The organism is Streptomyces sp. 7N604, from assembly GCF_052245475.1.
Classification (GTDB): Bacteria; Actinomycetota; Actinomycetes; order Streptomycetales; family Streptomycetaceae; genus Streptomyces.
The window spans coordinates 1-55,677 of the sequence record NZ_JBQQBX010000039.1; the positions used below are offsets into that span (position 1 = coordinate 1).

General features: G+C 72.1%; 52 protein-coding genes and 3 pseudogenes (1 of these 55 only partly in view). 24 read left to right on the top strand and 31 right to left on the bottom strand.

The features are described from left to right. Positions 1 to 185 precede the first annotated feature (185 nt). From ACTWP8_RS32730 to ACTWP8_RS32740, 3 genes and pseudogenes are all read right to left on the bottom strand, one after another. Positions 186 to 368 (bottom strand): annotated as a pseudogene (locus ACTWP8_RS32730) (ABC transporter ATP-binding protein); the annotation flags it as partial. Between the two features lie 347 nt (positions 369 to 715). Continuing rightward, positions 716 to 1,966, bottom strand: a complete 1,251-nt coding sequence (locus ACTWP8_RS32735) for a DUF3152 domain-containing protein (RefSeq protein ID WP_443325711.1) — start codon at positions 1,964 to 1,966, stop codon at positions 716 to 718. Positions 1,967 to 2,403: 437 nt separating this feature from the next. Further along, positions 2,404 to 3,402: an alpha/beta fold hydrolase gene (locus ACTWP8_RS32740; RefSeq protein WP_443325712.1), complete on the bottom strand. Its 999-nt coding sequence runs from the start codon at positions 3,400 to 3,402 to the stop codon at positions 2,404 to 2,406. A 125-nt stretch (positions 3,403 to 3,527) separates the two neighbouring features. Between ACTWP8_RS32740 and ACTWP8_RS32745 the strand changes: the two genes are divergently transcribed. From ACTWP8_RS32745 to ACTWP8_RS32760, 4 genes are all read left to right on the top strand, one after another. Next, a complete protein-coding gene (locus tag ACTWP8_RS32745; RefSeq protein ID WP_443325713.1) occupies positions 3,528 to 3,749 on the top strand; it encodes a hypothetical protein in 222 nt (73 codons plus the stop codon). A gap of 178 nt (positions 3,750 to 3,927) precedes the next feature. Further along, positions 3,928 to 4,569 (top strand): TetR/AcrR family transcriptional regulator, encoded by a 642-nt coding sequence (locus ACTWP8_RS32750; RefSeq protein WP_443325714.1) that lies wholly within the window; start codon positions 3,928 to 3,930, stop codon positions 4,567 to 4,569. Between the two features lie 141 nt (positions 4,570 to 4,710). Further along, positions 4,711 to 4,938, top strand: coding sequence for a DUF3107 domain-containing protein (locus tag ACTWP8_RS32755; protein WP_365266282.1), 228 nt, complete (start codon positions 4,711 to 4,713; stop codon positions 4,936 to 4,938). A 180-nt stretch (positions 4,939 to 5,118) separates the two neighbouring features. Then, positions 5,119 to 5,388 (top strand): hypothetical protein, encoded by a 270-nt coding sequence (locus ACTWP8_RS32760; RefSeq protein WP_443325715.1) that lies wholly within the window; start codon positions 5,119 to 5,121, stop codon positions 5,386 to 5,388. Between the two features lie 92 nt (positions 5,389 to 5,480). Here ACTWP8_RS32760 and ACTWP8_RS32765 read toward each other — a convergent pair whose 3' ends face one another. Further along, complete coding sequence (locus ACTWP8_RS32765) at positions 5,481 to 6,239, bottom strand: ferritin-like fold-containing protein (RefSeq protein WP_443317793.1); 759 nt, start codon at positions 6,237 to 6,239, stop codon at positions 5,481 to 5,483. A gap of 354 nt (positions 6,240 to 6,593) precedes the next feature. On the opposite strand from ACTWP8_RS32765, the pseudogene ACTWP8_RS32770 reads away from it, so the two are divergent. Together ACTWP8_RS32770 and ACTWP8_RS32775 are read left to right on the top strand one after the other, a co-directional pair. Continuing rightward, positions 6,594 to 8,163 (top strand): annotated as a pseudogene (locus ACTWP8_RS32770) (DEAD/DEAH box helicase); the annotation flags it as partial. 494 nt (positions 8,164 to 8,657) lie between these two features. Next, positions 8,658 to 9,590 (top strand): alpha/beta fold hydrolase, encoded by a 933-nt coding sequence (locus ACTWP8_RS32775; protein ID WP_443325716.1) that lies wholly within the window; start codon positions 8,658 to 8,660, stop codon positions 9,588 to 9,590. A gap of 26 nt (positions 9,591 to 9,616) precedes the next feature. Here ACTWP8_RS32775 and ACTWP8_RS32780 read toward each other — a convergent pair whose 3' ends face one another. After that, positions 9,617 to 10,588, bottom strand: coding sequence for an NYN domain-containing protein (locus ACTWP8_RS32780; RefSeq protein WP_443325717.1), 972 nt, complete (start codon positions 10,586 to 10,588; stop codon positions 9,617 to 9,619). 258 nt (positions 10,589 to 10,846) lie between these two features. Between ACTWP8_RS32780 and ACTWP8_RS32785 the strand changes: the two genes are divergently transcribed. Further along, positions 10,847 to 10,999 carry a hypothetical protein gene (locus ACTWP8_RS32785; RefSeq protein WP_443325718.1) on the top strand — a complete coding sequence of 51 codons (153 nt, stop codon included), beginning with the start codon at positions 10,847 to 10,849 and terminating at the stop codon, positions 10,997 to 10,999. Positions 11,000 to 11,106: 107 nt separating this feature from the next. Here the strand turns inward: ACTWP8_RS32785 and ACTWP8_RS32790 are convergent, their stop codons facing one another. From ACTWP8_RS32790 to ACTWP8_RS32805, 4 genes are all read right to left on the bottom strand, one after another. Continuing rightward, positions 11,107 to 11,712, bottom strand: a complete 606-nt coding sequence (locus tag ACTWP8_RS32790; RefSeq protein ID WP_443317789.1) for a MarC family protein — start codon at positions 11,710 to 11,712, stop codon at positions 11,107 to 11,109. Between the two features lie 87 nt (positions 11,713 to 11,799). Then, entirely contained in the window at positions 11,800 to 12,657 is an 858-nt protein-coding gene (locus tag ACTWP8_RS32795) for a PHP domain-containing protein (protein ID WP_443325719.1), read from the bottom strand. A 139-nt stretch (positions 12,658 to 12,796) separates the two neighbouring features. Further along, the gene (locus ACTWP8_RS32800) at positions 12,797 to 13,435 is read right to left on the bottom strand and encodes a DUF6758 family protein (RefSeq protein ID WP_443317787.1); all 639 of its coding nucleotides are present in this window, start codon (positions 13,433 to 13,435) and stop codon (positions 12,797 to 12,799) included. A 107-nt stretch (positions 13,436 to 13,542) separates the two neighbouring features. Beyond that, positions 13,543 to 14,139, bottom strand: coding sequence for a suppressor of fused domain protein (locus ACTWP8_RS32805; protein ID WP_443325720.1), 597 nt, complete (start codon positions 14,137 to 14,139; stop codon positions 13,543 to 13,545). Positions 14,140 to 14,642: 503 nt separating this feature from the next. Here ACTWP8_RS32805 and ACTWP8_RS32810 point away from each other — a divergent pair. Then, complete coding sequence (locus ACTWP8_RS32810; RefSeq protein ID WP_443325721.1) at positions 14,643 to 15,752, top strand: magnesium and cobalt transport protein CorA; 1,110 nt, start codon at positions 14,643 to 14,645, stop codon at positions 15,750 to 15,752. Between the two features lie 34 nt (positions 15,753 to 15,786). On the opposite strand, the gene ACTWP8_RS32815 is transcribed toward ACTWP8_RS32810, so the two are convergent. Next, a complete protein-coding gene (locus tag ACTWP8_RS32815) occupies positions 15,787 to 16,692 on the bottom strand; it encodes a DMT family transporter (protein WP_443325722.1) in 906 nt (301 codons plus the stop codon). A 593-nt stretch (positions 16,693 to 17,285) separates the two neighbouring features. On the opposite strand from ACTWP8_RS32815, the gene ACTWP8_RS32820 reads away from it, so the two are divergent. Continuing rightward, positions 17,286 to 17,816 carry a hypothetical protein gene (locus ACTWP8_RS32820; RefSeq protein WP_443325723.1) on the top strand — a complete coding sequence of 177 codons (531 nt, stop codon included), beginning with the start codon at positions 17,286 to 17,288 and terminating at the stop codon, positions 17,814 to 17,816. A gap of 78 nt (positions 17,817 to 17,894) precedes the next feature. Here ACTWP8_RS32820 and ACTWP8_RS32825 read toward each other — a convergent pair whose 3' ends face one another. Then, the gene (locus ACTWP8_RS32825) at positions 17,895 to 18,653 is read right to left on the bottom strand and encodes a hypothetical protein (protein WP_443325724.1); all 759 of its coding nucleotides are present in this window, start codon (positions 18,651 to 18,653) and stop codon (positions 17,895 to 17,897) included. A 243-nt stretch (positions 18,654 to 18,896) separates the two neighbouring features. Here ACTWP8_RS32825 and ACTWP8_RS32830 point away from each other — a divergent pair. After that, positions 18,897 to 20,055, top strand: a pseudogene (locus tag ACTWP8_RS32830) (Mrp/NBP35 family ATP-binding protein). 133 nt (positions 20,056 to 20,188) lie between these two features. On the opposite strand, the gene ACTWP8_RS32835 reads toward ACTWP8_RS32830, so the two are convergent. The 5 genes from ACTWP8_RS32835 to sigE all read right to left on the bottom strand — a co-directional run bounded on the left by ACTWP8_RS32835 (position 20,189) and on the right by sigE (position 25,830). Further along, entirely contained in the window at positions 20,189 to 20,926 is a 738-nt protein-coding gene (locus tag ACTWP8_RS32835) for a hypothetical protein (RefSeq protein WP_443325725.1), read from the bottom strand. 117 nt (positions 20,927 to 21,043) lie between these two features. After that, positions 21,044 to 21,496 carry a sec-independent translocase gene (locus ACTWP8_RS32840; RefSeq protein ID WP_443325726.1) on the bottom strand — a complete coding sequence of 151 codons (453 nt, stop codon included), beginning with the start codon at positions 21,494 to 21,496 and terminating at the stop codon, positions 21,044 to 21,046. A gap of 280 nt (positions 21,497 to 21,776) precedes the next feature. Continuing rightward, positions 21,777 to 24,026 (bottom strand): trypsin-like peptidase domain-containing protein, encoded by a 2,250-nt coding sequence (locus tag ACTWP8_RS32845; RefSeq protein ID WP_443325727.1) that lies wholly within the window; start codon positions 24,024 to 24,026, stop codon positions 21,777 to 21,779. A gap of 137 nt (positions 24,027 to 24,163) precedes the next feature. After that, the gene (locus ACTWP8_RS32850) at positions 24,164 to 25,039 is read right to left on the bottom strand and encodes a zf-HC2 domain-containing protein (protein ID WP_443325728.1); all 876 of its coding nucleotides are present in this window, start codon (positions 25,037 to 25,039) and stop codon (positions 24,164 to 24,166) included. Continuing rightward, complete coding sequence (gene sigE / locus ACTWP8_RS32855; RefSeq protein ID WP_443325729.1) at positions 25,036 to 25,830, bottom strand: RNA polymerase sigma factor SigE; 795 nt, start codon at positions 25,828 to 25,830, stop codon at positions 25,036 to 25,038. The genes ACTWP8_RS32850 and sigE overlap by 4 nt, the downstream gene beginning before the upstream one ends. A 140-nt stretch (positions 25,831 to 25,970) precedes the next feature. Here sigE and ACTWP8_RS32860 point away from each other — a divergent pair, with 140 nt between their 5' ends. Then, the gene (locus tag ACTWP8_RS32860) at positions 25,971 to 26,636 is read left to right on the top strand and encodes an O-methyltransferase (protein ID WP_443325730.1); all 666 of its coding nucleotides are present in this window, start codon (positions 25,971 to 25,973) and stop codon (positions 26,634 to 26,636) included. A 227-nt stretch (positions 26,637 to 26,863) separates the two neighbouring features. On the opposite strand, the gene ACTWP8_RS32865 is transcribed toward ACTWP8_RS32860, so the two are convergent. After that, positions 26,864 to 27,031 carry a DUF3117 domain-containing protein gene (locus tag ACTWP8_RS32865; protein WP_003966491.1) on the bottom strand — a complete coding sequence of 56 codons (168 nt, stop codon included), beginning with the start codon at positions 27,029 to 27,031 and terminating at the stop codon, positions 26,864 to 26,866. Between the two features lie 366 nt (positions 27,032 to 27,397). Here ACTWP8_RS32865 and ACTWP8_RS32870 point away from each other — a divergent pair, with 366 nt between their 5' ends. Further along, positions 27,398 to 28,198, top strand: a complete 801-nt coding sequence (locus ACTWP8_RS32870) for an enoyl-CoA hydratase-related protein (protein ID WP_443325731.1) — start codon at positions 27,398 to 27,400, stop codon at positions 28,196 to 28,198. An 80-nt stretch (positions 28,199 to 28,278) separates the two neighbouring features. On the opposite strand, the gene ACTWP8_RS32875 is transcribed toward ACTWP8_RS32870, so the two are convergent. Together ACTWP8_RS32875 and ACTWP8_RS32880 are read right to left on the bottom strand one after the other, a co-directional pair. Beyond that, complete coding sequence (locus ACTWP8_RS32875; protein ID WP_443325732.1) at positions 28,279 to 28,872, bottom strand: DNA-3-methyladenine glycosylase I; 594 nt, start codon at positions 28,870 to 28,872, stop codon at positions 28,279 to 28,281. After that, the gene (locus ACTWP8_RS32880) at positions 28,869 to 29,399 is read right to left on the bottom strand and encodes a DivIVA domain-containing protein (protein WP_443325733.1); all 531 of its coding nucleotides are present in this window, start codon (positions 29,397 to 29,399) and stop codon (positions 28,869 to 28,871) included. The genes ACTWP8_RS32875 and ACTWP8_RS32880 overlap by 4 nt, the downstream gene beginning before the upstream one ends. A 241-nt stretch (positions 29,400 to 29,640) precedes the next feature. Between ACTWP8_RS32880 and folP the strand changes: the two genes are divergently transcribed. After that, positions 29,641 to 30,453, top strand: a complete 813-nt coding sequence (gene folP / locus ACTWP8_RS32885) for a dihydropteroate synthase (RefSeq protein ID WP_443325765.1) — start codon at positions 29,641 to 29,643, stop codon at positions 30,451 to 30,453. A gap of 93 nt (positions 30,454 to 30,546) precedes the next feature. On the opposite strand, the gene ACTWP8_RS32890 is transcribed toward folP, so the two are convergent. Beyond that, positions 30,547 to 31,389, bottom strand: coding sequence for a TIGR00730 family Rossman fold protein (locus ACTWP8_RS32890; RefSeq protein WP_443325734.1), 843 nt, complete (start codon positions 31,387 to 31,389; stop codon positions 30,547 to 30,549). Positions 31,390 to 31,483: 94 nt separating this feature from the next. Then, the gene (gene dapE / locus ACTWP8_RS32895; RefSeq protein ID WP_443317772.1) at positions 31,484 to 32,554 is read right to left on the bottom strand and encodes a succinyl-diaminopimelate desuccinylase; all 1,071 of its coding nucleotides are present in this window, start codon (positions 32,552 to 32,554) and stop codon (positions 31,484 to 31,486) included. Between the two features lie 49 nt (positions 32,555 to 32,603). Between dapE and ACTWP8_RS32900 the strand changes: the two genes are divergently transcribed. After that, entirely contained in the window at positions 32,604 to 33,584 is a 981-nt protein-coding gene (locus ACTWP8_RS32900; RefSeq protein ID WP_443325735.1) for a hypothetical protein, read from the top strand. 384 nt (positions 33,585 to 33,968) lie between these two features. Beyond that, positions 33,969 to 34,496: an ATP-binding protein gene (locus tag ACTWP8_RS32905; protein ID WP_443325736.1), complete on the top strand. Its 528-nt coding sequence runs from the start codon at positions 33,969 to 33,971 to the stop codon at positions 34,494 to 34,496. A 153-nt stretch (positions 34,497 to 34,649) separates the two neighbouring features. On the opposite strand, the gene dapC is transcribed toward ACTWP8_RS32905, so the two are convergent. Then, positions 34,650 to 35,747: a succinyldiaminopimelate transaminase gene (gene dapC / locus ACTWP8_RS32910; RefSeq protein WP_443325737.1), complete on the bottom strand. Its 1,098-nt coding sequence runs from the start codon at positions 35,745 to 35,747 to the stop codon at positions 34,650 to 34,652. A 200-nt stretch (positions 35,748 to 35,947) separates the two neighbouring features. Continuing rightward, a complete protein-coding gene (gene fdxA / locus ACTWP8_RS32915) occupies positions 35,948 to 36,268 on the bottom strand; it encodes a ferredoxin (protein WP_018089397.1) in 321 nt (106 codons plus the stop codon). 137 nt (positions 36,269 to 36,405) lie between these two features. Here fdxA and ACTWP8_RS32920 point away from each other — a divergent pair, with 137 nt between their 5' ends. Both ACTWP8_RS32920 and ACTWP8_RS32925 read left to right on the top strand, forming a co-directional pair. Next, positions 36,406 to 37,506 carry a GNAT family N-acetyltransferase gene (locus tag ACTWP8_RS32920; protein ID WP_443325738.1) on the top strand — a complete coding sequence of 367 codons (1,101 nt, stop codon included), beginning with the start codon at positions 36,406 to 36,408 and terminating at the stop codon, positions 37,504 to 37,506. A gap of 17 nt (positions 37,507 to 37,523) precedes the next feature. Beyond that, a complete protein-coding gene (locus tag ACTWP8_RS32925; protein ID WP_443325739.1) occupies positions 37,524 to 38,363 on the top strand; it encodes a transglutaminase-like domain-containing protein in 840 nt (279 codons plus the stop codon). Positions 38,364 to 38,398: 35 nt separating this feature from the next. Here ACTWP8_RS32925 and ACTWP8_RS32930 read toward each other — a convergent pair whose 3' ends face one another. Continuing rightward, entirely contained in the window at positions 38,399 to 39,220 is an 822-nt protein-coding gene (locus ACTWP8_RS32930) for an AraC family transcriptional regulator (protein WP_443325740.1), read from the bottom strand. Between the two features lie 62 nt (positions 39,221 to 39,282). Between ACTWP8_RS32930 and ACTWP8_RS32935 the strand changes: the two genes are divergently transcribed. Continuing rightward, positions 39,283 to 39,714, top strand: a complete 432-nt coding sequence (locus ACTWP8_RS32935; RefSeq protein ID WP_443325741.1) for a DUF2000 family protein — start codon at positions 39,283 to 39,285, stop codon at positions 39,712 to 39,714. Between the two features lie 83 nt (positions 39,715 to 39,797). On the opposite strand, the gene ACTWP8_RS32940 is transcribed toward ACTWP8_RS32935, so the two are convergent. The 4 genes from ACTWP8_RS32940 to ACTWP8_RS32955 all read right to left on the bottom strand — a co-directional run bounded on the left by ACTWP8_RS32940 (position 39,798) and on the right by ACTWP8_RS32955 (position 43,816). Then, complete coding sequence (locus ACTWP8_RS32940) at positions 39,798 to 42,089, bottom strand: hypothetical protein (protein WP_443325742.1); 2,292 nt, start codon at positions 42,087 to 42,089, stop codon at positions 39,798 to 39,800. Positions 42,090 to 42,244: 155 nt separating this feature from the next. Continuing rightward, positions 42,245 to 42,613 carry a DUF6113 family protein gene (locus ACTWP8_RS32945; RefSeq protein ID WP_443325743.1) on the bottom strand — a complete coding sequence of 123 codons (369 nt, stop codon included), beginning with the start codon at positions 42,611 to 42,613 and terminating at the stop codon, positions 42,245 to 42,247. After that, entirely contained in the window at positions 42,610 to 43,515 is a 906-nt protein-coding gene (gene mshB, locus ACTWP8_RS32950) for an N-acetyl-1-D-myo-inositol-2-amino-2-deoxy-alpha-D-glucopyranoside deacetylase (protein ID WP_443325744.1), read from the bottom strand. Before mshB ends, ACTWP8_RS32945 begins: the two co-directional genes overlap by 4 nt. Positions 43,516 to 43,621: 106 nt before the next feature. Further along, a complete protein-coding gene (locus ACTWP8_RS32955; RefSeq protein WP_443317761.1) occupies positions 43,622 to 43,816 on the bottom strand; it encodes a hypothetical protein in 195 nt (64 codons plus the stop codon). Positions 43,817 to 44,305: 489 nt separating this feature from the next. Here ACTWP8_RS32955 and ACTWP8_RS32960 point away from each other — a divergent pair, with 489 nt between their 5' ends. After that, entirely contained in the window at positions 44,306 to 46,444 is a 2,139-nt protein-coding gene (locus ACTWP8_RS32960) for a prolyl oligopeptidase family serine peptidase (RefSeq protein WP_443325745.1), read from the top strand. Positions 46,445 to 46,521: 77 nt separating this feature from the next. On the opposite strand, the gene ACTWP8_RS32965 is transcribed toward ACTWP8_RS32960, so the two are convergent. After that, positions 46,522 to 47,568, bottom strand: coding sequence for a hypothetical protein (locus ACTWP8_RS32965; protein ID WP_443325746.1), 1,047 nt, complete (start codon positions 47,566 to 47,568; stop codon positions 46,522 to 46,524). 398 nt (positions 47,569 to 47,966) lie between these two features. On the opposite strand from ACTWP8_RS32965, the gene ACTWP8_RS32970 reads away from it, so the two are divergent. The 5 genes from ACTWP8_RS32970 to ACTWP8_RS32990 all read left to right on the top strand — a co-directional run bounded on the left by ACTWP8_RS32970 (position 47,967) and on the right by ACTWP8_RS32990 (position 54,179). Further along, the gene (locus ACTWP8_RS32970) at positions 47,967 to 48,992 is read left to right on the top strand and encodes an ABC transporter permease (RefSeq protein ID WP_443325747.1); all 1,026 of its coding nucleotides are present in this window, start codon (positions 47,967 to 47,969) and stop codon (positions 48,990 to 48,992) included. A 118-nt stretch (positions 48,993 to 49,110) separates the two neighbouring features. Next, a complete protein-coding gene (locus tag ACTWP8_RS32975) occupies positions 49,111 to 50,907 on the top strand; it encodes an ABC transporter substrate-binding protein (protein ID WP_443325748.1) in 1,797 nt (598 codons plus the stop codon). Positions 50,908 to 51,007: 100 nt separating this feature from the next. Beyond that, the gene (locus tag ACTWP8_RS32980) at positions 51,008 to 51,985 is read left to right on the top strand and encodes an ABC transporter permease (RefSeq protein ID WP_443325749.1); all 978 of its coding nucleotides are present in this window, start codon (positions 51,008 to 51,010) and stop codon (positions 51,983 to 51,985) included. Between the two features lie 11 nt (positions 51,986 to 51,996). Beyond that, positions 51,997 to 53,058, top strand: coding sequence for an ABC transporter ATP-binding protein (locus tag ACTWP8_RS32985; protein WP_443325750.1), 1,062 nt, complete (start codon positions 51,997 to 51,999; stop codon positions 53,056 to 53,058). 11 nt (positions 53,059 to 53,069) lie between these two features. Then, positions 53,070 to 54,179: an ABC transporter ATP-binding protein gene (locus tag ACTWP8_RS32990; protein WP_443325751.1), complete on the top strand. Its 1,110-nt coding sequence runs from the start codon at positions 53,070 to 53,072 to the stop codon at positions 54,177 to 54,179. A gap of 81 nt (positions 54,180 to 54,260) precedes the next feature. On the opposite strand, the gene ACTWP8_RS32995 is transcribed toward ACTWP8_RS32990, so the two are convergent. After that, entirely contained in the window at positions 54,261 to 55,307 is a 1,047-nt protein-coding gene (locus tag ACTWP8_RS32995; RefSeq protein ID WP_443325752.1) for an ABC transporter ATP-binding protein, read from the bottom strand. After that, on the bottom strand, positions 55,300 to 55,677 hold the end of the coding sequence (locus tag ACTWP8_RS33000; protein WP_443325753.1) for an ABC transporter ATP-binding protein. The gene runs 606 nt beyond the window's last position; 378 of the gene's 984 nt are visible here — the last part of the coding sequence; its start codon lies beyond the right edge, outside the window; it ends in the stop codon at positions 55,300 to 55,302. The genes ACTWP8_RS32995 and ACTWP8_RS33000 overlap by 8 nt, the downstream gene beginning before the upstream one ends.

Below are 55,677 nucleotides of genomic sequence, written 5' to 3' on the forward strand. Positions count from 1 at the left end.
GGGGTCGGGGGGGATGTTTTCCACTCCCGCCACCGGAAGGGGTGAACGGTCGTGACTTTCGAGGGAGATCGGCGTTGCGACGCGGTACGAATCCCCGTGCCGCGCAGGACACCAAGCCGGACACCGGGATCGTCCGCGCCCGCCCTGCTGGTCACGCGCGCGTGACCAGCAGGTCAGACGGGAGGTCAGACCGGCGCGAGCTGCCGCCGGGTGGTGCGGCGGGCCGCCGCGCGCCCCGGGTCGAGCGCCGGTACGGCGGCCAGCAGCTGCCGGGTGTACGCGTGCTGCGGCGCACCGTACACCTCGTCGACCGCCCCCTGTTCGACGATCCTCCCCTGACGCATGACCGCGACCCGATCGCTGACCCTCGAGGGCGCGGGCGCTGGCACTCGTCCGGACCTCTCGGTTGCTGCGAGCGGAAAGGGATGGGGGGCAGGCAGCAGCGACGGTCGCCCGTACGGAGAAACGTTTGATGCGCCTGCAGACGGAAGTCGCCCGGGGCGCGGTCGAGAACGCAAAAAGTCGGGGCTGAAGGGCCCTGGATTCAGGAAGTCCGACGCGCGCGCGGGTCAGGCGTCAGCGACAGATGACGTCTGCTACGCAGGTGTCCGGTCACGCCGATGAGCGCCAGCTCAATGGCGGTGAGATCGGTGACGGGACGGTGCGACATGGGCAGAAACATGAATGAACTTTCGGCCCCTGTCGACGCGGGCCCTCAACTCTTCGGAAATGGCCAGGGGTTGGGCTTGCAGATGGCACCGTCGGTCGCCAGGTACTTGGTCTGCTGCATCATGACCGGCGCCAGGGCACCCGTCTTGGTGCAGCCCTCGTGGCTGTGCCCGAGCCGGTGGCCCACTTCGTGGTTGATCAGCATCTGGCGGTAGGCGAACATCTTGTCGTCGCCGTACGTCTCCGCGCCCTGAGCCCACCGGTACGCGTTGATCATGATGCGCTCGGTGGAGGCGGAGTCGCAGGACACGTTGTCGACCGTCGTGTCCAGGCCGGACTTCGCGCACCAGGTCGCGGTGGTGCGGGGGCTCGCGAGGGTGATCACCCAGTCCGCGTCCCCGGACGAGACGCGCTCGAAGGTGCGGGTGCCGCCCTGGCCCCAACTGCGCTCGTCGTTGAGGGTCTTGTGCACGGCCTGCGCGAAGAGCGCCCCGTCGAGCGGAAGTCCCTTCTCGACGTCCACGCGGTAGCGCACGACCTGGCCCTTGCCGGGCGCCTTGTCGTGCCCGCCGACGGCCTCGAAGTCGCCGGACCCGGCGAGCTTCTCGTCGAGCGGGTACGTGGCGGCCATCTTCTGGGCATACGTCAGGGGCGCGGCGGGGGGCCTGGAGGGTGTCGGCCGGTTGTCGGAGCGGGAGGCGTCGCCGTCGTCCTTGCGGGGGACGTCGGTCGTGGCCGGTGACACGCTGCGGGTCAGGTCGCCGCCGGCCATCTGGCCTGCGACGACGACGGCGAGCACGGTGGTGACGGCCGCGGCCGCGACGCCGGTCAAGGCCCGGCCCTTCCCGCCCTTGGCGCGCCGCGCACCGGCCTCGGCGTCGTCGAGCGCCGGCTCCTCATCGGGCATCCACGGGTCCGAAGCCCCGGCGGGGTAGACGTCGTCATCGAAGGCATCGATGAACTCCTGGCGCGGCCGCGGCACGAAGACGCCTCCCGGCGGGGTTTGTACGGCGGCGGCCGCCGCGGATCCGGCAACGGCCCCGGGCGCCCGCCGCCCAGCCGCGCCATATGCAGGCACACCGTGCGGGGGCGTCCCCGGACGCCCGCGGCCCTGGCCGCCCTCGAAAACCGGAACGCCCTGTGCCGGCGTCGCATCCCCAACACCACGAGCCCGCGGCACGCCCTGCGGCGGCGTCCCCTGCCCGGCACGGCCGCCGCCGGCCTGCGGCACACCGTGCGGCGGCATCCCCGGCCCTGCGCGTCCACCGCGAGCCTGCGGCGCACCGTGCGGCGGCATCTCCTGCCCGGCACGACCCCCCGGCCCACCGAACTGCGGCACACCCTGCGCCGGAGTCGGCTGACCCGACCCCCCGCCTCGGGCCCGCGGAACACCGTGCGGCGGCGTCCCCTGCCCGGCACGACCCCCCGGCCCACCGAACTGCGGCACACCCTGCGCCGGAGTCGGCTGACCCGGCCCCCCACCCCGCCCACGCGGCACGCCCTGCGGCGGCGTGCCCAGGTGGGCGGCGGGGGTGCCGTACGGCGGGGTGCCCCAGGCGCCGCCCGGCTCGCGCTGTTCGGGGTGACCGCCGCGGACTCCCGGCGGCGGAGTCGCGGGGCCCGGCGCGCTCCGGGCGGCAGCTGCGCCGGAGGCGGCGTCCCGCCCCGGCGCTATCTCCGTGGTGTCGGCCGCTTCCGTGCGGCCGCGACGGCTATGACGTCCCACGCGTCGATTCAGCTCCTGCCCGCATCGCCGGCCCCGGCCGCACCCGTATCCGCGGCCACCTCGTCGTCCTGCAGCTCGCGGAAGGCCCGCGCAACCGCCTCGGGATACTCCATCATCGCCACGTGCCCGGCCTCCGGGAGGGTCAGCAGCCGCGAGTCGCGGAAGGCCCGAGAGGCCCGATTCGCCATCCGGAAGGAGACGAGTTTGTCACGGCCGCCGTACACGAGCAGCGTCGGCGCGAGCACTCGTTCCGCCTGCCGCCACAGGGAATGCTGACCGCCAAGCGTGTACGCGTCAACGACCCCGCGCGAGGAGCGGGCCATCACATCCCAGAAGTACGGCAGTTTGAGCCGCCGTTCGTACTCGCGGACCGCCGCCGTGAAGCCGTCGGGATCGACCCGCCCCGGATCGCCGTAGCAGAGGCCCAGCACCTCGAGGGTGCGCCGCTCGGCGGTCCACGTCCTGGTCAGCCGGGCGAACAGGGACGTCACGCCGGGCACCGCCAGCAGCGCGGTCGGCAGCGCCGACAGCTGCGGGGGGCGCTCGGGCAGTGCAGGCGAGACCAGCGTGAGCGTGCGCACCAGGTCCGGCCGGACCGCGGCCACGCGCGTGGTGATGGCCCCGCCCAGCGAGTTCCCGAGCAGGTGCACGGGCCCGCGCCCGGCGGCGTCGAGATAGCGGATGACGGCCCGCGCATGCCCCGAAATGGAGTAATCGCCGTCGTCCGGCGGAGTCGAGTACCCGAACCCCGGAAGGTCGATGGCCTCGCCGTCCACCCGGTCCTCGAGCGCCTCCATCAGCGAGGACCAGTTGAGCGAGGAGCCGCCGAGACCGTGGACGTACAGCGCGGGCGGCAGCCCTTCGCGGGCCGGCGGCCGGGCCCGTACGGCCAGATTCAGCCCCGGCAGGGCGACCGGCCGCATCTCCTCCCCTCTGCCGGCAAGGGCACCGCGCGCGTGGGTTGCCGCGTGCGCGGCGCGGGTACCCGGCAGCTCGGTCGAAGACATGCGGCAATGTTACGAGACGATCACGCTGTGGTTTGTGTGTTCGCCATCACACCAAGTCATGGCGCCCGGGCACGGCCTCTCATAGGCTCGTGTAGAGGGCGCTCGCCCTGGAAAGGGGAGCCACCATGTCTGTCGACCCGACCGATCCGGAAACCTTCGAGAACGATATCGACGAGGCGGAGGAGCACGACGCCGAGGCCCCGGAGGCCGACGCCGCCGAGCAGCATGCCGAGCTGGTGGAGCAGCGCGATGCGCCCCTGGGAGAGCGCTCGCTGGACTCCGCGAACCCCGCGGACGCCACCGAGCAGACCCGGGTGGTCGAGCTGAATGAGGACGACTACCGGTGACCTGCCCCTTTTGTCAGCCCCCTCGCAGGCCGCACAGAGTGTCCGGTCAGTGAAATTCTCGGCCCGCACCGCGCACACCAGGGTTACCCAAAAGTACGATGGCGGACGCGGCGGACACGGCGTCGCCGCATAGCGGCACAACCCAGCCGCATAGCGGAACAACCCATTGGGAGGCGGCGTGACAGCCATCGAGCAGACCGAGGCGCGCCCGCGAGGCACGCGCCTGCCGCGCCGAGCCCGACGTAACCAGCTCCTGGGCGCGGCCCAGGAAGTCTTCGTCGCGCAGGGCTACCACGCGGCCGCGATGGACGACATCGCCGAGCGGGCCGGAGTCAGCAAGCCGGTGCTGTACCAGCACTTCCCCGGCAAGCTGGACCTGTATCTGGCCCTGCTCGACCAGCACTGCGAAGCCCTGCTCCAGGCGGTGCGCGCCGCGCTCGCCTCCACCACGGACAACAAGCAGCGCGTCGCTGCCACCATGGACGCCTACTACGCGTTCGTCCAGGACGAGGGCGGCGCCTTCCGGCTGGTCTTCGAGTCCGACCTGACGAACGAGCCCGCGGTCCGCGAACGCGTCGACAAGGTCAGCCTGGACTGCGCGAAGGCCGTGAGCGAGGTCATCGCCGAGGACACCGACCTGCCGGGCGAACAGGCGATGCTGCTCGCGGTCGGCATGTGCGGCATGGCGCAGATCACGGCGCGCTACTGGCTGGGCTCCGGCCAGCAGCTGGACCGCGACGCGGCGGCCAAGCTCGTCTCGTCGCTGTCCTGGCGCGGCATCGCCGGCTTCCCGCTGCACGGCGCGAGCCAGCCGCACTGACCGCGGCGCACACCCGCCCCGCCCGCTGTTCGCTGCAGGCGTGCACGGCTGACGGCTTGCGGGCCCCCGCACCGGGCTAATGTGTGCTGCGTACGGCGCGGCTGACCGCGCACCCCAACTGACCGTCGGAGGGACGAAGCCGTGGAGGTCAAGATCGGCGTGCAGCACGCGCCCCGCGAGATCACCTTGGAGAGCGGGCAGTCTGCCGAGGAGGTCGAGCGCGCGGTGGCGGAGGCGCTCGTCGGCAAGGCGCAGCTGCTGACCCTGGTGGACGACCACGGCCGCAAGGTCCTGGTTCCTGCCGACCGGCTGGCCTACGTGGAGATCGGTGAGCCGACTGCCCGCAAGGTGGGCTTCGGCGCCGCGTAACCACGCTGACCAGCAGAACGTGTGCCGGCGGTCCGGCGGTCGGATTTTCGACCACCGGGCCGCCGTACGTGTGTCCCCCACTGGCCGAGTGCGGAGGATTACGTTCCGAGAGGCGGGGGTACGACGGCCGTGGACCGGTTTGCACCTGCTGTTCGGCTGTTGTGCGGGAGGGACGAGAACATGATCCTGGAAGCGCTCGGCTCGGTACTCATCGGCCTCGGAGCCGCCTACGCGGCCGCCCGCTGGCTGCCCGAGCGGCTCCCGGCACGCCCTCTGGTGCTGACCACCGGCGCGGTCGCCGCCCTCTTCGGCGGCCTCATCACGTACACCGTCGTGGGCTCGGGACACCCGCTCGCGACGCTGCTCGGGGCGCTCGTCGTGGGCGTGGCCCTGCTGTCGCTGCTCATCAGGCCCGCAGGGCGCTGGGTCCGCCGATCAGCCGCGGCCTGACGGTTCTCCGGACCGCCGGGCCGCAGCCGTAGGGGGCCCGGCTCGGGGAGCCGTAGCAGGACCCCGGCTCGGAAGCCGTACGGGACGCCGGCTCAGGCCGCGAGGCCCAGCGCCGCCATCCGCTTCGTGTGCGCCTCGGTGATCCGCGAGAACATCTTGCCGACCTCCGCCAGGTCGAAGCCGTCCGCGACCCCGCCGACGAGCATGGTCGACAGCGCGTCCCGCTCCGCCACGACCCGCTGCGCCTGGCTGAGCGCCTCGCCCATAAGCCTCCGCGCCCACAGCGCGAGCCGCCCGCCGACCCGCGGGTCGGCCTCGATCGCGGCCCGTACCTTCTCGACGGCGAACGACGCGTGCCCGGTGTCGTCGAGCACCCGGAGCACAAGGTCGCGGGTGTCGGAGTCCAGCCGGACCGCGACCTCCCGGTAGAAGTCGCTCGCGATCGAGTCCCCGACGTACGCCTTGACCAGGCCCTCGAGCCAGTCGGACGGCGCGGTCTGGCGGTGGAACTCGTCCAGCGCGGCCGCGAACGGCTCCATGGCCTCGGTCGGGGTGACGTCGATCGCCGCGAGCCGGTCCCGCAGCTGCTCGAAGTGGTGGAACTCGGCGGAGGCCATCTTCGCCAGCTCCGCCTTGTCCTCCAGCGTCGGCGCCAGCTTGGCGTCCTCGGCGAGCCGCTCGAAGGCCGCCAGCTCGCCGTAGGCCAGGGCGCCGAGCAGGTCCACGACCGCCGCCCGATACTGCGGCTCCGCGGATGCCCGGGCCCAGTCCAGGGCGGCGATCCCGGTGAGCTTCTCGGCGTTTCCGGTGTCGGTCTCGGCGGTGGCGGTGGTCTCGTCAGGCGTCTCCATGGAGCGCACAATAGCCCGCTCACGCCCGTACGGAAGTCCCTGGTCAGGCACGCGCGACGCACCGGGCCACACGAATGACCCAACACATGTGCGCGAATCCGGGGTATGGTGGTAATGAGCCCACCGGGAACACGGTGGGTGATCTGATGAATGCGGATGCCCGGTCGTTGGCCCGATCGGCTCCGACCGACAGCCCTCCCCGCGGAGCGTGCGTCTTGTGCGCGCCGCTGAGCGAGGGGCCCGCTCGCGGCGCGAGTGGATGCGCGAGAGTCAGTGGTCCTGCGCCAATGGCGGCCACCCACGGCCGATTGACTCCGGGCGCGGTTACGACCCTCCTCGCCCTCCCCCGCCGCGTTTCACAGAAGAGGCGAAACCCCTGACTACGTTTAGAGAACTCGGGATCCTTCCCGAGACCGCTGAGGCCCTTGAGGCCGTTGGCATCACAGCCCCCTTCCCCATCCAGGAGATGACGCTCCCCGTAGCCCTCTCCGGCAGCGACGTCATCGGACAGGCCAAGACCGGAACCGGCAAGACGCTCGGTTTCGGTCTTCCGCTGCTGGAGCGCGTCACGGTCCCCGCGGACGTCGAGGCCGGCCGGGCCAAGCCCGAGCAGCTGTGCGACAGCCCGCAGGCGCTCGTCGTCGTCCCCACCCGCGAGCTCTGCCAGCAGGTCACGAACGACCTGCAGACCGCGGGCAAGGTCCGTAACGTCCGCGTGCTGTCGATCTACGGCGGCCGGGCGTACGAGCCGCAGGTCGAGGCCCTGAAGAAGGGCGTCGACGTGGTCGTCGGCACTCCTGGGCGACTGCTGGACCTGGCCGGGCAGAAGAAGCTGCGGCTGTCCGCCGTCAAGGCCCTCGTCCTCGACGAGGCCGACGAGATGCTCGACCTGGGCTTCCTGCCCGACGTCGAGAAGATCATCCAGCTCCTTCCGGCCAGGCGCCAGACCATGCTCTTCTCGGCGACGATGCCGGGCCAGGTCATCTCGCTGGCGCGGCGCTACATGTCGCAGCCCACGCACATCCGGGCCACCGCCCCGGACGACGAGGGCCAGACCGTTGCCAACACCACCCAGCACATCTTCCGCGCGCACTCGCTCGACAAGCCGGAGCTGGTCTCCCGCATCCTCCAGGCCGACGGCCGGGGCCTCGCGATGATCTTCTGCCGTACGAAGCGGACCGCGGCCGACATCGCGGAGCAGCTCTCGCGGCGCGGCTTCGCGTCGGGCGCCGTGCACGGCGACCTCGGCCAGGGGGCGCGCGAGCAGGCGCTGCGCGCCTTCCGCAACGGCAAGGTGGACGTGCTGGTGTGCACGGACGTCGCGGCGCGCGGTATCGACGTCGACGGCGTGACGCATGTCATCAACTACCAGTCCCCTGAGGACGAGAAGACCTACCTGCACCGCATCGGCCGCACCGGCCGCGCGGGCAAGTCGGGTATCGCGGTCACGCTCGTCGACTGGGACGACATTCCCCGCTGGAAGCTGATCAACAAGGCGCTGGACCTGCCGTTCGACGAGCCGGAGGAGACGTACTCCACCTCCGAGCACCTCTACGAGCTGCTGGGCATCCCCGAGGGCATCACCGGCGTCCTGCCGCGTGCCGAGCGGACCCGGGCGGGGCTCGACGCGGAGGAGATCGAGGACCTCGGCGAGACGGGCGGCCGCGGCAAGCGCGGCGCGCGCGGCGGGCGGCCCTCCTCCGCGGAGTCGGAGGACCGGCCGAAGCGCACCCGCGCGCCGCGTGAGCGCCGCCGGATGCGGGGCGGCGTACCGGTGGACGGGGACGCGGCGGAGGCCGCGACCACGGCCACGGAGACCATGGTCGAAACGGCGGAGGCCGCCGAGGCTCCGGCGGACGCCCCGAAGCGTCCGCGACGCCGGCGCCGTACGCGCGGCGGTGCCGGGGCGGCTCCGGAGGCCGCGTCGGCGGCCTCCGAGGCCCAGCCCGCGGCAGCGGAGGGCTCTGCGGACTCGGCGGACTCGGGTGGCGAAACCCCCAAGCCCCGCCGTCGCCGCCGTACCCGCTCCCGCGCGTCGACTGCGGAGCCGACCCCGGAGAGCTGATCCTCCATAGCAACAACGCCGGTGGCGTGGGAACCCATCGCCCCCAGAGGCCGACACCCTGCCACAGGGGTGCGGCCACCAGGCCAACGCCGCCGGCCCCCGCGGCCTCGCACCACCCCACCACGCCCGCAGGAACCGCAGGCGCCCCCCGGCCCGGGGGCGCCAACTGCAACCCGTTGGCCCGAGGCGCGGCCGTGGGCTCGGACCAATCCGCTCCGCCCGCGGGAACCGTGGGTGCGCAACGGCCGGGCACCTGCGGGAACGGGCCGGCCGGAGGCCGAAGGGAGGGCTGGTTGCAGGCGGAACGGCCCGGCGGCAGCGGCTTGGCGTGTGCGGCGGATAGCCTCGTCCGCATGAGCAGGCCGCCCTTCCTCGCCCTCCCCCCGTGCGCCCGCGCGCACACCCTCCGCACCGCGCGCGGCGACTTCGCCGTCCACGAGGCCGCGCCCCCCGCCGGGGCCCCGCAGCGCGGCACTGCGCTGCTCGTGCCCGGGTTCACCGGCAGCAAGGAGGACTTCATCGCTCTCCTCGAACCTCTCGCACAGCGCGGGTTCCGGGTCCTCGCGGTCGACGGCCGCGGGCAGCACGAGTCCGGCGGCCCGCGCGACGAGAGCGGCTACGCGCAGGAGGAGCTGGCCCAGGACGTCCTCGCGCAGGCCGCCGCGGCGCTCGGCGGCAGCAGCAGCGGCAGCACGGACGGCGCGACCGCCGGCGGCATCGACGGCAGCCCGTTGCATCTGCTCGGGCACTCCCTCGGCGGCCTGATCACCCGCGCCGCCGTGATCAAGGACCCCTCCCCCTTCGCCTCCCTCACCCTCATGAGCTCCGGTCCCGCATCCATCGCCAAGACCCAGCAGAAGCGCACCAGGATGCTGATCGACGCGCTCGTCTCCACCCGCGCCGACATGGAGGCCGTATGGCGTGCGATGCGCGAGCTCGACCCGCCGGAGGCCGCGGAGGCGTCGACACCGCCGGACGTCGCCGAGTTCCTGCACCGCCGCTGGCTCAGCACGGTCCCCGAGCAGCTCATCGCGGCCGGACGGCAGCTGATGGGCGAGCCCGACCGGGTGCCGGAGCTGGCGGCCGTACCGCTCCCGAAGCACGTGCTGTCCGGGGCGGTCGACTACGCGTGGCCGGTGCCGCTGATGGACGACATGGCCGTACGCCTCGGTGCCCGCCGCACCGTGATCCAGGGCGCCGAACACTCCCCCGCCGCCGAGCGCCCCGAGCCCACCGCCCGCGCGCTCGCCGACTTCTGGGAGCAGGAGTACCCGACTGTGGCCTGAGCCGTGGCGACCAGGACGCCGCGAGGCTAGAGCTGCGCCTGCAGGTGGTCCCAGAAGCCGTCCCGCAGCACCCGCCGCAGGTCGGCATGGCCGCGCAGCGAGTGCTGGAGCAGCCCCTCGGCCTCGATCAGCAGCTCCTGATCGGTCGAGCCGGGCAGATACGGGTGGCCGGGCAGCAACTCGGCGAGCGTCTCCCGGCCGCGCTCCACCAGCCACTGCGCGGCGATCCGCGCCCCGACGAAGCGCACGTCGTCGCGGCCCGGCGGGGGACACGCCGCCCCGCCCGCCAAGGCCTCGCCGTACGTCTCGTACAGCAGTGGCCGCCGCGTCACGTACGGCTTGCAGAAGTCGAGGTCGAACGTCCGCTGGCTGTCGACCTCCCAGAGCAGCGGATCGGCCTGGTTGCGGCCGGTGAGCGCCTCGATGCCCCACAGGTGCACCCGCGCGCCGTAGCCCTGGGCCGCCTCGACCGCCGAGACCAGGTCCTCGTCGCCCCCGATGAGCACGGCGTCGCTGATCGCGCGATGCCGCGCGAGCGTCTCCAGGTCCGTACGGATCAGGGAGTCGACGCCCTTCTGCTGGTTGTTGGCGTTGAGGTTGCCGAGCCTGACCTTGACGTCCGGGAGCTCGGCGATGCGCTGCTGCTCGGTGGTGTGGAGGCGGCGCCGGGCGCCGTCGTACCAGTAGACGCGCAGCAGCCTGCTGTCCGGGAAGATCGTCCGGGTCTTGTCGATGAACGCCTCGATGAGCCCTTCGGCGTCGAGGTCGAAGGCCCGCCGGTCCTCGGTTCCCGCGACCAGTCGGCCCACGGCCGCGTACACATAGCCCGCGTCCGCGAAGACCGCGTGGATCGAGGGCGTGGTCGCGACCTTGGCCAGCACGCGCTGGAGCAGCTCGTTCGTCTGCTCGATGCCGGCCGCGACCGCGGCGAGGTCGACCACGGCACGGTCGACCACGGCGCGGTCGGCGGGTGGCCCCGGGGGCTGTGCTTCGTTCATACCGGCCTCATTGTCCGGGTGGCCCTCCAGAGGGCACAACCTGGTCGCCCTACCCGCAGGTAGTTAGGTGTCCAAAAATTTTCGTTAGCGTAGGGAATGTTTTCAGGGTGCACCTCGGTTGACTCATATGGAACCTGCGTCACCGAACGTCGCAATCCACCCTTAACGGTCGGGCAACGGCCGTGACCCAGCGCGGGACCAGTGTGGAACCCGCACCAGCAGTTCTCCTTGCAGGAGGATCAGACGAAGGGAGAAGCCATGCGCTTCGAGATCATGCGCCTCGACGACATCGACGGCACCGCCGTGGACAGCACTGTCGTGGACGCCGCCTCCGTCAACCGGATCGTGCACCAGGCCGCCGCAACCGGCCAGCGCATCTACATCCGCCCGGCCGAAACCGCGGCCCGGTAACGCTCAGGGCTCGAACCCGACGCTCAGCGCGCGAAGACGACAGCGCCCCCGTACACCGATGTACGGGGGCGCTCGTGGTTTTCGTCACAGGTTCGCCGACCGGATGGTCAGGCGCCGTTGATCACCTGCGTGACGCCGTTGATGATCTGCTGCACCGCGAGGGCCGAGAGCATCATTCCGGCCAGCCTGGTCACCAGCACCACCCCGCCGTCCTTGATCACGCGAATGATCAGCAGCGAGTAGCGCATGGTCAGCCACAGCACGACGTGCATCGCCGCGATGGCCAGCCAGACCGACAGCTGTCCGCCGAAGCCCTTCGCGTGCTGCACGGCCAGGATCACCGACACGATCGCGCCGGGACCGGCCAGCAGCGGCATGCCCAGCGGCACCAGCGCGGCGTTGACATCCTTGGTCTGCGTCGGCTCCTCCGACTTGCCCGTCAGCAGGTCGAGCGCGATGAGCAGCAGCAGGAGACCGCCCGCGATCATCAGCGCGGGCACCGAGACATGCAGATAGTCGAGGATCTGCTGCCCGCAGATGCCGAAGACGGCGATGACGCCGAAGGCGACGGCCGCGGCCTGCCAGGCCATCTTGCGCTGGACCTTGGCGGGGCGGCCGGAGGTCAGGGCGAGGAAGATCGGGGTAATCCCCGGCGGATCCATGATGACGAAGAGGGTGACGAAGAGAGATCCGAATACGGCGAAGTCGAACACGGTGATGAGGCCTTGCGGGACAGGGGCGTACGCGTACGCGGCGCGAGCACACCTCGGGCGGAAGGGGGACGGGGGCGGACTTCCGGCTCAGCTGCCGCCCGTGCCGGGCACGGGGAACGCGCCGGTCGCGCGGCGCACGATCTCGCCGTAGATCTCGGGGTCGGTGGTGTACTCACCGAGGCGGCAGGCCTTGCGCCCGCCGTGGTAGTCGCTGGAGCCCGTGGTCAGCAGGCCCAGGTCGGCGGCGATGCCGCGCAGCCGCGCCCGCACCGCCGTGTCGTGGTCCATGTGGTCGACCTCGATGCCGTCGAGGCCGGCGGACGCCAGCTCGGCCATGGCGCTCTCGGGGACGGTCTCGCCGCGCTTGGCGGCCAGCGGGTGCGCGAAGACAGTGACCCCGCCCGCCGCCTTGACCAGGCGGATCGCGTCGAACGGGTCGAGCTCGTGCTTCTCGACGTACGCCCGGCCGCCGTTGGCCAGCCAGTCCGGGGTGAAGGCGTCCGAGACGCTGTCGACGACGCCGAGCTCGACGAGCGCGGTGGCCACGTGCGGCCGCCCCACTGCGCCGTCCCCCGCGATCTCGGCCACCCGCTCCCAGGTGACCGGCACGCCGAGCTCGCGCAGCTTGGCGACCATGCCCTGCGCGCGGGGCACCCGGTCGTCGCGTACGAGTTCGCGCTCGCGGGCCAGCTCCGGCTCGTCCGGGTCGAAGAGATACGCCAGCATGTGCAGGCTGATCCCCTCGAGGCGGCAGGACAGCTCGGCGCCGGTGACGAGCGTCAGTCCGGCGGGCAGCGCGGCGGTCGCCTCCGCGTGGCCGCCGACGGTGTCGTGGTCGGTGAGCGCGACGACGTCGAGCCCGGCCGCGGCCGCGTGCCGTACGAGCTCGGCGGGGGTGTCCGTACCGTCCGAGGCAGTGGAGTGGGTGTGCAGATCGATGCGCACGGCACGGCTCCAAACTGCGGTCGTCGGACGAGGGGGACGCTCCAGGATAACCGCGCCGAATCCCTCTCCCGTCACGAGAGCCCGGGGGCAGGAAGGCCAAGAAGGGGCAGGGCCGCCCAGGACGCCTCGGCCGCACGCCTCAGGAGAGGATGCGCGGGGTCAGGGCACCGCAGGGGACCATCTCCACCTCGGCCCCGGCGTCCCGCAGATCGGTGAGCACCAGCTCGTCGTACAGCAGCAGCCCGGACTGCTCGGGCCAGAGGATCGCCCAGAGCCACAGCCCGCGCGCCTCGCCCGCGAAGACCGCGCGGTTCGCGGGCACGCCCTCGACGTGCCAGAGCGGGGTGGGGCGGCCGGCGGCGAGGACCTTCACGTGGGGCGACTGGTCCACGGACATGTACGGGCCGGGGTCGGGGCCGGGGATGCCCGCGTAGCGCGCGCCGAGCCCGACACCCAACTCCTCGGCGACCAGCAGGAGTTCACCCATGCCCCCCACCGGACCCGGGCCCGAGCACGCGACGGCGGTCGCGCGGCCGCCGCTGCGGTCGTCGCCCGCGCAGGCGACGCCGGTGAACAGCCAGCCGATCGGCAGCGGCCATGGCATCCACACCGGCACCTTGGCCCGGTTCACGACGACGCCGAGCGCTTCGACGCTCGGCGGAATGACCGGCTGCAGAGGGTGCACCGTGCCGTGCACATCACACTGCCACGAGTCGGAGAAGAGGCCGGGCGCCCTGACCCGGCCACCGCACTTCGGGCAACTGGGTTCGCCCCTCATAGGCCCCAACGGTCCTACCGCTCCGTCGTCGCGTCAAGGACGATCACCCGTCCGGAGGCCGCGTTCCGGGAAGGCCCCGCGTCCGGGCCCCCGCACCCGGTACGGACTCAGTCCAGCGGTACGCCGCCGCGCAGCGGATCCCGCAGGTCAGTGCCGTACGTCAGCCAGCGCTTCTCCAGCGCGCCCGCGCCGTGAACCCGCTTCCAGGCCGCCTCATTCGGGGTCATGGGCAGCAGCGGCAGGAAGCGGACCGGGTCCATCGGCGCGGGCAGCTCCAGGTCCGCGACCAGACCGCCGGACTCGGCCACGAGAACCGAGGTGAAGGGCGCCCCGGGCCAGAGCGGCTCGCCGAGGTCGAGCGAGGCTCCCGGCGCCACCACGACCCCCTCGACCTGCGGTGACGCGGCGAAGACTGCGAGAGCCCTGAGCACCTTGTCGGTGTCGGCGCGGCCGGCCCGCGCGGAGAGCAGCAACTCGGCGCGGGGCCCGCGGACCGGGTCGGCGAGGGCGCCCGCCGGGTCGGTCATGGGCTGGGCCGACATGCCGAGTGTGGCGTAGCGCACCACATCGCCGTCGCCCGAGTCGTCGAGGAAACGGAGGACCTCGATGCGGTCGGTGCCGAGGAAGGTGACGGCGGCCCGCGCGTCCGGCTCGCCGAGCGCCGTCAGCAGCCGGGCCTCGACCTGCTCAAGAACGTCTGACATGGCGTGAGCATAGAACGCGTATCCAACAGGCAAAGCAGCGACTTGACGCTGCGGTCGGCTGATAGTCTTGGCCGCTGGTTCAGGGCAGGGTGCATCCTCACTCTTTTCTCGCCCTGCCGACCAGTCAGTCTCGCGGCGCGCGCCGTGCCGCGATCGGTGCTTCCCCCACGGGGGACCGGCCGGAGGAGGTGGGGCTGCGGTGGATCCCAGTCGACCGTGCAGTATCAGCAGCTCTTCCGCGGCCTGCCCTTTTTTGGCGCCTGGAGCCTGACGTACCCCGCCGTCCCGCGGCGAAACCACTGAGTTTTCGCCGGGATTCCAGGCGATGCGCGGACGCCGGAAGAGCGACCTTCGTCTCATCCTGACCCGTCTTGAGCGTCAAGCCGTCACCGCGGCACGCATGGCAGTGCCGCCCGCTTTGCCGACGTACAGTGCCGTACGTCCGCATTCCGGGCGGCGGTGCACGCCTGCCGCCGACGGCCGGCCCGTGAAGGAGCCTGCCCATGTCGATGATCCGCGAACTGCGCGCCGCCGTCCGCCCTGCCCTGCGGAAGGGCCACACCGGCTACGGACCCGGTGCCGCCGACCAGTCCGGTGCCCTGACCTCCGTCGTGGACTGCGCGGTGTACCGGGACGGCCGCCGCGTCAAGGACCACCTCACCCCGACCGAGGCCATGGAGCGCGTCCGCTCCGACGGCGGCTTCGCCTGGATCGGGCTGCACGAGCCCTCGGAGCAGGAATTCGCCGGTATCGCCCAGGAGTTCGGGCTGCACCCGCTGGCGGTCGAGGACGCCGTCCACGCCCACCAGCGGCCCAAGCTGGAGCGCTACGACGACACGCTCTTCACCGTCTTCAAGACCATCCACTACGTGGACCACGCCGAGCTGACCGCCACCAGCGAGGTGGTGGAGACCGGCGAGGTGATGTGCTTCACCGGCAGGAACTTCATCATCACGGTCCGGCACGGCGGCCAGGGCTCGCTGCGCGCGCTGCGGCACCGGCTGGAGGACGACCCCGAGCTCCTGGCCAAGGGGCCCTCCGCGGTCCTGCACGCCATCGCCGACCAGGTCGTGGACGGCTACATCGCCGTCGCCGACGCCGTACAGGACGACATCGACGAGGTCGAGATCGACGTCTTCAGCTCGGCTCCGGGCGGCGGCACCGCGCGAGGCGGCGACGCGGGCCGCATCTACCAGCTCAAGCGCGAGGTCCTGGAGTTCAAGCGGGCCGTCTCACCGCTGCTGCGTCCGATGCAGCTGCTGAGCGAGCGGCCGATGCGGCTGGTCGACCCGGACATCCAGAAGTACTTCCGGGACGTCGCCGACCACCTGGCGCGGGTCAACGAGCAGGTGGTGTCCTTCGACGACCTGCTCAACTCGATCCTGCAGGCCAACCTGGCGCAGGCGACCGTCGCGCAGAACGAGGACATGCGCAAGATCACGGCGTGGGCGGCGATCATCGCCGTACCGACCATGATCTGCGGGGTCTACGGCATGAACTTCGACCACATGCCGGAGCTGCACTGGAAGTACGGGTATCCGCTGGTCATGGGCGCCATCGTGGCGATCTGCTTCTCGATCCACCGCGGATTCAAGCGCAACGGCTGGCTCTAGGCCGCAACGGCCGGCTCCGGGGCCGAACAGGCCCCTAGACCTCCACGGGCGGGGCCGACACCGCGGTTCCGCGCCGGTCTCCCGTGATCACCAGGGCGAGGCCGGCGAGGATCACGGCCAGCGCGGGATACGCGGCGAGCGGCGGGGTCTGGCCGAGCCAGAGCGCCGCGATGAGGGCGGCGCCGGGGGTCTCGAGGAGGATGGCCGTCGAGGTGATGGACGGGCCGAGGCCGCGGACGACCCGGTTGATCAGCGTGTGGCCGAGCAGCTGGGCGGCGACGGTCAGCAGGCCGAGCTTCAGCCAGGTCTCGCCGCTGTACCCGGCGAGCGCGGAGCCGGACACCAGGCAGGTGACCAGGAGCAGCACGGACGTCGTCGCGTAGCAGACGTACGTGTACGCGGTCGTGCTCATGCTCCGCCGCACCTCGGACCCGATCAGCACATAGCCGGCCGCCGCGATGCCGCCGCCCAGGGCGAGCGCGTCGCCGGCGAGCGCACGCGGCGACAGCGACAGGTCGACGCCGGTGAGCAGCAGGACGCCGAGGAACGCGACGGCCGTACCCGCCCAGACCAGCGCGGGCGGCCGGTGGCCGCGCATCCGCAGTACGAGCGTGGTCCAGATCGGCGTCGTGGTCACCAGCGCGGTGGACGACGCCACGGAGGTCAGATGCAGGCTGGGCAGCCAGAGCGCGAAGTGCAGCGCGAGGAGCGCCCCGGCCGCGGCGGACAGCAGCAGCGCTCTGCGGCCCATTCCGCGCAGCTCGGCCCGGTGCCGTACGAGCGCGAACGGCGACAGCGCCCCGACCGCCATCGCGTTCCGCCAGAACGCGATGGCCAGGGCCGGGGCCGCGGTGGCGGCGATGAGCGGCGCGGAGAGCGAGATCCCGGAGATCGCGACCGCGAGCAGCAGCAGATCGAGCCGCGCCTGAGGCGACCTCACGCTCACGGCATCCCGCGCAGATCCGCCTTCGGCGGGCGCGTGAGCGCGCTGCCGGGCTGGTGTGGTTCGCGGCACGGAATCCTCGCAGGACGGCGGTGGCGGGACGGGCGGTGGCGGACCCCACCAGTGTAAGGCGCATGACAAGCCTATGGAACTGACCATCCAGCCGCTGGACGGCCCGCGGAGCGGGCGGCCGCCCTTCCAGGGCCTGGGGCTGCGAGCCCCCGGCGCATGCTCGCTCACAACCGCCGAACGACGCACTCCGGCGCGGCTGCACAGGCCGCGCCGTATGCGGCGAATCCGGGCCCTCCGACGGCGCGTTCTGGCCTTCCAGCGCGCTCCCCCACAACCCGGTGCGGTCGTGCCTGCCCTGCCGTGGGGCCGGGTGGCGGCCCGGCGGTGTCCGCCGGGGCAGCCCTCTGAGATCCGATCCGGCTGCCGCCTGCGGAGCATGGCGGGGCCGCGCCCCGGCGGGGTGGGCGGGTGCCCAAGGCCCGGGCACCTGCAGCAACGGGCGGGCGAACAGGCCCGGCCCGGAGGGGGAGGCCCTCCGGCGCGGAGCGGCCCGGCCGTCGAGGCCTAAGCTGAGGGCCATGACGCAGACGACCCTCATGGACCGCGCCCTTATCGAGGAGGCCACCAAGAAGTCCGGCCTCATCTGGGTCCGCGGCGACGGTGCTGCCGTACCCGCCCGCGCCCTGTGGCACGTATGGCACGAGGGGGCCGTCTGCCTCGTGGGCGACGGACCTGGCGAGCAGCCGTTCGACGGCCTGGCCCTGGACGACGGCGCGTCCGCGTCCGTGACCGTGCGCAGCAAGGACAAGGGCGGCCGCCTCGTCACCTGGCACGCGCGCGTGGCGGAGCTCGCGCCCGGCAGCGAGCCGTGGGAGGCGGCGGTAGCGGAGCTCAAGGCGAAGCGGCTGAACGCCCCGGACGCGGAGCACGTCGCCGAGCGCTGGGCGCGCGAGTGCCGCGTCCTGCGGCTGGAGCCCGCCGGTTCCACGGCCGAGCTACCGGACGGCTCGCTGGCGGCCGCACCCGTGGCGACCCCGGCCACCACCCGCCGCCCGATCCCGGCCGCCCTGCCCAAGCTGCTCCGCAGGGGCCGGAAGAAGCGCGCCTAGCACCCGCGCGGGGAGCAGAGCAGCCCGAGCCCGGCCGCCCGAGTCCGGGCCGCCCCCAGCCCGCGCCGCAAGCGGGTCTCAGCTGCCCGCCGTGATCTGCCTGCCGTAGTCGATGATGTGGTCCTTGCTGGGCGCCTTCAGGGTGAAGTCCTCGTTCCAGTCGGCGAGTTCGAGGATCCCCGCGTCCCCCGCCCGCTCCAGCCGCAGCGGATACGGCGTCCCTTCCAGGGACACGTCCACCGCCCCGCCGGACCCGTCCCCGCCGGTGATCCGGATCGTACGGACCCCGCCGACCCTCCCGCGCTCGCCCGTGCCGAGGCCGCCGCGCAGGTCGAAAAGCCCGTCCAGCAGCAGGTCCATGTCCGTGAAGCCGCTGAGCTGCTTGTACGCGGGGTCGCCGGTCGGCACCTTGACGTACTTGTCATCGAGCTTGCTGGCCGCCTCCGCGTCCGACTTGGACTGCTTGCCGCCCCCCTGGCTGGCCCAGAAGTCCGCGTCGGCCTTCAGATAGAGGTCGTCGCCGACCCGCAGCATCTCGAAGGTCTTGCCCTTGGTGGAGAGCTGGCCGATTCCGCCGCCCTCCTTGCCCTGCTTGAGCCGCATATCGAGCGTGTACGTGCGCCCCCGGGTGACGACGCTGCCCGAGAGCCGCACCGCGCCCGCCCCCTCGACGGCTTTGAGGGCCCTGCTCTCGATCTTCCGCGGAGAGAGCTTCCCCACGCCGTTCGTACCGGCGTCCGGGTCCTCCTCGGCTCCACACCCCACGAGCCCCACGGCGAGCGCCGTGCACACCGCTCCGACGAGCGCGGCGTTCCGTGTGCGGGGGTATGCAGCCACGTTTGTTCTGCCTCCAGGTTGAGGTGGCCTCGACAGCAGACGCAGCGTACCGGGGGGTTCCGATAACGCGGAGGGCAGCCGTCCGGTCCCACGCGCGCGTGGGAGTGACCGGCTTCGAGGGCACCTCGACGACGCGTGCCTGCTCCGGACGCACGCGCGCGTGGGCGTGACGCTCGCCATATGGGCCCGCCGATCGCTCACGGCTCTTTCCGGAGGCCGCCTCGGTCGCCGTACCATCAGGGCATGGCTACCGACACGCACGACTCCGTCCCCGCCGAAGAGGCGGTGCGCGCCGCGCTCGCGACGGTGAACGACCCGGAGATCCACCGCCCCATCACCGACCTCGGGATGGTCAAATCGGTGGAGATCGCGGCCGATGGAGCGGTGGCTGTCGGTATCTATCTCACGGTCTCCGGCTGCCCCCTCCGCGACACGATCACCCGCGAGGTCACCGCCGCGGTGTCCGAGGTCGCGGGCGTGACGCGGGTCAGCGTCGAGCTGGACGTGATGAGCGACGAGCAGCGCCGGGAGCTGGGCGGCCTCGCTGCGCGGCGGGCAGACCGAGCGCGAGGTGCCGTTCGCGAAGCCCGGCTCGCTGACCCGGGTGTACGCGGTGGCCTCCGGCAAGGGCGGCGTCGGCAAGTCCTCGGTGACGGTCAACCTCGCGGCGGCCCTGGCGCGGGACGGGCTCAAGGTCGGCGTCGTCGACGCGGACATCTACGGCCACTCGGTGCCCCGCATGCTCGGCGTGGAGGGCCGTCCCACCCAGGTCGAGAACATGATCATGCCGCCCTCCGCGAACGGCGTGAGCGTCATCTCCATCGGCATGTTCACCCCGGGCAACGCCCCGGTGGTGTGGCGCGGGCCGATGCTGCACCGCGCGCTCCAGCAGTTCCTGGCCGACGTGTGGTGGGGCGACCTGGACGTGCTGCTGCTCGATCTGCCGCCGGGGACGGGCGACATCGCGATCTCGGTGGCCCAGCTGGTGCCGAACGCCGAGATCCTCGTGGTGACGACGCCTCAGCAGGCCGCGGCCGAGGTCGCCGAGCGCGCGGGCTCCATCGCCGTACAGACGCATCAGAAGATCGTCGGCGTGATCGAGAACATGTCGGGGATGCCGTGCCCGCACTGCGACGAGATCGTGGACGTGTTCGGCACGGGCGGCGGGCAGCGAGTGGCCGAGGGGCTCACCAGGACCACGGGCGCCGAGGTGCCGGTGCTGGGCGCCATCCCGATCGACGTACGGCTGCGGGAGGGCGGCGACGAGGGCAAGCCGGTCGTCATCACCGACCCGGACTCACCTGCGGGCAGCGCGCTGCTGGCCATCGCGGACAAGCTCGGCAGGCGCGAGCGCGGCCTGGCCGGGATGTCGCTGGGGATCACCCCGCGCAACAAGTTCTGAGGGGCCGACGGAAGTTCTCCCGCGGAAGTTCTTCGGCGGAAGTTCTGAGGTGTCGGCGGCGGTTGCTCGTACGTCGTGAGGGGCCCGGGTCCTGGCAGGACCCGGGCCCCTCATGACAGGCCGCCGTCAGGGCTCAGTTGCCGTACTCGGAGATGTCTTTGACCACCGAGAACCCCAGACCGTAAGCGCTCATCCCCCGCCCGTACGCCCCGATGTGAACCCCGGTGCAGGCACCGGCTCCACTGGAGCGGCTGCCGCCGCGCCCCTCGATCGCCGAACCGGCGAGCACCCAGCCGTACTCGGACTCGCGGTAGTGGAACGGCGTCGGCACGCCGTCCACCGGCAGGGTCAGCGTCGTCCACGACGGGCCGTCCAGGTCGTCGGCCAGCTCCCAGGCGATCGCCGTCTGCTGCTCCAGCCAGTCGTCGCGGAGCACTCGCTCCATCTGGGCGGGCCAGGTGCACGACAGCAGTCCGGAACCGGCGAGCCAGGCCGCCGAGGAGACCGAGGTGGCCTCCAGGACGCCCGTGCCGTCCGCGCTGCGCCGCACCGGGCGGCTCGCGACCGTCACGACCACGGCGAAGCGCTGCTGGTCGTGCGCGCTCTCGACCCGGACGGTCGGCTCCTCGCCATGGCCCGTCGAGCCGTGCTCGACCGTGCCGTCCGCCGCCGCACCCACCTGCATCAGCCAGCGCGGCCCCGTGAAGGCCTCGTCCAGCCCGTACCAGGGAAAATCGGCGAGCAGATAGCCCTCGAGACCGCGGCGAACGCCCGCCGCCTCCTCCTGGGGCGCTCTTCCGGCCTCCACATCGTCGGACGTGCTGGGCGCTCCGAGCGCCCCCTGCGCTCCTACCCGACCCGTCGTGTCCATCTGCGTGGCGCCTCCTTGTTGCCCCTCTGTCTTAGGGCCACCCGCCCCTCGGGCGATCTCACCCCGGACACAGGGAGGATAGCCACACCGGTCGGTCCAGTCGGACATACGGGGGGATCAGGTGGCGTCGGAGTCGAAGGGCGGACGCTCGCCCTGGTCGAGTTGATCGCGCTTGCGCAGCAGATCGGAGCCGCTGGATGGCGAGCCGGACGACGAGCCGTCTGACGCGTGCGAAGAGTCGCTCGCGCGGCCGTGCACGGCGTCGGCGACCTCCGACACGTCCTTGCGGAAGTCGAAGCCGTTGCGGATCTCCTTGAGCCCGAGTTCGTCGTTGTCCATGAGCTGCTTGCGGACGAGCGTCTTGGGGTTGAGATCCTCGAACTCGAAGTCCTTGAACTCGGGGCCGAGCTCGCTGCGGATGTCCGCCTTGGCGTTCTCGGAGAAGTCGCGCACCTTGCGGATGAAGCGCGAGACGTCCTGGATGAGCTTGGGGAGCTTGTCGGGACCGAAGATGAGTACCGCAAGGATCACGAGCGCGACAAGCTCGAGTGCGCCTATGTCATTGAACACCTTGCAGCTCCTTGAGATGTCCACGGCCCGCAAGTCGATGAGGGTCCGGGCCCGCTCCACGGTACCGGGCCGCCCGGGTGGGCCGGTACCACGGTGGGGGCGTACGAGGTCCGATGCACCGCATCGGGCGGTGGGGCGGGCCGGAGGGTGGACCGGTGGGTGCGCCGCTGCGCGGCATGGCGCATGGGGTGGTGCCTCGTCCTGTGGATGGGCCGGTGCGCGGGGTGGTGCCTCGTCCTGTGGGTGGGCCGGTGCGCGGGCTGGTGCGCAGTGTGGTGCATCAGCCGCCGCTCGCCGAGCCGAGGGTCAGCTCGAGCGTGCGCTCCTTGCCGTCCCGCTCCAGCGTCAGCTCCAGGCGGTCGCCGGGGCGGTAGCTGCGGATCTTCACGATCAGCTCCTCCCCGCTGTGCACGCGCGCGCCGTCCACCTCGGTGATGACGTCGCCGGCTTCGATCCCGGCCTTGTCGCCGGGGCCACCGGGCTTGACCGGGGCGCCGCCGCCGACGCCGCCGCTGCGCCCGGTGCGGACGCGGGCGCCGTCGCCGGTGTACTCGAGGTCGAGCGTGACGCCGATCACGGGGTGCGTCGCCCGGCCCGTGTTGATCAGCTCCTCGGCGACCCGCTTGCCCTGGTTGACCGGGATCGCGAAGCCGAGGCCGATGCTGCCGCCCTGGGCGCTGTCCAGTCCCCCGCTGCCGCTGTCGGCCGCCTTGATGGCGCTGTTGATGCCGATGACACGACCCTCCGAGTCGACCAGCGGGCCGCCGGAGTTGCCGGGGTTGATCGGGGCGTCGGTCTGCAGCGCGTCCACGTAGCTGATGTCACTGCCGTCGGCCTGCTCGCCGCCCGCGGTGATGGGCCGCTCCTTGGCGCTGATGATGCCGGACGTGACGGTGCCCGCCAGGTCGTACGGCGACCCGATCGCGACGACCGGGTCGCCGACGCGTACGGAGTCGGAGTTGCCGAGGGTCAGCGGCCTGAGTCCGGATACGCCGCTGACCTTGACGACGGCCAGGTCGTAGCCGGTGTCGCGGCCCACGATCTCGGCGCGGGCCACCTCGCCGCCGCTGAACGTCACCGATATGTCGCCGCTCGAGGCGGCGGGCTCCACGACATGGTTGTTGGTGAGGATGTGGCCCCGCTTGTCGAGCACGAAGCCGGTGCCGGTCGCCTGACCGCCCGAACCCTCGACATGGAGGGTGACGACGCCGGGCAGCGCGGCCGCGGCGATTCCGGCCACGCTCTCCGGGTCGCGGGCTTGGTCGCCGGGCTCGGCGGAGGCCTGCGGCAGCTCGACCTCGGTGATGCCGCCGTTGCGCTCGACGTACGCGCCGATCCCGCCGCCGATGCCGCCGGAGACGAGCGCGAGCAGCAGCGCCCCGAGGAGCATGCTCCCCCGCCGAGACCGCCGCCGCGGCGGCGGCTCGAGCACCCCGGGCGGAGCGGCAGCCCCGGCGGCTCCGATGGGTCCGGCGGCCCCGGTGGGCGACGCGGACCACGGGTCGTACTGCCGCCACTGCCCACTCGTCGCGGACGCGGGAAGTTGCGTGCCATGGGCGGGAGTTGGGGTGGGGGCCGGCACCTGGCTTTGCGCGGGCAGCTGGGTGCCATGCGCCGGCGTGGGGTGGTGCGGCGGAGGGCCGCCCACGGGCGCGGGCGGCATGTGCGTGCCATGCGCGGGCGTGGCCGCCTGACCCGGGGCGGACTGCGTCACGGCCGGAGGCACAGGCGTCCCGTGCGCGGGCGTGGCCACGGGCCGCTGCACAGGCGGCGCCGGCGCCCACGGCCCGGGCTCCCCGTACGGCGGCGTCCCGTACGGATCCGGCGCATGCCGCGGCTGCGGCACATCACCCCCGGCCCCGGCCCCCGCCCTGGCCCCACCGCCCGGCTGCTCCCCGGGGGCACCGGCATCTGGGCCGGTCGTCGGCTGCTCGGCGGCAACGGAACCGCCGCCGCTGGCCGAACCTCCTCCTGCCGGGAAGACGGTTGCCGGGGCAAAAGTCGCTTGTCCAGCCTGAGCTGACGCATTGCCTGACGCCTCCGGGCCAGGGGCCTCAAGACCCGCCGTAGCGACGCTCTTCTCGGAGCGCGGCGCAGCGGCGCCGTCCGACTGCCCGACGGGGGAGCCGGACGCGGTCGGCGGCTGCTCGGCCGCCGAAGCGCCACCGCTGCCCGGCGCGCCGTCTCCGGGCAACGGAGCAGGCGACGAGCCGGCGGGCAGACGACCAGCCTGCGCGGAAGCCGAGTTCGTGGACGCACGGCCCTGCGCACCGGCGCCGGAGGCGCTCGGCGGCTGGTCGGCTGTCGTCGTGGGGGACACCGGAGGGTCGACCGCGGGCGGGGCGTCCGGGGCGGGCACGTCCGCGGGCCGCGGGAGATCGGCGGCGGGCACTTCTTCCGCGGGCCGCTCGGCGTCGGCGGCGGGCAATTCTGCAGGCGGTGGTGTGTCGTTGGGCGGTGGGGCGCTCTGGGCGCGCCGGGGTCGACTCCACCACTTCGGCTTCGGCCCGGCGGCCTTCCCCTCGTCCATGTTCTCCCCACCGTTCGCCCGCGGCCAACGCGGGCTGTGTCGCCAACTGGTCCGCACCGGCGGCCCAGTGGCGATTCAATCAGGTCCGCCCGCGCGGGCGCAGCGACCCCGCCGCGGCCCCGCCGGGACCCGGGCGCTCAGTGCTCCGGGGACGCGGACGGCAGGGCGAGCTGGGTCGGCGCCGGGGCCGGGTCGATGGCGGCCGGCACTCCGCCGAAGAAGGCGTTCTGCGGACCGGCGGACGCTTGCCGGAGCAGCGGGGGGCCCGCCGCGGTCGGCAGCATCCGCGGGACGTAGTGGTGCGGCAGCGCGTACGGCGGGTGGGCGGTCGGCTTGGGGGCCGACGCCTCGCCCGCGCCCGCCGGTGCGCTCAGAAGAAAGGGGTGGATGTCCGAACCGGACGCCGCCAGCAGTGCGTCACCGCCACTCACGGATGCGGCGCCGCCCGCCTGGGCCGTACGAGCCGGTGTCGCCGCCGCGCCCGGACCCTCGCCCCGCGCGGCGGCCGACTCGATCGCCGCCTCCAGCGGGAGCGCGCCGCCGAGCGCGATCGCGGCCAGCGACACCGCGCCTGCCGCGGCGAACGCGAACCGTCGCCCGCGCGAGCCCGGCCGCTCGACGTCGTGTATACGGAACCCGCTCTCCCTCGAGCGCCCGTGGTTCCCCGACGGGACGTACGCGAAGCCGCCCTGCTGTACGCCGAAGACACCGCCGGAACCGAACGGGTTCCCCGCGTCACCCGGGCCACCCGGGCCACCCGGACCGTCGTCATCCGCGCCTGGCAGGCCCTGCAGCCGGGCCAGCAGGCCTTCCGAGGGCGGTGGCGGGGCCGTCTCCGCGAAAACGCTCTTCAGCCGCCGCTGCGCGTCGGCCTCCGCCTTGCATTTCCCGCAGGTCGCCAGGTGTGCCAGCACCCGCTCGCGGGCGTCGTGCTCGAGCTCTCCGTCGACCAGCGCGGCGAGTCGGTCGCCCAGGTGCTGCTCGACATGGCGCGAGCCGCCTGATCCGGTCACGCCGTCCCGCCCTCCACTGCGAGCCCTGGGAAGGCGGCGGCCAGGGAGCGCTGCTGCTCGGCACGGGCCGCGGGCGACCGGTGCTGAAGCGCCTTGCGCAGGTGGGAGCGGCCGCGGTGGATCCGGCTGCGCACCGTGCCGAGCTTGACGCCCAGCGTCGCGGCGATCTCCTCGTAGGACAGACCCTCGATGTCGCAGAGCACGACCGCGGCACGGAACTCCGGCGCGAGCGTGTCCAGCGCCTGCTGCACATCGGCGTCGAAGTGGCTGTCGTGGAAGTGCTGCTGCGGGGACGGCTCGCGGCTGGCCAGGCGCTCCGCGGCGTCGTCACCGAGCGCGTCGAACCGGATCCGCTGGCGGCGCCGGACCATGTCCAGGAAGAGATTTGTGGTGATCCGGTGCAGCCAGCCCTCGAAGGTGCCGGGCGTGTACGTGGACAGGGAGCGGAAGACGCGGACGAAGACCTCCTGGGTGAGGTCCTCCGCATCGTGCTGGTTACCGGTGAGGCGGTAGGCGAGGCGGTAGACCCGTCCGCTGTGTGTGCTGACGATCTCCTCCCAGGTGGGAGGGGTCCACGCCTGCGCATCCGCCTCGTCACCGAAAGACGCGGCAGAGGAGAAAGTCGCGGTCGTCGGTACGGAGTCGGTGGTGGCGCCGGAACGGTCAGCAGTGTTGGTCACGGATTTCGGCTCGCCGGCCGACCTGCGAAAGCGCCTCAGCACTCCTCGGTCACCCGCCGCAGCCGCACCTCCCCTATCGGCTCTGGTGGTGTCCAGTAGAGCCCCTACCATATCCGCCTCGCCCGTTAGCTCCGCATAAGGATCTTTGACCCTCTTTTTTGCCACTGCTCCCCCGCCCCTCTTTCATTTCCCCGCCTCTTGTAACGCCCGGTCCCATCTGCGGGTTCCCGATCCAGCGGATACAGTCACGGTTGCGTCAACTACGGGGACAGGAGAGGACCATTACCGGCAACCGGCAGACGAGCTGGGCGTTCGCCGATGCGTTCGTCGCCGAGGACGAGGCGCTGCGCTGGGCCCGCGACCGGGCCAGGGAGACAGGCCTGCGCTCGGTGTCGGCCGGCACCGGGGCCGCGTTGCGCCTGCTCGCGGCCACCGCGGGCGCCAAGGCCGTGGCCGAGATCGGCACCGGTACCGGGGTGTCCGGAATCCACCTTCTGTACGGCATGCGGCCCGACGGCGTCCTGACCACCGTGGACACCGAGCCCGAGCGGCAGCAGTTCGCGCGCCAGGCCTTCCGGGCCGCGGGCTTCGCCGGGAACCGGGCGCGCTTCATCCCCGGCCGCGCCCTCGACGTCCTGCCCCGCCTCGCGGACGGCGGCTACGACCTGGTGTTCTGCGACGGCGACCGGATGGAGTGCCTGGACTACCTCGCCGAATCGTTGCGCCTGCTACGGCCCGGGGGGCTCGTGATCTTCGAGGGCGTCTTCGCGGACGGCAGGACCGTGGACTCCGCGGCCCAGCCCGCCGAGATCCAGCGGCTGCGCGAGCTGCTGCGGGCGGTACGGGAGAGCACCGCGCTGCTGCCGTCGCTGCTGCCCGTCGGCGACGGCCTGCTCTGCGCGGTCAAGCGCGGCTGAGCGTACCCGGGGTACCCGGCGGCGGTGCGCCGCGCGGCTCGCGCGGTCCCCGGACCTCGCGCGGTCCCCGAACCCCGCGCGGTCCCCGAACCCCGCGCGGTCCCCGAACCCCGCGCGGTCCCCGAACCCCGCGCGGCCTCCCGACACGTCGCTGCCCCGGCGGATGCTGCGCAAGGTGCGTGTGCGCGGCATCCGCCGGGGCAGCGGAAGTGGTGTGGGCCCTGTGCCTAGCCGACGACCTTCTTCAGGGCGTCGCCGAGCGCGTCGGCCTCGTCCGGTGTCAGCTCGACGACGAGTCGACCGCCGCCTTCGAGCGGAACGCGCATGACGATGCCCCGCCCCTCCTTGGTCACCTCGAGCGGGCCGTCGCCCGTCCGCGGCTTCATGGCCGCCATGCTCGTTCCCCTTCCTGAAACCAGCTCATCGCAGCCGACAACCCAGGTGTCACCGGCATCGAACACATTGCTTCCAGGCCATTATCCCGCATGGCGGGACCCGATGACCAACATCGGTCTGCATCCCTTCTGCAACGCGCTCTCGCAAAACCACCCAATTCGGCGATCCAGCTGCGATACTGCGCGGCCCGCTGCGTCCACACGACGGCCCTTCGTTTGACGCAGGTCACATGTCCGCCGCCGGTGATCTCCGCCATGCTGTCCCGTGACTGCCTGATCACCGAGTTCAGCGCACCGAGCCGCCACGCATCGCTACGAACTCCACGAACCTACGAAGTCCACGAACGCTACGAAGGGGACGACGCAATGGCCGACACCGTGCTCCACGAGGTGACCGACGGACTCGCGACGATCACGCTGAATCGCCCCGACGCGATGAACGCGCTGAACATCGAGACCAAGGTCGCCCTCCGGGACAGCCTGCGGGAGGCCGCTGACGACCCCGCCGTACGAGCGGTCCTGCTCATCGGCAGCGGGCGCGCGTTCTGCGTGGGCCAGGACCTCAAGGAGCACATCGGCCTGCTCGCGGCCGCCCACGAGACGGGCTCGGGGAGCACGATGACGACGGTGCGCGACCACTACAACCCCATCGTCACGGCGATCGCGGAGATGCCGAAGCCGGTGGTGGCAGGCGTCAACGGGGTTGCCGCGGGCGCCGGGGCGGGCTTCGCCTTCGCCGCGGACTACCGGGTCGTCGCGGACACCGCCGCCTTCAACACCTCCTTCGCCGGGGTCGCCCTGACCGCCGACTCGGGCGTCTCCTGGACCCTGCCGCGGCTGATCGGCGCCGGCCGGGCGGCGGACCTGCTGCTCTTCCCGCGCAATGTGAGCGCGCAGGAGGCGCTGGAGCTGGGCATCGCCAACAAGGTCGTCCCGGCGGCCGACCTGGCCGCCGAGGCCACGGCGATCGCGCGCCGCCTCGCCGAGGGGCCGACCGCCGCGTACGCCGCGCTCAAGGCCTCCCTCGCCCACGGAGCCGACCACTCGCTGCGCGAGACCCTGGCCAAGGAGGACGAACTCCAGGTGCGGGCCGGTGCGTCCGAAGACCACCGGATCGCGGTGGAGGCCTTCGTGAAGAAGGAGAAGCCGGTCTTCCTGGGGCGCTAGGTGCGTTGTCCCGGGACGTCGACAGGCTCCGCCCCAAGCTCCTTCGGGGATCTGGTCCGGAGCCCCAGTGCGGGGCCGGCTCAGGGGTGGGTCCGGCGGGAGACGCAGTCCGCCAAGTGATCGTCGACCAGGCCGCAGGCCTGCATCAGCGCGTACGCCGTGGTCGGGCCGACGAAGCGGAAACCGCGCTTCTTGAGGTCCTTGGACAGGGCCGTGGACTCCGGCGTGATCGCGGGGACGTCGGCGAGCGTGCGGGGCGCGGGACGGCCCGCGGGGTCGGGGGCGTACGACCAGATCAGCGCGTCGAGTTCGCCCTCGGCCAGCTCCGCCGCCACGCGCGCGTTGGAGACGGACGCCTCGATCTTCGCCCGGTTCCGGATGATCGAGGTGTCCGCGAGCAGCCGCTCGACGTCGGTCTCGGTGAAGGCGGCGACGGCCGGGATCGAGAAGCCCTTGAAGGCCGTACGGAAGCCCTCGCGACGGCGCAGGATGGTCAGCCAGGACAGCCCGGACTGGAACGCCTCCAGGCACAGCCGCTCGAAGAGCGCGTCGTCGCCGTGCAGCGGACGGCCCCACTCGGTGTCGTGGTACCTCACGTACTCCTCGGCCGAGAGGCCCCACGGGCAGCGCAGGCGGCCGTCGTGTCCCGGCACGGCGCCGGTCTCGGCGCTCACGGGCGGGTCCCTTCGGGGCCGGGCCGCTCGTCCCGCGCCCCGCCCGCCCCGTACGGACCCTGCCCGCCGTACTCGTCGCCGTACTCGCCGTACTCACCGCGCCCGGCGCCGTACTCACCGCGCCCGGCGTCGTACCCACCACGCGGCCCGCCGTATTCGCGGCGGCCGTCCTCCCGGTACTCCCCCTGCCCACCACGATCCTTGAGCAGCGAGGAACCGCCCATGGCGGAAGCCTGGGCGCCCGCGAGGGCCGCCTCCAGCTCGGCGATACGGGCGTCGCGCTCCGCGAGCTCCGCGCCGAGCCTGCCGAGCACGTCGTCGACGTCCGCCATGCGGTAGCCGCGCACGGTCATCGGCAGCCGCAGCGCCTCCACATCGGCGCGGGCGACAGGCCGGTCGGCGGGCAGCGGGTCGTCGAGCCGGTCCGGCTGCGCGTCCGGCAGGGCCACGCCGTCGTCTCCGCCGACCACGATGAGCGTGACCGCGGCGACCACCGCGACGAGCGCGATGAGCAGGAACCAGAACACGACGATCTCCCCGGGGCCGTACCAATCCGTAGCGAACCTGTAGGGACGATCGTGCCACGCCCGGCTGACAGCCGGGCCCGGTCCGCCCCCGCCGGACCTGCCGGGCAGCCCTCGCGAGCAGGCGTTAGGGTCTCTCGCGGGCCGGTCCTCGATCATCGGGCGGCCCGGGAAGGCCCCGAGGAGGTTACGCGTGGCGCTGCGGCTGGGGACGCGCGAGTTCGGTGAGCACGAGCCGGTGATCATGGCGATCGTCAACCGGACGCCGGACTCCTTCTACGACCGGGGCTCGACCTTCCGCGACGAGCCCGCCCTCGCGCGCGTGGAGCAGGCGGTGTCCGAAGGCGCGGCGATCATCGACATCGGCGGCGTCAAGGCAGGCCCCGGCGAGGAGGTGACCGCCGAGGAGGAGACACGCCGTACGGTCGGCTTCGTGGCCGAGGTCCGCAGGCGCTACCCGGACGTGGTGATCAGCATCGACACCTGGCGGCACGAGGTGGGCGCGGCGGCCTGTGAGGCGGGCGCGGACCTGCTCAACGACGCGTGGGGCGGGGTGGACCCCAGGCTGGCCGAGGTCGCCGCCCGTTACGGCGCGGGCCTGGTCTGCACGCACGCGGGCGGTGTCCGGCCGCGCACCCGCCCGCACCGGATCGCGTACGACGACGTGATGGCGGACATCCTGCGGGTCACCACAGGGCTCGCGGAGCGCGCGGCCGGGCTCGGTGTGCGGCGCGACGGCATCCTGATCGACCCGGGGCACGACTTCGGAAAGAACACCCGGCACTCGCTGGAGGCGACCCGCAGGCTGGCCGAGATGACGGCCACCGGCTGGCCGGTGCTGGTGTCGCTGTCGAACAAGGACTTCGTGGGCGAGACCCTCGACCGGCCCGTCAAGGAGCGGCTGACCGGCACGCTCGCGACGACCGCGATCTCGGCCTGGCTGGGCGCGCAGGTCTACCGGGTGCACGAGGTGGCCGAGACCAGGCAGGTGCTCGACATGGTCGCCTCGATCCAGGGCCACCGGCCCCCTGCGGTGGCCCGCCGGGGCCTCGTCTAGGTCAGGCGCCCGCCGCCCCGGACGCCGGGCTCGCGCGACATCCCCAACGCCGGGGCCTCGCGTACGCCGGCGCCGCGCCCCCGGACGCCGGCGTCACAGCGCCCCGGACTCCTTGCTCACCAGAGCCACGGCCTCGTCCACGTCGTCGGTCAGGTGGAACAGGTCCAGGTCGTGCGGACCCGCCTTGCCCTCCGCGACCACCGTGCTGAGCACCCAGTCGACCAGGCCCTTCCAGTAGTCCGTGCCGAACAGGACGATCGGGAACCGGGTCACCTTCTTGGTCTGGACGAGGGTCAGCGCCTCGAACAGCTCGTCCAGCGTGCCGAAGCCGCCGGGCAGCACCACGAAGCCCTGCGCGTACTTCACGAACATCGTCTTGCGGACGAAGAAGTAGCGGAAGTTCACACCGATGTCGACGAAGCGATTGAACCCCTGCTCGTAGGGCAGCTCGATGCCGAGGCCGACCGAGACACCGCCCGCCTCGCATGCGCCGCGGTTCGCCGCCTCCATGGCGCCGGGCCCGCCACCCGTGATCACCCCGAAGCCGCCCGCCACCAGCGCCTTGCCGAGCCGCACTCCGGCCTCGTAGTCGGGTGAGCCCTCCCGGGTGCGTGCAGAGCCGAACACGCTGATCGCGGGCCCGAGTTCGGCGAGCGCGCCGAAGCCCTCGACGAACTCCGACTGGATCCGCATGACCCGCCAGGGATCCTGGTGCACCCAGTCCGACGGCCCCTGGGTGTCCAGCAGCCGCTGGTCGGTCGTGGTGGGCTGCATCTGCCCGCGGCGGCGTACGACAGGGCCCAGCCGCTGCTCGTGCCACGCGCCCGGCTCCCCGTCCGGCCGCTCCGGCTCGCCCTGCCGCTCCGGCTCATCCGGCCGCCGCTCCGGCTCGCCCTGCCGCTCCCGGGCCTCGCGGTCTCCCTCAGCGTTGTTCACGGTGTTCTCCCTCCGCATCGGGCCTCCCCGCCGGCGGGCCTGGCGAGGATCGTTCAGTGCAGGGTACGCACCTGGAGGTGACGAACAGCGGAATTCAGCTGGTCAGCCAGGCGCGCAGGTTCTCCTCCGCCTCCAGGACGGCGGCGACCGCGACATGCTCCTCGCGGGTGTGCGCGAGCTTGGGGTCGCCGGGTCCGTAGTTCACCGCGGGCACGCCGAGGGCCGAGAAGCGGGCCACGTCGGTCCAGCCGTCCTTGGGCGCGGGCTCGGTGCCGATGGCCTCGACGAACGCCGCGGCCGCGGGGTCGGACAGGCCGGGCAGCGCGCCGGGCGCGGAGTCGGTCAGCACCACCTCGAAGCCGTCGAAGACCTCCCGCACGTGGGCGAGCGCCTCCGCCTCACTGCGGTCGGGCGCGAAACGGAAGTTGACGATCACGGCGCAGGCGTCGGGGATGACGTTGCCCGCGTGACCGCCCTCGATCATCACGGCGTTCAGGCCCTCGCGATAGGTGAGGCCGTCGATGTCCACGCGCCGCGGCTCGTACGAGGCGAGGCGGGCGAGCACGGGAGCCGCCTTGTGGATGGCGTTCTCGCCGAGCCAGCTGCGGGCGGAGTGGGCGCGTCGGCCCGTGGTCTCGACGCGGACCCGCAGGGTTCCCTGGCAGCCGCCCTCGACCTTGGTGTCGGTGGGCTCGAGCAGCACGGCGAAGTCGGCCGCAAGCCACTCGGGGTGGTTCTCGGCGAGCCGCTTCAGGCCGTTGAGCTCGGCCTCGACCTCCTCGTGGTCGTAGAAGACGAAGGTGAGGTCGCGGTTGGGCGCGGGCAGGGTGGCGGCGATGCGCAGCTGGACGGCGACCCCGGACTTCATGTCGGAGGTACCGCAGCCCCACAGCACGCCGTGTTCGTCGAGCCGGGAGGGGACGTTGCCGGCGATCGGCACGGTGTCGATGTGCCCGGCGAGGAGGACCCGCTCGGCGCGCCCCAGATCCGTACGGGCCACGACCGCGTCCCCGTCCCGGTGGACGGTCAGGTGCGGCAGCCCGCGCAGGGCCGCCTCGACCGCGTCGGCCAGTGCTTTCTCCTGGCCGCTCTCGGAGCGGAAGTCGACGAGCTGCGCGGTCAGGGCCGCGGCGTCCAGGGACAGATCGAGCGTCGGTTGGTCCATACGGCCGACGATAGCCCGTGACAGCACGGCAGAGTTCCCTGCCGGTACGGTGGGGCCCGTGTCGCACCCGACCTCAACCCGCCGTCGCGGCCGCCTGCTGCGCATCGGCGCAGCCTGTGCCGTACTGCTGGCGCTGGCGGGCTATCTGATCGTGCACTTCTCCAGCAGCGGCCCGAGAGCGCCGGGCTGCACGGTAAGGGGCCCCGGCAAGGACGGCGCCACTTACGAGATGCACCCGGAGCAGGCGGTCAACGCGGCGACGATCGGGGCCGTCGGCTCCTCGCGCGCGCTGCCGGAACGGGCGGTCGCCATCGCGCTCGCCACCTCCATGCAGGAGTCGGGCCTGCGCAACATCGGCTACGGCGACCGGGACTCGCTCGGCCTCTTCCAGCAGCGCCCCTCGCAGGGCTGGGGCAAGGCCAGGCAGATCCGGGACCCGGTCTACGCGACGCGGAAGTTCTACGAGCACCTGGTGAAGGTGCCGGGGTACGAGCGGCTGCCGCTGACCGTGGCCGCGCAGAAGGTACAGCGCAGCGGCTACCCGCAGGCGTACGCCAAGCACGAGCAGGAGGCCTCGCTGCTCGCGTCCGCGCTCACCGGCCGTACACCCGGCGCCTTCAGCTGTACGGCCGCCCTGGCCGGCGGGCGTCCCGGCGACCCGGCGCGCGTGCGGGCCAAACTCATCCGCGAGTTCGGCCCCGACGTGCTGCCCCGGACCCAGTCCGCGGGCCTCGAGCGGACCGCCGCAGCGGGCGGCGGGAAGAGCCGGGCGGGCTCCGACGCGGTGGTGGCTGTCCCGGTGGGCAGGAAGCCGGACCGGGGCGGTCCCGGGCGGCGCGGCTGGGAACTCGCGCACTGGGCAGTGGCCCAGGCCTCCGAGCTGCGCATCGCACAGGTCTCCTACGGGAACCGGGTGTGGAGCGCGGAGGAATCCGGGGAGGGCTGGCGCACGGCGGAGGCTGCGGAGGGAAACTCCGCCGCGTCAAAGGCCCGGGGCTCGGGCACGGTTCTCATCCGAACCGTGCAATAGACCGCTCGTAGACAGCGCAGAGACCGCACATAGACCGGGTCAAAGCCGTCTCGGACCGCGCAATCGTGCGAGCGCCCACCCGATAGCGGGAGCGCGGACCGAATTCCCGCCGTCGAATTCCGACGCTCGCCGCCGCATTCCCCGTTTGCCCCCAACTTCCTTGCAGATCAGGGGGAGTGACGATACATCAGGCCCATACGGGGATTCGCGTTCACCCGTTTTTCTCCAGAGCGGATAATGCGACGCATTACCAACTCTTTACCCCCGTTCGCCGCAACCTTCCCGCTCCTCACGCGGTAGTCACAGCGTCCGCACCGCGGGCATGAGACACCCGACAGAAGCTCAAGCAGAAGCTCAAGCCTCACTCTCCGCCAAAGGAGCACAATGTCCCTCCCCCTCACGCGTCGGATCGCCCGAGCCGCGCTGCTGGTCGCCGCGGGCGCCGCTCCCATCGTCGGCGCGGCCGGCACGGCGAGCGCCGCCGACCTCGCGAGCACCCCCACCCCCACGGGCGGGCTCACCAACCTCGACGGTGCCAGCGTCGGTGGCACCGTCGACGGCGCCGCGCAGCAGTTCGGCAACAGGGCGGGAGACACCGGCAGCCAGGCCGTGAAGTCCTCCCTGCCTCAGGCCGGCAAGACGGTCGGCAACGCGGCCGGCAAGGCGGTCGGCGGGGCGGTCAACAAGACCCCGGTGCCGCAGGTCGGGAAGACCGCCATGCCGGTGGTCAAGCGGGCCTCCGGTCGCGCGGCGGGCGCCTCCCACACGCTCCTCGGCGCCGCCACGAAGGCCACCCCGGCGACGAACGGTCTGGCCGGCGGCAAGACCGGGCTGCCCGGCGGCGCCACGACCCAGGGACGGCCGCTCCAGGGCGGTCTGCCCCTCCAGGGCGGTCTGCCGCTCGGCGGCTGACGCCGAGCGCGTCTGAAGCGCTCGGCGCACTCGGCCCGCTCGGCGCATCCGTCCGTACGCGGGCACATCGGTACGCGAAGGGGCCCGGGGAGTTCCCTTGCTCCCCGGGCCCCTTCGTATCGCCGGGTACAGGTGCGGAACGGTCCGCTCTCCTCAGGCCGCGAGGCGGCGGACCGCCTCCGCCACCCGCTCGTCGGTCGCGGTGAACGCCACGCGCACGAACCGCTCCCCTGCCGAGCCGTAGAAGTCGCCGGGCGCGACGAGGATGCCCCGCTTCGACAGGTCCCCGACCGTGTCCCAGCACGGCTCGTCCCGCGTCGCCCACAGGTAGAGGCTCGCCTCGCTGTGCTCGATGCGGAAGCCGCACCCCTCCAGCGCGGTGCGCAGCGCGGTGCGGCGGGCCCCGTATCGGGCGCGCTGTTCCGCCACGTGCGCGTCGTCGCCCAGCGCCGCGATCGTCGCGGCCTGTACCGGGGCGGGGACCATCATGCCGCCGTGCTTGCGGATCTGGAGCAGCTCGCCGAGCACCGCCGCGTCACCGGCCAGGAAGGCCGCCCGGTAGCCCGCCAGGTTCGAGCGCTTCGAGAGCGAGTGCACCGCGACGATGCCCTCGTACGAGCCGCCGCAGACGTCCGGGTGCAGCACGGACACCGGCTCGGTCTCCCAGCCCAGCTCCAGGTAGCACTCGTCGCTGAACACCAGCACCCCGTGCTCGCGCGCCCAGGCGACCGCGGCCCGCAGCTCGTCCTTCGAGAGCACCCGGCCCGTGGGGTTGGACGGGGAGTTGAGCCACAGCAGCTTCAGACCGGCCGGGTCGAGGTCCAGCGGCTCGTCGTAGACGACCGGCTCGGCGCCCGCGAGCCGCGCGCCCACCTCGTACGTCGGGTAGGCCAGCCGCGGGTACGCGACGCGGTCGGCCGGGCCGAGGCCCAGCTGCGTGGGCAGCCATGCCACCAGCTCCTTCGAGCCGACCACCGGCAGGACGTTGGTGTGCTCCAGGCCCACCGCGCCGAGACGCCGGCCCGCCCAGCGGGTGATCGCGTCGCGCAGCTGCGCGGTGCCCCACACGGTCGGGTAGCCGGGGCTGTCGGACGCGGCCGCCAGCGCGGCCTGGATCAGCTCGGGGACCGGGTCGACGGGGGTGCCCACCGACAGGTCCACGATGCCGTCCGGGTGGGAGGCGGCGGACGCCTTGTAGGGCTCGAGCCGGTCCCACGGGAAGACGGGGAGGCGGGCGGAGACTGCGGGCACGGTGCTCACTTCTCTCGGACAGGGCAGGTGGTGCGGAGGGGGGAGGCGGGAAAACGCCTCGGTCCCGCACGGCCCTGAGCCGTACGGGACCGAGGCGGCGCTGCGCCGGCCGTTGGGGTCCCCCTGGCTGCGCCGGAGGACCCCAGCCCCTGGCTTCGCCGTGGGCGACCCCACCCAGCAGTAGCCGGGGAACCTACGACTTACTGGTTCTGCGGCGGCAGCGCTGCGATGAAGGGGTGGTCGCGCTCGATCAGGCCGAGCTTCGACGCACCGCCGGGGGAGCCGAGCTCGTCGAAGAACTCGACGTTCGCCTTGTAGTAGTCCTTCCACTCCTCCGGCGTGTCATCCTCGTAGAAGATCGCCTCGACGGGGCAGACCGGTTCGCAGGCCCCGCAGTCGACGCACTCGTCCGGGTGGATGTACAAGGACCGGGAGCCCTCGTAAATGCAGTCGACGGGGCACTCCTCGATGCATGCCTTGTCCTTGACGTCGACACAAGGCTGCGCGATGACGTAGGTCACGCTGTCGTTCCTCCTCGGTAGGGCTGGCGGTCCCTTCGCGGCTCCGCCACGGGCGCGCGGGAGCGCGGCGTCGTCGATGCCCGCACCTAGTATCTCCGTTCCGGGGCGCGAGACGAACAGGAGGGGCTGACCGAGCTGTGGATTTCACCGCTGGCGGACGATTCGAGGTCCGGATCACCAGCGCTGACGTGGGCAAAAGGGTATCGGTCCGGCGCTTGACGGAGGCTGGAGCGCCTGGCCAGAAATTCACCGACACGGTCGGTGTGCTCACATCATGGGACAGCGGTGTGCTGTGTATCACACGGCGTGACGGGGCGACCGTCCGCATCGTGGAATCCTCGCTGGTCGCGGGCAAGGTCATCCCCGCCGCACCGGTCCGCAGGAGGGGGCCCGCGGCGAGCTGGGACGAGCTCGACCGGGTCGCCGCCCGCGCCTGGCCGCCGGTCGAGAGCGAGCGGCTCGGGGACTGGGAACTGCGCTGGGCCGGGGGCTTCACCCGGCGTGCCAACTCCGTCCTGCCGATCGGCGACCCCGGCCTGCCGCTGGACGAGGCCCTGGAGCGGGTCACCGCGTGGTACGGCGCGCGCGGCCGCCCCGCGTATATGCAGGTCAGCACGGGGGCGGAGGGCTCGCAGGAACGGCTGGCCGCCGAGCTCGGGGAGCGCGGCTGGACGCGGGAGGTCTCGGCGCTGATCCGGGTCTCGGCGCTCGCGCCCATCGCAGACGCTGCGGCTGGTGCCGGTGCCGGTGCCGGTGGCGGTGGCGGTGCGAGTGCCGGTGGCGGTGGCGGTGCGGGTGCCGGTGCCGACGCCGCTGCGGACACGTCGCGCGTGGTGCTCTCCCGCGGGATCGACGAGGCGTGGCTGGCCCGCTATCAGCGGTCCGTCGAGCCTGCCCCCGAGGTGCTGAAGGTGCTGGGCGGCGGTCCTTCGGTGTGGTTCGCGACCGTGCCGGGCGTTGCGGAAGGCACCCCGCCGGACGCGATCGGGCGCTGCGTGGTCGACGGGCGCTGGGCCGGGTTCACGGCCATCGAGGTCGTCCCGGAACGGCGCCGTCAGGGCCTGGCCACCGCCGTGATGGCCGCGCTCGCCCGCAGGGCCCTGGACGAGGGCGCCTCCGCCGCGTACCTCCAGGTCGAGTCGGACAACGGCGGCGCCGGAGCGCTCTACGACGGCATTAGCTTCACCACGCACCACCTCTACCACCACTTCCGCGCGCCGAAGGGTGAGGGCCGCTGAGCGGGTACCAGGCACGTATGCCCGATATCACCGACAGGCGGCAGCGGTTCGCCGAGGCGGCCCGCGCCGAGCGCCCGGACCTCGCGCTGCTGTGCCTGCTGGTCGCCGCCGAGGCCGAGCCGGAGATCGGCGAGGCCGGGATCGACGACGCACAGATCGAACTCGACCGGCTCGCCGGGCTGTTGCCGTTCCGGCCCGCTGACGGGGCGGCTGGGTGGGCGCGGGCCGTCGCCGACCTGCTCGGCCGGCGCTGCGGCTTCCACGGTTCCCCTGCCGACTACCGGCGCCTGGAGTCGTCGCTGCTGACGCATGTGCTGCGGCGGCGGCGCGGCCTGCCGATCCTGCTGTCGGTGGTGTGGATGGAGGTCGCCCGGCGGGCGGGCGGACCGGTGTACGGGGTGGCGCTGCCCGGTCATTTCGTCGTCGGCTTCGGCGATCCCGCCGCCTCGGACGGGCATGTGCTCGCCGACCCCTTCGACGGGGGGCGGGTGCTCACCGGTGCGGATGCGGAGCTGCTGGTCGTGGGCGCGACGGGGTCGCCGCCGACGCCCGCGATGCTCTCCCCGGCCCCGCCGCTGGAAATCGTCCTGCGGATCCTCAACAACATCCGGGCGTGGGCGGCGGCACGGCCAGAGCGGTCGGATGTGCAGCTGTGGGCCGTGGAGCTGTCGCTGCTGCTGCCGAGCCACCCCGCGCGGCTGCGGTACGAGCACGCACAACTGCTCGTACAGCGCGGGGACTTCAGGGACGGCGCGGCGGAACTGGAGGCGTACGCGGAGGTGATCGCGCCCGTCGACCCGGGCGCGGCCGAGTCCCTCCAGCGCCAGGCGCTCGCCGCGCGGGCCATGCTGAACTGAGCCCCGGGCTACGGGCGGGGCCGCGGGGTTACGGGCTACGGGCGGGCGCGGGCGTAGCGGCCCGGAGTGACGCCGACGATCCGCTTGAAGTGGCGCGTCAGATGGGACTGGTCGTAGAACCCCGCGGCGGCCGCCACCGCACCGGGCGGCTGCCCGTCGAGCAGCAACCGCCGGGCACGATCGACGCGCCGCGTCATCAGATACTGGTGGGGCGCGATGCCGAACTCGCCGGTGAACGCCCGGACCAGGTGCGTCGGGTGGGCGTGCACCAGCTGGGCGGCCTCCGCCAGGGACACTCCGTCAAGCGCCCGCTCATCGAGAAGTTCGCGCATGCGGTGCGCCACGCTCCGGTCGCGCCGCGGCAGCGCCGATGCCGTCGCCGATGCCGTCCCCTTCCGCAGCTGCCTCCGCAGGCGCTGCCGCAGCCGTTCGCCGATCAGAGCGAGCCGGCTCTCCGCCTCCAGCTCATCGCCCCTGAGCCGCAGGGCCGTGTGCAACTGGTGAACCCGGCGGCGCAGCACCGGGTCGCGCAGATCGGGAGTGTCGACCGCAGGACCGATGAGCCGCTCCCCCAGGTACGTCATGTCCAGGTACACCACCCGCTTGCGGAATCCCTGAGGTGTCGCGGCGGAGCCGTTGTGCGGGACGTGCGGCGGCAGCAGGGTCACCACGTCGCTGGGCGTCCCGTGCTCGTGCCGGTCGAGGTCGTAGCGGACCACGCCGTCGTCGACGATCAGCAGCGTCCAGGCGTCGTGGACGTGCATGGGATACGCGTGATCGGTGAATTGGGCGTGGAAGACCTCCGTCACACCCGCCACCCGCGGGCGCCACGCCGAGATCTCCGGCCGGGCCACCATGCAAAGAACGTACAAGACCCCGCCACTGCCCGGTCGGCAGTCTGCGAGGCATGGATCGAGGCATGAATGACGAGCGAGAGCCGATCGGATTCGACACCAAGATCGCCGTCCTGCTGCGCGACGACCTGCTGCCCTGGCAGCGGCTCAATGCGACGGCGTTCCTGGTCAGCGGCGTCGGTACGCTGATCCCCGAAGTGATCGGCGAAGCGTACGAGGATGCCGACGGCACCGGCTATCTGCCGATGTTCCGCCAGCCCGTCCTGGTCTTCGCCGGTACGAGGGAGACGCTGACCGCCGCGCACGCCCGCGCCCTCGGTCGCTCCCTGCCGCTGGCGGTGTTCACCTCCGACCTGTTCACCACGGGCAACGACCGGGACAACCGGGCCGCGGTGCGCGCGGTGCCGAAGGATCAGCTCGACCTGGTCGGCCTGGCCGTGCACGGGCCGCGCAATGCCGTGGACAAGGTCCTCAAGGGGGCCAGGATGCATCCCTGATGCGCGGCGGGTTCCTCCCCTGACCCGCCCTTCCGGGAAGGTGCGGGCCGGGGGGAAACCACCGGACTCGGCCCAGCCGCGGCCTAGCTGGGCTCGAGCGGGATGACGCCGATGCGCTCCGCGGGTGTCTTGCCGCGCAGGGCCTTGGCCAGCGCGGCGGCGACGTCCTCGGGCGAGACCGGCTTCTTGCTGCCGTCGCCCTTCGTGATCAGGACGCCGTCGAAGGTGCTGCCGTACAGCTTCTTGAGCGCCTCGCGGTCGTAGACCTCCACCAGACGGCCGTTCACCGGCTTCACCGAGAGGACCTTCGGCAGCGACTTGTCCGGGCCGAACGGGATCGACTTGCCGCCGGCCTTGATGGTGACCAGGCCGGACATCGCCGGCTCGGCGAACTCCTTCATCTTCCGGTCGATCTCGGCCCGGCTGATCGTCGGCTTCTGCATGCTGACGGGCAGCTCGACGGTCTCGCTCCGGCCGGTCTCGGCCCGCTCCCCGTACGCGTCCTCGACGGCGGCGACGGCCTCTTCCACGTCAACGGCCTTGTGCGTCTTGCCCGGTACGGCGACGGCCTTGCCCGGCACGAACTTGATGGTCCCGTCCTGGTTGCCGCCGACCTCCCCGGAGAGGATCTTCAGCGCGGCCGCCAGCTTCTCCTCGTCGATCTCGATCTCCGGCTCGCCCTCGCGGGCGCCGCCGAAGAGGGAGCCGATCACGGAGACCGGGTTGTAGTCGCGCCCCGCGACACCGCGGACGGTCGCCTCGGTGTCGATGGTCAGGCCCGCGGCGGAGGGCTTGAGCTGCTCCTCCTTGCCGTCGACGGCCACGGTCAGCGGACCGTTGACGCGCCCGCCGAGAACGTCGTCCAGCCTCGCGACGGCGTCCTCCTTCGACAGGCCGCCGATGTCCACGCCGAGGACGGTCGTGCCGTTGGGCACATCCGCGTGATCGAGCAGCAGCCCCGCGCCGTACGCCACGACGGCCACGCCGACGAGCCCGGCTCCGGCGAGGACGAGCTTGGAGCGGCCCTTCTTGCCGGGCGGAGCGGGCGCCGGTGAGCTCGCCGCGGGGGCGGGTGCCGGGCGGGGCTCCGGGGCCTCTCCGATCGGCGGCCCGGGCGGGAAGGCCCGCTCGTCGGCCGCCGGGCTGCCGGGGAACGCGAAGTCGCCGGACGACGGGACCCGAGAAACCCCGCTGACCAGGGTGTCGCCCGAGATGCGTTCGTGTCCATCGGGACCGCCGGGGCTACTGGGGCCGCCGGGACGGGCCGGACCACCTGGGCCGGGAGGACCGCCCGGGCTGCCCGGACCGCCGGGACCTGCCAGGCCGACCGGGAGCTGACCGCCGGAGGCGGGGCCGCCGGGAGCCGCACCGACCGCGCCGATGCCGGAAGCCGGCGGGCGGTGATCACCGTCGGCGGGGGCGGGGGCCTGCGGGGTGAGCCGCGCCGTGTCGCCGCCGAGACCGGGACCTCCAGGGCCCCCGGGACCTCCAGGGCCCTCAGGCCGCCGGAATCCGGGCGGCGGGACCGGCAGGTCTCCGGTCATCGGCCCGGTGGTGGGCCCGGCGGGACCGGCACCGGGCCGCCCGGCGGGGCCGGCGGGGCCTGCACCGGCCGAGGCGGTGGGCCCGGCGGGTCCTGGGCCCGGACCCCTGCCATACGCGGGGGTGGGCCCGGTGCCGGGGTCGCTGGCAGGACGACCGGCGTACGGCCCGGAGTCGGGGCGGCCCGTGCCGTACGCGGGCGTGCCTCCGGTGGACTCACCCGGACCCGCGCCCGGACCCGCGCCATGCCCCGATGCGGGCCCGGCGCCGGATCCGTTCGAGAAGTACGGCATGTCGGAGCGCTTTCGCTCCCCCGCGCCGGGCGGGGCCGGAGCCGCCGGCGGTGTCGGCGCGGATGCCGGCGCCTTGCGCGGCGCGAACCAGTCGCTCGTGGCCTTCGGCTCTTCCCTGCCCTCGCCGCTGCCGCGAGGCCTGGCCTGCTGCTGCTGGTCCTTCGGCGCGGGCACCGAAAGGGTCGGCGACGCCGCGGGAGACGTGCCCGTGGTGGAGGACGTCGGGCCCGTGGCCGCCGCGGCTTCCGCGTCCCCCTCCTCGACCGGCTTGCGCACGACGACCGGCGGGATGGGCCGGGACCCCGGGATGTTGATCCGGATCCGAGTCGTCAGCGTCGTCTCGGTCCTGGGCTCCTCCGGCTTCGGGGCCTCGCCGTCGTCCGCGCCGTTGTCAGCCGCCTTGCTGTTCTCGCGCGCGGCGTCCTGCGGGGGGTGCAGCGACGGGTACTGGCGGGTTCCGTACGGCGGGGTCCCCGAGGGATATGCGGCTCCACCGCGCCCCTGGGGACCGGAGGACGAACTGTCAGTTTCTCGGCTCAAGGCAGGCTCTCCCGGTTAGCTCCGCCGCCCGTCATGACCTCGCTCGGGCGGCTCGGCGGCGCGCTCCACCATACTTGGCAGTGCCGACATCGACCCATGGACGGCCGCAATGCCCACTCCGACGGCGGCTGACCGGCACGGGGAGTTTTGTCACGTCACTTGCCAAGTCGGGCGGCTTGCACGCCCGGTGGTGGCACATGAGGCAGGGTGGCGCACATCACAGCGACCATCATCCCGCCCAGCAGGAAGATGTACGAGCCTGCGCCCGCGCCGAAGACGAAATCTCCTTCAGGACGGGTGGTGGTCAGCAGCAGTACGGCGAGCAGCCAGCCGGCGGCCGCCGCGGCGGCACCGATCCGGGTGCCGAGGGCTTTGACGCCGCCGTAGCAGAGCCCGCCGACGGCGAGCAGCGCGAGCAGCAACCCGCCCGGGAACCAGGCCGCTTGGACGAGTGCGCCCGCCGCGCCGACGAGAACGCCGAGCGCGGCCAGCACCGCGTAACCGGCGAGGCGACCGGCGCTCACCGGTCCGCCCCCGGCGTGGCCGGCCCGGCGATTCCGGCGAAGAGGTCGTCCTCCGGCACCTCGCCGCCCGGTTTGCCCTGGACCAGGCGGTAGAACTCCTCGACGAGGAGCGGCTGTCCGAGGTCGTTCGACAGCGCGAAGAAGGGGCCGTCCACGGCGATCTGGGTGGCGTGGGCGCGCATGGCCGCCGTCTTGGCCGCCGCGTACTCGCGTCCGTCGATCCGGGCCGTCACTTCGGAGTCCTCGACCACACCCGGCAGATCGTCCGCCGTAGCGATCCCGCCGAAGGTCAGATTCGCCTCGCGCAGCCTCGCGAAACCGGCCACCGCGGCCGAACGCGGCAGACAGTTCCAGTAGATCTTGTCGATGGCGTGCGGTTCGCCGAGGTCCCGGCGGTAGGCGGGCTCGGCAGCCAGTTCGGCGGCGCGCATGGCGACGCGGTGGGCCTGGATGTGATCGGGGTGGCCGTAGCCGCCGATCTCGTCGTATGTCACCAGCACCTGCGGCCGTACCTCCCGCACCACCGCGACCAGGTGCGTCGCGGCCTCGTCGACGTCGGCCCGCCAGAAGCAGCCGGGACGGTTGTTCTGCTCGGTGCCCATCATCCCGGAGTCGCGGTAGCGGCCCGGGCCGCCGAGGAAGCGGTGGTCCGTGACGCCGAGCTCGGCCATGGCAGCGGCGAGTTCGCCGACGCGATGAGCGCCCAGCGCGTCCTCGCGGTCGGCGGCGAGATGCGCGAGCCCCGGCGGGATCACCTCGCCCTCCTCGCCGAGCGTGCAGGTCACGAGGGTGACGAGGGTGCCCTCGGCCGCGTACTTGGCCATGGTGGCGCCGTTGTTGATCGTCTCGTCGTCCGGGTGTGCATGCACGAGCAGGAGACGGCGGCCGGGAAGATCGGTCATGGCTACAGCGTACGAGCCAGGGAGCGTACGAGCCGTGGCCGCGGCCCGCCTGGCCGCTGCCGGAGCGGCCTCTGCCGTGGCGGCCGCTGCCGGGGCCCGGGAGCCGTCAGAACTTGATGCCGCCGATCATGCCGGCGACGTTCGTAGTCAGCTCGTTGATCGTCGGGGCGACGGAGGAACTCGACAGATAGAAGCCCAACAGCATGCAGACCACCGCGTGTCCGGCTTTCAGCCCGGATTTCCGGATCAGCAGGAAGACGATGATCGCCAGCAGCACCACCGCCGAAATCGAAAGTGCCACGGCGGTTCACCTCCAAAGACGCGGCCGAGGACAAGGAGCGCACAGCTTCGCTGTACCGCGGGCGTCGAACCCACTATGCGCAACTGATCATAACTTTCCGCTCCCGAGCACGAATCGGTGCACGGGAGCAGACGAGGGGCGCACGGGTCGCCTCGCCGGCGTGGCCGCTTCGTGCCTGCCCAGCCCGCCCTGCGCGCGACGGTCCCATCGCCGCCGAACGGGGCGGCCGCCCGCTGCCGCAAGGCGGCCCCCGCTCGACCGCGAGCGAGACCCGCCGCAGGAGACCGTGCGGCCCGCCCGACGGAATGCGTACGTATGCACACGGCAGAGCACAACCTCCCCCAAGGCGACTCCCACCCGCAGGGGCCCGGGCCGCGGCGGCTGTCGGCGGGGCCCGCAGGCGGGGCCGTCACCGGCGGCGTGGCGGAAAGCACAGCTGGGGTGGTCGACTGCGGTGTGCCGGGCGGCAGGCGCGCATAGGGTCTGTCCATGACCGGACAGATCTCCTTTCCGCGCCAGTACGCCCGCACCCAGCGCTTCACCCTCGGCGCCCCCCGTGCCTTCACCGTGTCGCCGGACGGGACCCGGGTCGTCTTCCTCCGCTCGCGCAGCGGCACCGACCGGGCGAATCTGCTCTGGGTGCGCGATCTCGAATCCGGGCAGGAGCGGATCGCCGCCGATCCCGCCGCACTGCTCGGCGGCGCGTCCGAGGAGCTCTCCGCCGAGGAGCGGGCCCGGCGCGAACGCAGCCGGGAGGGATCCGCGGGCGTCGTCGGCTACGCGGTTGACGAGGCCGTCGAATTGGCCGCTTTCGCGCTCTCCGGGCGCCTCTTCACCGCCGAGCTCCGGGCAGGCACCGCGCGCGAACTCCCCGTCCCCGGCCCCGTCGTGGACCCGCGGCCCTCGCCGGACGGGCGGCGCGTCGCGTACGTCGCCGGCGGCGCCCTCCGCGTCGTGGACGCCGACGGCGCGGGCGACCGGGCGCTCGCCGCACCCGGCGGCGGCGAGAGCGAGAACGCGGACGGCGTCACGTACGGCCTGGCCGAGTTCATCGCCGCCGAGGAGATGGACCGCTCCCGCGGCTTCTGGTGGTCGCCGGACAGCGAGCGGCTGCTCGTCGCCCGCGTCGACGAGTCCCCCGTCCAGCGCTGGTGGATCGCCGACCCGGCCAATCCGGACCGCGAGCCGCAGGAGGTCGCGTACCCCGCCGCCGGGACGCCCAACGCCGACGTCCGGCTCCTCCTCATCGGCCTCGACGGCTCCCGCACCGAGGTCGAGTGGGACCGCGCCGCGTACCCGTACCTCGCGCGCGTGCACTGGTCTCCCGCGGGCCCGCCGCTGCTCCTCGTGCAGGCCCGCGACCAGCGCGGCCAGCTCTACCTCACCGTGGACACGGAGACCGGCCGGACGCGGATGCTGCACGCCGACGAGGACCCGGTCTGGCTCGATCTCTTCCCCGGCGTGCCCGCGTGGACGCCGGACGGCCGGCTCGTACGGATCGCCGACGAGGGCGGAGCGCGCGTGCTGGTGGTGGGAGCCCGGCCGCTCACCGGGCCCCAGTTGCACGTACGGGCCGTGCTGGACGTCTCGCAGGCCGACATCCTGATCTCGGCGTCCGCCGGTCCCGAGGCGTCGGATCCGGCCATCGGCGAGATCCACGTGCACCGCGTCAACGAACTCGGCACCGAGCGCCTCTCCGAGGGCCAGGGCGTGCACTCCGCCGTCCGCTCCGGCACCGTCTCCGTGCTCTCCTCGGCCACGCTCGGCGCCAGCGGTGCCACGGCCCGCGTCCTGAGCGACGGCAAGTCGGTGGCGACCATCACCTCCTACGCGGAACAACCGGTGCTGACGGCCCGCGCGCGGCTGACAGAGGCGGGCACGCGCCGTATCCCGTGCGCCGTTCTGCTGCCCACGGACTACCGCGAGGACAAGGGGCCGCTGCCCGTCCTGATGGACCCGTACGGCGGTCCGCACGGCCAGCGCGTCGTCGCCGCCCACAATCCGCACCTCACGTCCCAGTGGTTCGCCGACCAGGGCTTCGCGGTGGTCGTCGCCGACGGCCGTGGTACGCCCGGCCGTTCACCCGCCTGGGAGAAGGGGGTCATGAACGACTTCGCGGGCGCGACCCTCGACGACCAGGTGGAGGCCCTTCAGGGGCTGGCCGGAAATCACCCCCTCGACCTGTCCCGCGTCGCCATCCGCGGCTGGTCGTACGGCGGCTATCTCGCCGCCCTGGCCGTACTGCGCCGCCCCGACGTCTTCCACGCGGGCGTGGCGGGTGCGCCCGTCACCGACTTCCGGCTGTACGACACCCATTACACGGAGCGGTACCTCGGCCACCCGGACGAGCAGGGCAAGGTCTACGCGGCGAACTCGCTGGTGACGGACGAGGGCCTGTCGGGCGCGGCGGAGACGCACCGCCCGCTGATGATCATCCACGGCCTCGCGGACGACAACGTGGTCGCCGCACACACCCTGCGCCTGTCCTCGGCGCTGCTCGCCGCGGGCCGGCCGCACGAGGTGCTGCCGCTGTCCGGGGTCACCCACATGACGCCGCAGGAGCAGGTGGCCGAAAACCTGCTGCTGCTTCAGGTGGCCTTCCTGAAGCGGTCGCTGGGCATGGCCTGACGGGACTCTCCCCCGGCCGCGGCCGAGCCGACCACGGCCGCCGGGGCGGAGCCGCGGGTGCGCAGCGGCCGTGCGCCTCACCGGCCGGGCGGGGGCGGCCGACACTCGCCACCGCCGCTCCCGCCCGCGTAGCCATACGCGCTCCCGTACCGCTCGCCCCTGTACGGCTCCGCCTCCGGTCGGCGGCCGCGCCGTCCCAGCGCCGCGAGCACCACGACGCCGGCCAGCAGCTCGAAGACCGCCGTGGCCACGCTCAGTTGGTCCCGGACCGGCAGGTCCCAGACGTGCGCCGGCAGCCCGGTCCGCCGTTGCGCCGATACGCCCGTCAGCCCGCGGGCGAGCAGCATCGTGGCCGCCGTCATGCCGAGCGGCCGGGAGAAGGCCGTACGCGCGAGGGCCGCGACCGCCGCCGCCAGGCTCACGAGGACCACCGTCCAGGCGAGCCATCCGAACGGCGGCTGGAGCAGCGCGTAGACGTTCTGCGGGCCGTCGCCGACGAGCAGCTTCTCGTACGTCCGCCATCCCCACTCCCGCGCCCAGTGGATCTGCCAGGCGGCCACGGCCCCCGCCGCAACGCCCAGGAAGAGAAAGGCGATGACGGACGCGGCCCGGCCGGGGCGCACAACACCACCCACGCCTCTGCCCTCGCCGCCGGCAGCGGGCCGGCGCCCTGCCGCGACGGCGACAAGCATCGTGACGCCGGTCAGCACGCCCGTCCCCGCCGTCAGCGTCGCCCGGGACCGAAGGTCCTCGTCGACCACGCGCATCCAGCCGGACTGGAGCGTCCACAGGCTGGGGAGCCGCAGCGCGATGGTGACGACCGCCGCGGAACCAAGCGCTCCAGCAGCGGAAACAGATCCGCCAGCCGAAGCCGAAGCCGACCGGAGCGCTGCGATCGCCGCACCCGTATGCACACAGACCAGCACCGGGTCCGCCAGCGACGTACCCCAGATGCCGCCCTCCGCCCGCGACGGCATCCCCGCCCAGAGCCACCACACGTCCGCGGTCTCCACCGCCGCGTGGGCGTCATGAATGATCCATACGAGCTCGACCAGCGCGAGCAGAGCGAAGGCAATTGCCCCGAATAAGCGCGCTCCGCGCATCAGTGTGCGACTCTGCCCCATAGCGCCCATGGTGGCGGTTCTACCCCGGGTGACACCGGACCGACAAGCGACCGGCCGGGGACGGCGGCAAAGCCCTCCCCGGCCGGTCTACGGCACCCGCACGGCCGTACGCTGTCCAGCGTGACGCGTCCGTATATCGGTGTTGCGTCAGTCAAGTTGCTTGCTTGTTAACGAACTTGGTCCGCATAAATCACCCATGTCCCCCACGTGCGGATGTTGTCAAGCACGCGCGCACCTCAATCTGCGAAATCTTCGCTCAAGAAGCACAGAGTCGACCGCTCCCCGCTGCTTTGCCTCTTGACGCGCGTTGATTCGCTCGTAAGAGTTCCGCTCAATCAGCAGCGCAGACCGGCTGCTTGTGTGTCAAACAATTTTCGCCTCGGGGGCAGGAAGCCAAAATGACGAGCCCAACCCAAGCTGCTGGTACGGCGGCTGAGGCAGCGACGGTTCCCGTGACCACCAAGGGCTCCGGACCGGACCAGTCGCTGACCGGCCGCTCCCCCGGCCAGCTGATGTGGCTGCGCTTCAAGCGCGACCGCACCGGCGTCCTCTCCGCCTTCGTGGTGCTCTTCTTCTTCGCGATCGCCGCGCTCGCCCCGGTCATCTCGTGGCTCTACGGCAAGGACCCCTACACGCTGTACGGCCAGGAGCAGATCGGACTGCTGGACGACTTCGGCGACCCGGTTGGCGCGAACGGCGGCATCTCCGGGGACTTCTGGTTCGGCCTCGAACCGAACCTCGGCCGCGATGTTTTCACGCAGCTGCTCTACGGCATGCGCACGTCCCTCTACACCTCGGTGGTCGTGACCATCCTGATGGTGGTCACCGGTGTCGTCATCGGCCTCGTCGGCGGGTACTACGGCGGCAAGGTCGACTACTGGCTCGGCCGGATCACCGACTTCCTCCTCGCCTTCCCCCAGCAGCTGTTCCTCATCGCCACCATGCCCGTGGTCGTCGCGGTCTTCGTGAATCCGGAGGAGGAGACCCCGACCTACATCCGGGCAACGGCGATCATCATCGTGCTGTGGTTCCTGGGCTGGATGGGCATGAGCCGCCTGGTCCGCAGCTCCACCCTGTCCCTGAGGGAGCGGGAGTTCATCGAGGCCGCGAAGGTCACCGGCGCCTCGCCCTGGCGGATCATCCGCAAGGAGCTGCTGCCGAACCTGGTCACACCGATCCTGGTGCAGGCCACGTACATGCTGCCCTCCACGATCCTGTCGGTCGCGTTCCTGTCCTACATCGGCGTCGGCTTCCAGGAGCCGACGCCCGACTGGGGACGGATGTTCGCCATCGCGGGCCGGATCTACGAGACCAACCCGACCTACATGTTCTTCCCGGGCGTCGCCATGGTGATCTTCGTGGTCGCCTTCAACCTCTTGGGCGACTCGGTCCGGGATGCCTTCGATCCGAAGTCCGGACGGTGACCGTCCATTCGAGGGGGGTGGCTGCCGACCCTTCGCCGGACAGTCCGCACCAGCCGGACCCCGTCCGCACCCGGTAGCACACATGGATCACAACCGACAGGCAGGAGCACCCGACGCCATGAACACCGCCTCTTCGCGCAGAGCGCGCGCCATCGTGGTCGCGCTCGCGGCAGGGTCGCTGGCGCTCGCCGGCTGCAGCAGCGGCAGCAACAGCGAGAAGGACAAGTCCAGCACGCAGGAGGACGCGAAGTCCCAGTCCGAGGCGGTCGCGCTCGGTGACGCCGCCGCGTCCACCGGCCCGGCCAAGGAGGTCCCCGGTGCCAAGCCCGGGGGCACGATCACGGTCTGGCAGACGGACGACTTCTCGCACTTGGACCCCGGACAGAGCTACGTCAGCGACGCCACCCTGCTCGGCCGCCTCATCCACCGCGGGCTGACTCAGCTCGAGGAGGACGACAACGGTGCCAAGACAGTCGTCGGTGACATGGCGACCGACTCCGGCAAGTCGTCCGACGGCGGCAAGACCTGGACGTACACGCTCAAGGATGGCATCAAGGACGAGAAGGGCAACGCCATCACGTCCAAGGACGTCCGCCACACCGTCGAGCGACTGTACGCGCCGTTCATCAGCGACGGGCCGACCTACCTCCAGCAGTGGCTGTCCGGCGCCGGCACCACGTACCGCAAGGCGCTGCCCGACGGCCCCTACAAGGGCAAGCACCTTCCGGACTCGGTCCTGGAGACCCCGGATGAGAAGACCATCGTCTTCCACTTCAAGGAGCCGCAGCCCGACCTGCCGCAGGCGCTGGCCATGCGGGGTTACTCCATCGTTCCGGAGAAGGCGGACACGAAGGAGAAGTACGACACCAAGCCGGTCGCCCTCGGCCCATACAAGATCAGCGAGTTCAAGCCCGGCAAGGTGATGAAACTCGTCAAGAACACGAACTGGGACCCGAAGACCGACTCGGTCCGCCACCAGTACGTCGACGGCTTCGACATCACGTACAACGTCCAGGACGCCGAGCAGACCAAGCGCATCCTGGCCGACCGCGAGGAGGCCAAGAACGCCGTCCAGTTCACCGGCGCCGTCGACATCAGCCAGGCCAAGAAGGTCGTCAACGACAAGGCCGCCTTCGCCCGCACCATCCGCGGCTACCAGCCGTACGTCTGGCAGCTCAACTTCAACCTGGACCGCATCAAGGACAAGAAGGTCCGCGACGCGATCACCTACGCGCTGCCGAGCATCCAGATCATCCGCCCCGACGGCGGCACCTACGGCGGTGAGCCGGCCGGCGGTCTGTTCGCGCCGACCCTCCCGGGCTATGAGAAGGGCTACGACCCGTACGGCAAGCTCAAGAAGCCGAACGGCGACCCGGAGAAGGCGAAGAAGCTGCTCAAGGAAGCCGGCAAGGAGGGCATGAAGCTCGTCTACGCCTACGCCAACACCGAGATCCGCCAGCAGCAGGCCGTGATCATCGCCAATGCGCTGGAGAAGGCCGGCTTCGACGTCCAGAAGAAGGACATCGACAACGCCACCTGGTACGAGCAGGTGGGCAAGGTCAAGAACGGCCTGGACATCTACATGACCGGCTGGGGCCAGGACTGGTCCTCCGCCAGCACCGTCATCCCGCCGTCCTTCGACGGCAGCCAGATCCAGGACGGTTCGGCGAACTACGCGCACCTCAACGACAAGCACGTGAACTCCGAGATCTCCCGCATCGCGAAGATCACCGATCCTGCCAAGGCGACCGCGGAGTGGGTCAAGCTGCACAAGTACATCGTGGAGGAGATCAACCCGGCCGCCCCGATGTACTTCACCAAGCAGTTCCAGATCTACGGCTCCAACGTCGGTGGCGCCCGGTACAACGCGGACACCAGCTACATCGACGTCACACGGCTGTACCTGAAGAAGTAACAGCACAGCACTGACCGGGGGGTGCCTGCACGGCGGAGCAGGCACCCTCCGGCTGGCCACCCCCTCCCAGCAGCCGCCGTCCCGAGAGCAGCGAATCGTCATGCTTCAATTCCTCATTCGCCGGACGTTCGGCGCCGTCGCGATCCTTATTCTGATCAGCGCGTTCACCTTCTTCCTCTTCTTCGCCGTCCCCCAGGACCCGGCGACCCTGGCGTGCGGCAAGAACTGCACCGCACCCGCGCTGGAGGTCATCCACAAGAACCTCGGCCTCGACCAGCCGGTGCCCGTGCAGTACTGGGAGTTCATGAAGGGCATCGTGATGGGCCGCGACTTCGCGGTCGGCCACTGCAACGCTCCGTGCTTCGGGGTGTCCTTCAACAACAACCAGCAGGTCTGGGACACGATCGTCGACCGGTTCCCGACCACGGTCTCCCTCACCGTGGGCGGCCTCGCGGTCTTCCTGACCGTCGGCCTCGGCGCCGGCATCATCGCGGCCCGCCGCAAGGGCACGATGACCGACAAGACCGTCAGCTCGGTATCGCTGGTGCTGAGCTCGATGCAGATCTACTTCCTCGGCCCGATCGTGCTCGGCATCTTCGTCTACAGCACCGGCTGGCTGGAGAACCCCAAGTACGTACCGATCACCGAGGATCCGGCGGGCTGGTTCATGGGCCTGCTGATCCCCTGGTGCGTCATGGCGGCGATCTTCACCGCGCAGTACACGCGTATGTCGCGCTCCACGCTGATCGAGCAGCTGCAGGAGGAGCACGTACGCACCGCCCGCGCCAAGGGCATGTCGCGAAACTACGTCTTCTACCGCTACGCCTGGCGCGGCTCGCTGACCCCGATCGTCACCATCCTCGGCATGGACCTCGGCGCGCTCTTCGGCGGCGCCATCGTCACCGAGCAGACCTTCAGCCTCGCCGGCATCGGGCGCCTCGCGGTGCAGTCGGTGCAGAACAAGGACCTGCCGCTCACGATGGGCGTGATGCTCGTCAGCGCCGCCTTCATCCTGCTGTTCAACATCATCGTGGACGCCGCGTACGCCTTCATCGACCCGCGCGTGCGCCTGTCCTAGGAGAACCCCCCGTGACCACTCTCACCAAGACCGAGGGCGAGCCCGCGCCGACCGGCTCCGACGCCTTCCTGTCCGTGCGCGACCTGCACGTGCGGTTCTCCACCGAGGACGGCATCGTCAAGGCGGTCGACGGCCTCTCCTTCGACCTCGAACGGGGCAAGACGCTCGGCATCGTCGGCGAGTCGGGCTCCGGCAAGTCCGTCACCAACCTCACGGTGCTGGGCCTGCACAACCCGGCCGGCACGACCGTCTCGGGCGAGATCCTGCTCGAGGGCCAGGAGCTGACCGGCGCGCCGGAGAAGACGCTGGAGAAGCTGCGCGGCAACAAGATGGCGATGATCTTCCAGGACCCGCTGACGGCGCTCTCGCCGTACTACACGGTGGGCCGGCAGATCGCCGAGCCGTACATGAAGCACACCGGCGCCTCCCGGCGCGAGGGGCGGCAGCGCGCGATCCAGATGCTCGAGAAGGTCGGCATTCCGCAGCCGAAGCTGCGGGTGGACGACTATCCGCACCAGTTCTCCGGCGGCATGCGGCAGCGCGCGATGATCGCGATGGCGCTCGTCTGCAACCCGGAACTGCTGATCGCGGACGAGCCCACGACCGCGCTGGACGTGACCGTGCAGGCACAGATCCTGGACCTGCTCAAGGACCTGCAGCAGGAGTTCGGCTCGGCGATCATCTTCATCACCCACGACCTCGGGGTCATCGCCAACACGGCCGACGACATCCTGGTGATGTACGCGGGCCGGGCCGTCGAGCGCGGCACGGTCAAGGAGGTCCTGCGCTCCCCCCGGCACCCGTACACCTGGGGGCTGCTCGGCTCGATGCCGCGGATCTCCTCCGGGACCGACGAGGAGCTGCTGTCGATCCCCGGCAGCCCGCCGAGTCTGCTGAATCCGCCGAGCGGCTGCCCCTTCCACCCGCGCTGCACCTTCGTCTCCGAGGTCGCCGGGGGCCGGTGCTCCGGCGAGCGGCCCGTGCTCCCCGGGGGCCGCGGGTCCGCCTGCCACCTGACGGGCGAGCAGAAGGAGACCTTCTTCATCGAGCAGATCAAGCCCCGGCTGGGCTAGGGAGATTCACCGTGACCGACAAACTCACCCTGCCCACCCCGCGCGACGCCGATCCGGCGTCGGCCGAGCCCCTGCTGACGGCGGAGGGTCTGACGAAGCACTTCCCCATCAGGGGCGGCTTCCCGATCAAGCGCACCGTCGGTGCGGTGAAGGCCGTGGACGGCATCGACCTGACCGTGCACGCGGGCGAGAGCTTCGGCCTGGTCGGCGAGTCCGGCTGCGGGAAGTCCACCACGGGACGGCTGCTGACCCGGCTGCTGGAGCCGACCAGCGGCCGGATCACCTACCGGGGCCAGGACATCACGCGGGCGAACCGCAAGCAGCTCGCGCGGGTCCGCTCCGAGATCCAGATGATCTTCCAGGACCCGTACTCGTCGCTGAATCCGCGGCAGACGGTCGGCACGATCATCCGTGGCCCGATGGAGATCAACGGGATCAACCCGCCGGGCGGCCGCGAGAAGCGGGTGCGCGAGCTGCTGGAGACCGTGGGCCTCAACCCGGAGCACTACAACCGCTTCCCGCACGAGTTCTCGGGCGGCCAGCGGCAGCGCATCGGCGTGGCCCGCGCGCTCGCGCTCGAGCCGAAGCTGATCGTGGCGGACGAGCCGGTCTCGGCGCTGGACGTCTCCATTCAGGCACAGGTCGTCAACCTGCTGCAGGAGCTCCAGCGGGAGCTGGGCATCGCGTTCCTCTTCATCGCCCACGACCTCGCGGTGGTACGGCACTTCTCGCACCGTGTCGCGGTGATGTACCTGGGCAAGGTCGTCGAGGTCGGAGACCGCGACTCGATCTACAGCCGGCCGCGGCACCCGTACACGCACGCGCTCCTCTCCGCCGTCCCCGAGGTCGAGCTGGACGAGGAAACACCCTCCCGCGAGCGCATCCGCCTCGCCGGGGACGTGCCTTCGCCCATCAACCCGCCGTCCGGCTGCCGCTTCCGTACGCGGTGCTGGAAGGCCCAGGACAAGTGCGCGACGGAGGAGCCGCCGCTGGTGCAGATCAGCGGGAACAGGGAAGGGCACCTGACGGCGTGCCACTTCCCGGAGGAGCCGACGATCGCGGCGCGCGGCGAGGACGTGATCCTCGACCCGGCGCTGGCCGCGCTCGAGGACGCGGACTAGGCCCCGGACTGGGCCCCCACTGGCCCGAGTTCAACAGCCCCGGACGCACCGGCACCGGCACCGGCCGGGAGTGTCCGGGGGCTACGCGTCCGCCGCCCCCGCCGGGACGCCGGCCCGCGCCTTCTCCTCGGCGAAGTGGCAGGCCGACGGGTGCGCGACCGGTCCCGTCACGCCACGGAAGTCCGCCGGGACCGCCAACCGGGGCTCCTCCAGCGCGCAGCGCTCCGCCGCCTTCCAGCACCGCGTACGGAAGCGGCAGCCGGACGGCGGGTCGGCAGGCGAGGGGACGTCGCCGTCCAGCAGGATGCGTGTCCGCCGCTCGCGCGCCCCGGGGTCGGGCAGCGGGGCGGCCGAGAGCAGGGCCTGGGTGTACGGGTGGGTGGGGTGCTCGTAGATCTGCTCTTCGGTGCCGGTCTCCACGACCCTGCCGAGGTACATCACCGCGACCCGGTCCGAGATGTGCCGGACCACGGACAGGTCGTGCGCGATGAAGACGTAGGAGAGCCCGAACTCGTCCTGGAGCCGCTCCATCAGATTGACGACCTGCGCCTGCACGGAGACGTCGAGCGCCGAGACCGGCTCGTCCGCGACGATGACCTCCGGGCGCAGGGCGAGGCCGCGCGCGATGCCGATGCGCTGCCGCTGCCCGCCGGAGAACTGGTGCGGATAGCGGCCCACGTACTCCGGGTTGAGCCCGACGACGTCCAGCAGCTCCTGGACCCTCCGCCGCCGGTCCCCCTTGGGCGCCACCTCCGGGTGGATGTCGAAGGGCTCGCCGACGATGTCGCCGACCGTCATCCGCGGATTGAGCGAGGTGTACGGGTCCTGGAACACCATCTGGATGTTCCGCCGCACGGCCTTCAGCGCGCGCCCCGAAAGCTTCGTGATGTCCTCGCCGCGGTACCGGATCTCCCCTGCCGTCGGCCGCTCCAGGTTCACCAGCAGCTTGGCCACGGTCGACTTGCCGCAGCCGGACTCGCCGACGATGCCCAGCGTCTCACCCCGCGCCAGGTCGAAGGAGACCCCGTCCACGGCCCTCACCGCGCCGACCCGGCGCCGGAAAACGACGCCCTGGGTGAGCGGGTAGTGCTTGACCAGGTCGCGCACCCGGAGGATCGCCTCATCCATCGAGCGTCTCCTTCCAGAAGTGGCAGGCGCTGGTGCGGCCTTCGGCCACGTCGTGCAGCGGCGGGACGTCCGTGCGGCATACGTCACGGGCGCGGGGGCAGCGGGGGTTGAAGGGGCAGCCCGGCGGAATCCTGAGCAGGCTCGGCGGCAGGCCCCTGATCGCGCAGAGCTCCTGGCCCTTCCGGTCCACGCGCGGGATCGAGTCCAGCAGGCCGCGGGTGTACGGGTGGGCCGGGCGCTTGTAGAGCTCGTGCACCGGGGCGGTCTCCACGATCCGCCCCGCGTACATCACCGCGATCCGGTCCGCCACATCCGCGACCACGCCCAGATCGTGGGTGATCAGAATGAGCCCCATCGCGTACTCCCGCCG

What these genes read in the sequence shown, in the direction of transcription:
- ACTWP8_RS32735 (WP_443325711.1), bottom strand. Translation starts at nt 1,966, where the DNA reads ATGCCGCCGCACGGTGCGCCGCAGGCTCGCGGTGGACGCGCAGGGCCG.
- ACTWP8_RS32740 (WP_443325712.1), bottom strand. Translation starts at nt 3,402, where the DNA reads ATGTCTTCGACCGAGCTGCCGGGTACCCGCGCCGCGCACGCGGCAACC.
- ACTWP8_RS32745 (WP_443325713.1), top strand. Translation starts at nt 3,528, where the DNA reads ATGTCTGTCGACCCGACCGATCCGGAAACCTTCGAGAACGATATCGAC.
- ACTWP8_RS32760 (WP_443325715.1), top strand. Translation starts at nt 5,119, where the DNA reads ATGATCCTGGAAGCGCTCGGCTCGGTACTCATCGGCCTCGGAGCCGCC.
- ACTWP8_RS32765 (WP_443317793.1), bottom strand. Translation starts at nt 6,239, where the DNA reads ATGGAGACGCCTGACGAGACCACCGCCACCGCCGAGACCGACACCGGA.
- ACTWP8_RS32775 (WP_443325716.1), top strand. Translation starts at nt 8,658, where the DNA reads ATGAGCAGGCCGCCCTTCCTCGCCCTCCCCCCGTGCGCCCGCGCGCAC.
- ACTWP8_RS32780 (WP_443325717.1), bottom strand. Translation starts at nt 10,588, where the DNA reads ATGAACGAAGCACAGCCCCCGGGGCCACCCGCCGACCGCGCCGTGGTC.
- ACTWP8_RS32785 (WP_443325718.1), top strand. Translation starts at nt 10,847, where the DNA reads ATGCGCTTCGAGATCATGCGCCTCGACGACATCGACGGCACCGCCGTG.
- ACTWP8_RS32800 (WP_443317787.1), bottom strand. Translation starts at nt 13,435, where the DNA reads ATGAGGGGCGAACCCAGTTGCCCGAAGTGCGGTGGCCGGGTCAGGGCG.
- ACTWP8_RS32805 (WP_443325720.1), bottom strand. Translation starts at nt 14,139, where the DNA reads ATGTCAGACGTTCTTGAGCAGGTCGAGGCCCGGCTGCTGACGGCGCTC.
- ACTWP8_RS32810 (WP_443325721.1), top strand. Translation starts at nt 14,643, where the DNA reads ATGTCGATGATCCGCGAACTGCGCGCCGCCGTCCGCCCTGCCCTGCGG.
- ACTWP8_RS32820 (WP_443325723.1), top strand. Translation starts at nt 17,286, where the DNA reads ATGACGCAGACGACCCTCATGGACCGCGCCCTTATCGAGGAGGCCACC.
- ACTWP8_RS32835 (WP_443325725.1), bottom strand. Translation starts at nt 20,926, where the DNA reads ATGGACACGACGGGTCGGGTAGGAGCGCAGGGGGCGCTCGGAGCGCCC.
- ACTWP8_RS32845 (WP_443325727.1), bottom strand. Translation starts at nt 24,026, where the DNA reads ATGGACGAGGGGAAGGCCGCCGGGCCGAAGCCGAAGTGGTGGAGTCGA.
- sigE (WP_443325729.1), bottom strand. Translation starts at nt 25,830, where the DNA reads ATGGTAGGGGCTCTACTGGACACCACCAGAGCCGATAGGGGAGGTGCG.
- ACTWP8_RS32865 (WP_003966491.1), bottom strand. Translation starts at nt 27,031, where the DNA reads ATGGCGGCCATGAAGCCGCGGACGGGCGACGGCCCGCTCGAGGTGACC.
- ACTWP8_RS32870 (WP_443325731.1), top strand. Translation starts at nt 27,398, where the DNA reads ATGGCCGACACCGTGCTCCACGAGGTGACCGACGGACTCGCGACGATC.
- folP (WP_443325765.1), top strand. Translation starts at nt 29,641, where the DNA reads ATGGCGATCGTCAACCGGACGCCGGACTCCTTCTACGACCGGGGCTCG.
- dapE (WP_443317772.1), bottom strand. Translation starts at nt 32,554, where the DNA reads ATGGACCAACCGACGCTCGATCTGTCCCTGGACGCCGCGGCCCTGACC.
- ACTWP8_RS32905 (WP_443325736.1), top strand. Translation starts at nt 33,969, where the DNA reads ATGTCCCTCCCCCTCACGCGTCGGATCGCCCGAGCCGCGCTGCTGGTC.
- ACTWP8_RS32925 (WP_443325739.1), top strand. Translation starts at nt 37,524, where the DNA reads ATGCCCGATATCACCGACAGGCGGCAGCGGTTCGCCGAGGCGGCCCGC.
- ACTWP8_RS32930 (WP_443325740.1), bottom strand. Translation starts at nt 39,220, where the DNA reads ATGGTGGCCCGGCCGGAGATCTCGGCGTGGCGCCCGCGGGTGGCGGGT.
- ACTWP8_RS32935 (WP_443325741.1), top strand. Translation starts at nt 39,283, where the DNA reads ATGAATGACGAGCGAGAGCCGATCGGATTCGACACCAAGATCGCCGTC.
- mshB (WP_443325744.1), bottom strand. Translation starts at nt 43,515, where the DNA reads ATGACCGATCTTCCCGGCCGCCGTCTCCTGCTCGTGCATGCACACCCG.
- ACTWP8_RS32960 (WP_443325745.1), top strand. Translation starts at nt 44,306, where the DNA reads ATGACCGGACAGATCTCCTTTCCGCGCCAGTACGCCCGCACCCAGCGC.
- ACTWP8_RS32965 (WP_443325746.1), bottom strand. Translation starts at nt 47,568, where the DNA reads ATGGGGCAGAGTCGCACACTGATGCGCGGAGCGCGCTTATTCGGGGCA.
- ACTWP8_RS32970 (WP_443325747.1), top strand. Translation starts at nt 47,967, where the DNA reads ATGACGAGCCCAACCCAAGCTGCTGGTACGGCGGCTGAGGCAGCGACG.
- ACTWP8_RS32975 (WP_443325748.1), top strand. Translation starts at nt 49,111, where the DNA reads ATGAACACCGCCTCTTCGCGCAGAGCGCGCGCCATCGTGGTCGCGCTC.
- ACTWP8_RS32980 (WP_443325749.1), top strand. Translation starts at nt 51,008, where the DNA reads ATGCTTCAATTCCTCATTCGCCGGACGTTCGGCGCCGTCGCGATCCTT.
- ACTWP8_RS32995 (WP_443325752.1), bottom strand. Translation starts at nt 55,307, where the DNA reads ATGGATGAGGCGATCCTCCGGGTGCGCGACCTGGTCAAGCACTACCCG.